Annotated in this window: 38 protein-coding genes; 18 read left to right on the top strand and 20 right to left on the bottom strand. The window is 34.4% G+C overall.

All coding sequences use genetic code 11. The features are described 5' to 3' along the window. Nucleotides 1–92: 92 nt before the first annotated feature. Nucleotides 93–773, bottom strand: a complete 681-nt coding sequence (locus PKK00_10730) for a Crp/Fnr family transcriptional regulator (GenBank protein ID HNW98873.1) — start codon at nucleotides 771–773, stop codon at nucleotides 93–95. 144 nt (nucleotides 774–917) lie between these two features. Between PKK00_10730 and PKK00_10725 the strand changes: the two genes are divergently transcribed. From PKK00_10725 to PKK00_10690, 8 genes are all read left to right on the top strand, one after another. Next, entirely contained in the window at nucleotides 918–1,463 is a 546-nt protein-coding gene (locus tag PKK00_10725) for a DsrE/DsrF/DrsH-like family protein (protein ID HNW98872.1), read from the top strand. Between the two features lie 125 nt (nucleotides 1,464–1,588). After that, the gene (locus tag PKK00_10720) at nucleotides 1,589–1,840 is read left to right on the top strand and encodes a sulfurtransferase TusA family protein (protein HNW98871.1); all 252 of its coding nucleotides are present in this window, start codon (nucleotides 1,589–1,591) and stop codon (nucleotides 1,838–1,840) included. Nucleotides 1,841–2,171: 331 nt separating this feature from the next. Then, nucleotides 2,172–2,600, top strand: a complete 429-nt coding sequence (locus tag PKK00_10715) for a hydrogenase iron-sulfur subunit (GenBank protein HNW98870.1) — start codon at nucleotides 2,172–2,174, stop codon at nucleotides 2,598–2,600. A 168-nt stretch (nucleotides 2,601–2,768) separates the two neighbouring features. Then, entirely contained in the window at nucleotides 2,769–5,549 is a 2,781-nt protein-coding gene (locus tag PKK00_10710) for an FAD-dependent oxidoreductase (protein ID HNW98869.1), read from the top strand. A gap of 90 nt (nucleotides 5,550–5,639) precedes the next feature. Beyond that, on the top strand, nucleotides 5,640–7,835 hold the full coding sequence (locus PKK00_10705; GenBank protein ID HNW98868.1) for a CoB--CoM heterodisulfide reductase iron-sulfur subunit A family protein: 2,196 nt from the start codon (nucleotides 5,640–5,642) through the stop codon (nucleotides 7,833–7,835). A gap of 5 nt (nucleotides 7,836–7,840) precedes the next feature. Then, nucleotides 7,841–9,001, top strand: a complete 1,161-nt coding sequence (locus PKK00_10700; GenBank protein ID HNW98867.1) for a 4Fe-4S dicluster domain-containing protein — start codon at nucleotides 7,841–7,843, stop codon at nucleotides 8,999–9,001. A 100-nt stretch (nucleotides 9,002–9,101) separates the two neighbouring features. Continuing rightward, nucleotides 9,102–9,482, top strand: coding sequence for a thioredoxin (gene trxA, locus PKK00_10695; GenBank protein ID HNW98866.1), 381 nt, complete (start codon nucleotides 9,102–9,104; stop codon nucleotides 9,480–9,482). A gap of 682 nt (nucleotides 9,483–10,164) precedes the next feature. Continuing rightward, the gene (locus tag PKK00_10690) at nucleotides 10,165–10,347 is read left to right on the top strand and encodes a 4Fe-4S binding protein (GenBank protein HNW98865.1); all 183 of its coding nucleotides are present in this window, start codon (nucleotides 10,165–10,167) and stop codon (nucleotides 10,345–10,347) included. A 5-nt stretch (nucleotides 10,348–10,352) separates the two neighbouring features. Here PKK00_10690 and PKK00_10685 read toward each other — a convergent pair whose 3' ends face one another. The 19 genes from PKK00_10685 to PKK00_10595 all read right to left on the bottom strand — a co-directional run bounded on the left by PKK00_10685 (nucleotide 10,353) and on the right by PKK00_10595 (nucleotide 24,627). Then, the gene (locus tag PKK00_10685; protein HNW98864.1) at nucleotides 10,353–10,967 is read right to left on the bottom strand and encodes a class I SAM-dependent methyltransferase; all 615 of its coding nucleotides are present in this window, start codon (nucleotides 10,965–10,967) and stop codon (nucleotides 10,353–10,355) included. A 36-nt stretch (nucleotides 10,968–11,003) separates the two neighbouring features. Continuing rightward, nucleotides 11,004–11,777, bottom strand: coding sequence for a hypothetical protein (locus PKK00_10680; GenBank protein ID HNW98863.1), 774 nt, complete (start codon nucleotides 11,775–11,777; stop codon nucleotides 11,004–11,006). 46 nt (nucleotides 11,778–11,823) lie between these two features. Next, entirely contained in the window at nucleotides 11,824–13,941 is a 2,118-nt protein-coding gene (locus PKK00_10675) for a TonB-dependent receptor (GenBank protein HNW98862.1), read from the bottom strand. Between the two features lie 144 nt (nucleotides 13,942–14,085). Continuing rightward, nucleotides 14,086–15,621 carry an SBBP repeat-containing protein gene (locus PKK00_10670; protein ID HNW98861.1) on the bottom strand — a complete coding sequence of 512 codons (1,536 nt, stop codon included), beginning with the start codon at nucleotides 15,619–15,621 and terminating at the stop codon, nucleotides 14,086–14,088. A gap of 24 nt (nucleotides 15,622–15,645) precedes the next feature. Then, complete coding sequence (locus tag PKK00_10665) at nucleotides 15,646–15,768, bottom strand: hypothetical protein (protein ID HNW98860.1); 123 nt, start codon at nucleotides 15,766–15,768, stop codon at nucleotides 15,646–15,648. An 89-nt stretch (nucleotides 15,769–15,857) separates the two neighbouring features. Further along, nucleotides 15,858–18,086, bottom strand: coding sequence for a TonB-dependent receptor (locus tag PKK00_10660; protein ID HNW98859.1), 2,229 nt, complete (start codon nucleotides 18,084–18,086; stop codon nucleotides 15,858–15,860). A gap of 99 nt (nucleotides 18,087–18,185) precedes the next feature. Beyond that, complete coding sequence (locus PKK00_10655; GenBank protein ID HNW98858.1) at nucleotides 18,186–18,497, bottom strand: hypothetical protein; 312 nt, start codon at nucleotides 18,495–18,497, stop codon at nucleotides 18,186–18,188. Then, the gene (locus tag PKK00_10650) at nucleotides 18,494–18,742 is read right to left on the bottom strand and encodes a DUF202 domain-containing protein (protein ID HNW98857.1); all 249 of its coding nucleotides are present in this window, start codon (nucleotides 18,740–18,742) and stop codon (nucleotides 18,494–18,496) included. The genes PKK00_10655 and PKK00_10650 overlap by 4 nt, the downstream gene beginning before the upstream one ends. 54 nt (nucleotides 18,743–18,796) lie before the next feature. Beyond that, entirely contained in the window at nucleotides 18,797–18,976 is a 180-nt protein-coding gene (locus tag PKK00_10645) for a 4Fe-4S binding protein (protein HNW98856.1), read from the bottom strand. Between the two features lie 98 nt (nucleotides 18,977–19,074). Next, nucleotides 19,075–20,145 carry a heterodisulfide reductase-related iron-sulfur binding cluster gene (locus PKK00_10640; protein HNW98855.1) on the bottom strand — a complete coding sequence of 357 codons (1,071 nt, stop codon included), beginning with the start codon at nucleotides 20,143–20,145 and terminating at the stop codon, nucleotides 19,075–19,077. After that, complete coding sequence (locus PKK00_10635) at nucleotides 20,142–20,852, bottom strand: 4Fe-4S dicluster domain-containing protein (protein HNW98854.1); 711 nt, start codon at nucleotides 20,850–20,852, stop codon at nucleotides 20,142–20,144. Before PKK00_10635 ends, PKK00_10640 begins: the two co-directional genes overlap by 4 nt. Next, nucleotides 20,852–22,033 carry a PLP-dependent aspartate aminotransferase family protein gene (locus tag PKK00_10630; protein HNW98853.1) on the bottom strand — a complete coding sequence of 394 codons (1,182 nt, stop codon included), beginning with the start codon at nucleotides 22,031–22,033 and terminating at the stop codon, nucleotides 20,852–20,854. Before PKK00_10630 ends, PKK00_10635 begins: the two co-directional genes overlap by 1 nt. Before the next feature lie 5 nt (nucleotides 22,034–22,038). Continuing rightward, the gene (locus PKK00_10625; GenBank protein ID HNW98852.1) at nucleotides 22,039–22,461 is read right to left on the bottom strand and encodes a thioesterase family protein; all 423 of its coding nucleotides are present in this window, start codon (nucleotides 22,459–22,461) and stop codon (nucleotides 22,039–22,041) included. Between the two features lie 3 nt (nucleotides 22,462–22,464). Further along, the gene (locus tag PKK00_10620; GenBank protein HNW98851.1) at nucleotides 22,465–22,824 is read right to left on the bottom strand and encodes a NifB/NifX family molybdenum-iron cluster-binding protein; all 360 of its coding nucleotides are present in this window, start codon (nucleotides 22,822–22,824) and stop codon (nucleotides 22,465–22,467) included. 48 nt (nucleotides 22,825–22,872) lie between these two features. After that, nucleotides 22,873–23,037, bottom strand: a complete 165-nt coding sequence (locus tag PKK00_10615; GenBank protein HNW98850.1) for a hypothetical protein — start codon at nucleotides 23,035–23,037, stop codon at nucleotides 22,873–22,875. Between the two features lie 117 nt (nucleotides 23,038–23,154). Next, the gene (gene tsaA / locus PKK00_10610) at nucleotides 23,155–23,691 is read right to left on the bottom strand and encodes a tRNA (N6-threonylcarbamoyladenosine(37)-N6)-methyltransferase TrmO (GenBank protein ID HNW98849.1); all 537 of its coding nucleotides are present in this window, start codon (nucleotides 23,689–23,691) and stop codon (nucleotides 23,155–23,157) included. After that, nucleotides 23,682–23,873, bottom strand: a complete 192-nt coding sequence (locus PKK00_10605) for a DUF5320 domain-containing protein (GenBank protein ID HNW98848.1) — start codon at nucleotides 23,871–23,873, stop codon at nucleotides 23,682–23,684. Before PKK00_10605 ends, tsaA begins: the two co-directional genes overlap by 10 nt. A gap of 3 nt (nucleotides 23,874–23,876) precedes the next feature. Further along, nucleotides 23,877–24,200 carry a NifB/NifX family molybdenum-iron cluster-binding protein gene (locus PKK00_10600; protein HNW98847.1) on the bottom strand — a complete coding sequence of 108 codons (324 nt, stop codon included), beginning with the start codon at nucleotides 24,198–24,200 and terminating at the stop codon, nucleotides 23,877–23,879. Between the two features lie 7 nt (nucleotides 24,201–24,207). After that, nucleotides 24,208–24,627, bottom strand: coding sequence for a DUF134 domain-containing protein (locus tag PKK00_10595; GenBank protein ID HNW98846.1), 420 nt, complete (start codon nucleotides 24,625–24,627; stop codon nucleotides 24,208–24,210). Between the two features lie 169 nt (nucleotides 24,628–24,796). Between PKK00_10595 and PKK00_10590 the strand changes: the two genes are divergently transcribed. From PKK00_10590 to PKK00_10545, 10 genes are all read left to right on the top strand, one after another. Then, nucleotides 24,797–27,082, top strand: a complete 2,286-nt coding sequence (locus tag PKK00_10590; protein ID HNW98845.1) for a patatin-like phospholipase family protein — start codon at nucleotides 24,797–24,799, stop codon at nucleotides 27,080–27,082. Between the two features lie 215 nt (nucleotides 27,083–27,297). Then, the gene (locus PKK00_10585; GenBank protein HNW98844.1) at nucleotides 27,298–27,810 is read left to right on the top strand and encodes an N-acetylneuraminate synthase family protein; all 513 of its coding nucleotides are present in this window, start codon (nucleotides 27,298–27,300) and stop codon (nucleotides 27,808–27,810) included. Nucleotides 27,811–27,862: 52 nt separating this feature from the next. Beyond that, nucleotides 27,863–28,915 (top strand): 3-dehydroquinate synthase, encoded by a 1,053-nt coding sequence (gene aroB / locus PKK00_10580; GenBank protein HNW98843.1) that lies wholly within the window; start codon nucleotides 27,863–27,865, stop codon nucleotides 28,913–28,915. Further along, nucleotides 28,915–30,162 (top strand): 3-phosphoshikimate 1-carboxyvinyltransferase, encoded by a 1,248-nt coding sequence (gene aroA / locus PKK00_10575; GenBank protein ID HNW98842.1) that lies wholly within the window; start codon nucleotides 28,915–28,917, stop codon nucleotides 30,160–30,162. Before aroB ends, aroA begins: the two co-directional genes overlap by 1 nt. Before the next feature lie 197 nt (nucleotides 30,163–30,359). Then, nucleotides 30,360–33,185, top strand: a complete 2,826-nt coding sequence (uvrA, locus tag PKK00_10570; protein ID HNW98841.1) for an excinuclease ABC subunit UvrA — start codon at nucleotides 30,360–30,362, stop codon at nucleotides 33,183–33,185. Between the two features lie 603 nt (nucleotides 33,186–33,788). Beyond that, a complete protein-coding gene (locus tag PKK00_10565) occupies nucleotides 33,789–34,220 on the top strand; it encodes a hypothetical protein (GenBank protein ID HNW98840.1) in 432 nt (143 codons plus the stop codon). Between the two features lie 148 nt (nucleotides 34,221–34,368). Then, on the top strand, nucleotides 34,369–35,412 hold the full coding sequence (locus PKK00_10560) for a hypothetical protein (GenBank protein HNW98839.1): 1,044 nt from the start codon (nucleotides 34,369–34,371) through the stop codon (nucleotides 35,410–35,412). 22 nt (nucleotides 35,413–35,434) lie between these two features. Next, on the top strand, nucleotides 35,435–36,472 hold the full coding sequence (locus PKK00_10555; GenBank protein ID HNW98838.1) for a hypothetical protein: 1,038 nt from the start codon (nucleotides 35,435–35,437) through the stop codon (nucleotides 36,470–36,472). 204 nt (nucleotides 36,473–36,676) lie between these two features. Beyond that, nucleotides 36,677–39,988, top strand: coding sequence for an adenylate/guanylate cyclase domain-containing protein (locus PKK00_10550; GenBank protein ID HNW98837.1), 3,312 nt, complete (start codon nucleotides 36,677–36,679; stop codon nucleotides 39,986–39,988). A gap of 5 nt (nucleotides 39,989–39,993) precedes the next feature. After that, entirely contained in the window at nucleotides 39,994–40,581 is a 588-nt protein-coding gene (locus PKK00_10545; GenBank protein HNW98836.1) for an HD domain-containing protein, read from the top strand. The last annotated feature ends 305 nt before the right edge of the window (nucleotides 40,582–40,886 follow it).

Below are 40,886 nucleotides of genomic sequence, written 5' to 3'. Positions count from 1 at the left end.
GTTTATTTGTACAATATATTGTTGTCATGTTGTTCTCTAACACTTGCCCCTAACGTTAGTGTTTCTCTATTAGAGCTATTTTACTTTAACACTTATCCTTTTTCACTTATCTGTTTCAATAAATCTTTTTTCAGAATAGTAATTTCATTCGAATTCACTTCAATGATTTTTTCGTTGCTCAGGTCGGTAAGTACACGGCTTACGCTTTCACGCGAAGTGCCAATCAGGTCGCCCATTTCGCCGCGTGTTAAAGGGAAATTAAATGTATCGTTTTCATAAATTTTGTCCGACATGCATAACAATGTTTCGGCAACCAATCCAGGGATTTGTTTCTGTGTCTGGCTTGCATAACGCTCGTAATCGGTAAGTTCGTTTTTGCAAAGCTCAACAATAATTTCGTAAGCAAATTTTCCGTTCGAAAAAATAAAATTACGGAACAGGTTGCTGTCGATAAAACAAACGGATGAATCTTCAATGGCTGTTGCCGAAAAACGGTTTATCTTATCGCCAAAAGTTGTAGGGATACCAAGGTATGTAGGAGCTTTAATGATTTTTAAAATTTTTTCTTTCGAAGGTCCGTGCATGTGAAGCTTAACCACACCGGTTCGCAAATAAGCAACATTAAGCGATAACGCATTCTGCTTAAAAATAATCTCACCTTTTTTGAACGATACTTCTGCACTATTATTTTCAAGAATGTTTAATTCTTCTTCGCTTAGATGTAGTGAAGCCTTCGATTTTATTGGGCAATCCTTACAGTTATGTTGTTTCATTATTAGTAATTATCATTATGGTAAAATTAAGAAAAAATATTGAATGTGATATATATCACATTTGGAAATGGGATATTTCACATATAGAAAGTTATATATATGGAAATATTAATTTAAATTTGTTTCAATCAAAAACAAAACATTATGAACGAAGATTTCGAAAAACAATTTCTGGAACTACAGAAAAAAGTGAGCAAACTTGAAAAAGGCACTAAAGACCAGCTTTCGATGGTGGTGTTCTCGGGCGACCTCGACAAGATTCTTGCAGCAATGATAATTTCAACCGGTGCTGCAGCATACGATATGAAAGTTAATTTGTTCTTTACATTCTGGGCTACTGCTGCACTGCGCGACCCGAAGAAAAGTGCGTCGGGAAAAAACTTCATGGAAAAAATGTTTGGCATCATGCTGCCAAAGGGAAGTAAAAAAGTGAAGCTTTCGAAAATGAATATGTGTGGCATGGGAACATCAATGATAAAAGGGATTATGAAAAAACACAAAGTGGCATCACTTGAAGAAATGTTTAAAACAGCAGGTGAACTGGGCGTTCAAATCAATATCTGCGAAATGTCGATGAACCTTATGGGATTCAAAAAAGAAGAAATGATTGATTACCCGAACCTGAATATTTGTGGTGTGGCAACATTCTTAGCCGATGCTTCGGAAAGTAAAGTGCAGTTGTTTATTTAGAAGAAATTAAAAAGATTAAAAAGATTAAAAAGATTGAAAAGATTAGAAAGATTGAAAAATGGTTAAGCTAATCTTTAAAATCTTTTAATAAAAAAATAATTAAAAAGTTTAAAGGAGAAATAAAAATGACAACAGAAGAATTAAAAAATCTGAACGCAAATAAAATTGTTGATGCACGCGGAACTGCTTGTCCCGGGCCATTATTAGCAGCTAAGAAAGCGATAGGTGAAATTGAATCGGGTGAGATAATGGAAATATTATCATCCGACGAAGGTACTAAACATGATATTCCGAAATGGTGTGAAAAAATGGAACACGAATTTCTTGGAATTATCGAAGAAGACAGTTATTCAAGATTGTTTTTGAAGAAAGCGTAAGTATTGGAACTGATAGTATTCTTTTGTCCCGATAGGGACATAAGCTTGGTAAAAATGAAATCACTTTAATATATAATGTACCGTAGGTACTATCGATTTATCATATTCGAAAAATCATGAAAGTAGATATTCATTAACATGAATAATGAGCGAAATGTGGGCTATGCAAGGGTTGTGCCTACAGCACATCATTTTTAAGTTATTATTTTTTTACCAAGCTGTTATGCCTACGGCATATTTATCGTGATTAGCTTCATTGAATAATAAGAGTCTACATTAGTTTACACAAAAATATTATTTTGAAACTATTGAATTATATTAATTTTTAGTTATGGAAAACCAAACATTCAGACCGAAAATACTGGTGTTTTCAACCGATAAAATTTCCGACCCGGGTATTGACCAGGCGGGGTTGAGAAAGATTCATTATTCGCCATCGGTGTATGTGATAAGTATGCCATGTTCGTCGGGGATAAAACCCAAATGGATATTACATGCTTTTGAACGTGGATTTGACGGTGTGTTCATTGCTGCCGATGGTCATGAATGTTCCTTCAGTCCTAAATGTGCAGAGCATACCAATAAAATAATTACCGATTCACAAACCATGATGAAAGAAAAAAATATCAGTCCGAAACGAATTCGTATGGCGGCAATCTGTTCTGTATGTGCTGAGCCATTTGCAAGCCACATGGAAAATTTTAGTAAAATTTTATTTGACCTGGGAAGTGTTGAAAATGAAAAAGGAAAAAATATATAATGAGGATATTTTGGCTAAAGCCATTTTTTGAGATTTTGATTACCACGACTTAAAAGTCGTGGATAATAGAATTGCCATGACCTTCAGGTCGTGGATGATTTGAAAACTATTGAATGGGCTTTAGCCCAAAAGATGTATAAAAAAATATGTGTTAAAAGAATAGTATAAATGTTTCCCGATATGCCTGATAAAAACAAAACATACGATGCACTGGTAATAGGCGGTGGTATTGCCGGACAGGAAACTGCTTTGAATCTTGCCGAAATGGATTACAAGGTATTGCTTGTTGATAAAGCCTTGTCGATTGGTGGAAAGATGATACAGCTCAGTAAAGTTTTTCCGACCCTCGATTGTGCTGCCTGTATCACTACACCTAAAATGTCTGAAACGGCGCGTCATCCCAATATTACATTAATGCTGAACAGCGAGATTGATGATATTAAAAAAGAAGGAAAAGATTTTAAAGTTCAGGTGACAAAGAATCCGCGCTATGTTGTTCAGGAAAATTGTACAGGCTGTCAGCAGTGCGAAGTAGCTTGTCCCGAGATACGTAACGATGAATACAACTGCAATCTTGCTGGAAGAAAAGTTGCTTACATCCCGTTTAGCCTTGCCAATCCCCGTATTGCAACTATCGACAGGCAGGATGTTTCGGCACCTTGTATCAATGAATGTCCCGGTGGTGTTAAACCATACGGATATATTTCGTTGGTGAGAAACGGTCAGTATGAAGATGCGATGAAACTTCATTTGGAAGATATTCCTTTGCCCGGAAGTTTAGGTCGCGCATGTTATGCGCCTTGTCAGAGCGCATGTACAAGGGGAAGTCTCGAAGCACCTGTCGATATCAGAAGAATAAAAAGATTTTTCACCGATTATTACTATGAGAAATATCCAGAGCCACAGAAAAAAATCATTGAAACAAAATCGGGAAGGAAAGTTGCTGTGATTGGTTCAGGTCCTGCCGGCCTGACAGCCGCATATCACCTGGCATTGAAAGGTCATGATGTTAAAATATTTGAAGCCGCACCGGTGTTGGGTGGTATGCTTATGCTTACCCTTCCTGAATATCGTCTTCCGAAAAAAATTGTTGAGCGCGATGTGAAAAATATTCTTGCACTTTACGTGGAATATGAAGTGAATAAAAAAATTACGGATATAGAATCATTATTGAATGAAGGCTTCGATAGTGTATTTGTTTCTGTGGGTACTCATGATACAAGCAAACTTGGCGTTGAAGGTTCTGAGCTGAAAGGCATCGTTTCATGCCTTGATTTTCTAAGGGAAGCAAACATCGGAAAAAAAGAAAACCTGCAAGTAAAAAAAGTAATGGTGATTGGTGGCGGCAATACTGCTATGGATGCTGCAAGAACATCATTACGACTGGGCGCTGAAAAAGTTACCATTGTATATCGTCGTAGTCGTGAGGAGATGCCATGCTTTGCACCCGAAATAAAAGAAGCTGAAGAAGAAGGCGCAGAACTTTTATTATTACGAAATCCTGTTAAATTCTTTGGTGAAAATGGTGTTGTGAAAAAAGTTCAGTTGGTGAAAATGCAACTTGAGAAACCTGATGAAAGCGGTCGCAGAAGGCCTGTGCCTATTGCAGGTTCCGAGTATTTTGAAGATGTGGATTTTGTTATTGAAGCAATCGGTCTTCAACCTTCCACCACAGATTTTGCAAAAACATTGGAACTGAAAAAAGGCGGCACCATTAAGGTGAATGAAAAAACATTACAGACTTCCAATAAAAAAATATTTGCCGGAGGTGATGGTGTTACCGGGACTTCTACAATTATTGAAGCAGCGGGTCAGGGCAAAAGAGCTGCATTCTACATTGATAAATTTTTAAATGATGAAAACCCTGAATCATTTGAATTTGGCGACAAGCTTCCTGCTGTTGATAAAAATAAAGTTCTTCAGAGAAAAGATATTAAGTTTCTTCCAGCATTGAAAGAAAAGTTCAGAACGGTTGAAGAACGAATAAAAGATTTTAAGGATATTGAAATTACTTATTCCGAAGAAGAAGTTTTGAAAAGTTCGCAGCGTTGCCTGGATTGCAGCAATTGCAGGGAATGCCACCAGTGTGTTTCGGCATGTCCGGCAAATGCGATTGACTTCTCACAGAAAAAAGAAATTGCGAATATTAATGCAAGCTCAGTGGTTGTTACAACAGGTTACCAGTTATTCAAACCTGAAGGTAAACCGGAATACGGTTATTCAAAATTTCCGAATGTGATCGACTCTATGCAGATGGAACGATTGATTGCTCCAACTCGCCCGTATAACGGCGTTCTTCGGCCGGGTGATGGAAAAGTTCCCGATAATATTGCTTATGTTTTATGTACAGGTTCGCGCGATTCGAGCATGGAGAATAAAGCATGTAGCGCAGAATGTGCCAATAATCCTATATGTTCACAAATCTGTTGCATGTATTCTATTAAACAGGCACAATTGCTGATGGGCGCTTTACCACTTGCTGACATCACTATATACTACATCGACATTCGTGCTTTCGGAAAAGGTTATGAAGAATTTTTCATGCAGTCGAAAGGAATGGGAGTGAATTTTGTGAAAGGAAAAATTGCGCGTATAAAAGAGAAGGATGATAAAAGCGGCGATTTGATATTGCGTTATGAAGATATTGCCACTGGTATTGTTAAAGAGGCAAAGCACGATTTGGTTGTTCTGTCGGTTGGTGTTTTACCGAATAAGGAAATTCCGAAAATGTTCACCAATCAAAAGCTTGAGCTTGATGATTACAATTTTGTGAAACAGCCTGATGAATTATTGAGGCCATCAAACACCAGTATTGATGGGGTTTTTGTGGCAGGCGCTGCATCCGGCCCAAAAGATATTCCCGATTCAATTTTGTCGGCAGGCTGCGCAGCAAGCGAAGTAACAAGTTATTTAATGTCGAATAATGAAACTCAAAATGTAACCACTTAGACACTAAGTTCACTAAGTTACACTGAGAAATTTCTTAGTGTTTCTATGTGTTCTAAGTGTCTTAGTGGTAAAAAATATAATGAAGTAAAGATGAAAGAACGAATAGGAGTATATATCTGTCATTGCGGGGGCAACATTTCCGATTATGTGGATGTTGAACAACTCAGCGAAATGATGAAAGATGAAGATGGCGTTGTGATCGCAAAGAATGTGATGTTTGCATGCGCCGATTCAAATCAGAAAGAAATGATAAACGATATCAGGGATAAGAATCTTGATTCGATTGTTGTTGCTTCATGTTCGCCCAAACTGCATTTACATACATTCCGCGGTGTTGCGCAGAGAGCGGGATTAAACCCATTCAACTATGTCCAGGTGAATATTCGTGAACAATGTTCATGGCCTCATTCCGACCATCCACTTGATGCAACAAAGAAAGCAGTAGGGTTGATACGTGCCGGAATAAAACGTGTTGCTCGTTCAAAAGCATTGGAAAATATTGTGATTGATGCTAAGAAAGCTGTAGTTATTGTTGGTGCCGGTGTTTCTGGAATGCGCGCTGCTATTGATCTTGCAAAAATGGGTAATGATGTTTTCTTGGTTGAAAAAGATTTTTTTGTTGGAGGGAGAGTAGCACAGTCAGGTGAATTGTTTATGACCAACCAGAAAGGAAAACAATTGGTTGAACAACTTTATAACGAAATTAAATCGCTGAATAAAATTACTTTATTTACCGGTGCAACACTTGAAAAAATCTCTGGAAGTCTTGGAAACTTTAATGTTTCAATAAAAATAAAACCTCGTTTTATTAATGAAAAAGCGGATGAAAAATTATTGAACCAGGCAATTTCCGAATGCAGTGTTGAAGTTCCTGATGTCTTTAATTACGGGCTAACCAGGAGAAAAGCAATTTATAAAAATTATCCTGAAGCATTACCAGATAAATACGTTGTTGATGCAGAAGCATTAAAAAATGAAAAAGAATTTTTGAAAAAATTTTCTTCTTGCATTGATATTTATCAACCAGATGAAACGTTAACACTTAACGCAGGTTCGGTGCTTGTTACAACAGGCGTGGATACTTATCAACCTGAAGAAAACGAATTCGGTTATAAAAAATTAAACGGAGTAATCACGCTGCCTGAACTGAAAAGATTGATGGAATTGAATCCGGAAACTTTAATTTATAATAATAAAAAAGTTCGTAGTGTTGCATTTATCTATTGCGTTGGAAACCGCCAGAGCAAGGGGAAAAACAAGTATTGTTCAAGATTCTGCTGTACTTCAACCATTCACACGTCATTACAGTTAAAAGAAAAATATAAAGATGTAAGGGCATTTCATTTTTATCGTGATATCAGGACATACGGGAAACAGGAAATACTTTTTGAGAAATCGTCAAAACAGGGTGATGTGTATTTAAGGTTTGATGAGAAAGAACCTCCGGTAGTTGAAATGAACGGGAATAAGCTGGTTGTAAAGGTTAAGGATTATATTACAACTAAAAAAGAACTGGAACTGGAAACCGATTTGGTCGTTCTGGTTACAGGAATGGTCTCGCGTTCCGATAGCTCTTCTTTAGCGGAAATATTAAAGATTCCGATTGGTAACGATAAGTTCTTTAATGAGATTCATCCGAAATTAAAACCTGTTGAAACCGTTATAAAAGGTGTATTCATTGGTGGTTCATGCCAGGGGCCAAAAAATGTTTCCGAATCAGTTCAATCATCATTGGCTGCTTCTGCAAAAATAAATGCATTGATAAAGAGCGGAAGAATATCACTCGATCCGATTGTTGCAACAGTTGATAAAGATATTTGCGTGTGGTGTGGTAAATGTGCTGAAGTGTGTGAATACGATGCGCTTAAAGAAATAAAAGCCGAAGGGAAAAATATCGCATCGGTGAACATGGCTTCGTGTACAGGTTGCGGAATATGCGCTCCCGTTTGTCCTGTTGATGCTATTCAGATCGCTCAATACACCAATGATGAAATTGAATCGATGATTGATGGCTTCATGCAAAAAATTGAATTGAAAGAAAAATCGGGCGAAGAAGAAGTGCAGGCAGAAGGTGCAGTAACCATGAAAGAATACCCGCAAATATGGAAACAAATTTTGCAATCGATAAATGAAAAGCCCAAGACCATTCCTGAAATTTCAAAAGAGCTGGAGATAAATAATGACTTGGTTACTTATCATTTAATGACGATGAATAAATACAGTATTGTTGAGTCGGCAGGGTTGGATAAAAAAGAAACGTATCATTTATACAAACAGAAAAATTAATGAACATGGCAAAAATAAATCCTGATTTTGCTGAAGAGATAAAAAAATACGGGGCACAAGATTTTAATGCCTGCTACAACTGTGGTAATTGTACGGCGGTATGTTCTATGACAGATGCAGATAATTCTTTTCCGAGAAAAATAATTCGTTATACTTCGCTTGGACTAGAAGGTGAATTGCAAACTTCTGTAGAACCATGGTTATGTTATTATTGCGGTGATTGTTCAACAAGTTGCCCACGGCAGGCTGACCCCGGAAACCTTATGATGTCAGTCAGACGTTATCTTGTTGCAAAATATGACTGGACAGGTTTGTCAAAAAAATTATATACATCGAAAGTATGGGAATTAGGTGCAATTATTTTTGTTGCTTTAATAGTATTATTGCTATTTATATTATATAGCGGTGAGATGACAACAGAACTTACAACTGAAGGAGGTGTTAAGCTTAACACATTTGCTCCATGGCAAAATGTTGAAATTTTGGATTGGTCAATGGCAGGGCTCTTGTCTTTTTTTCTGTTGTCGAATATTGTCAACATGTTTTTTAAAATTGTATTAAAAAGGAAAGATGTAAAAGTTCCGTTAAAATTATATTTTACAGAATTATTCAATATTTTATTTCATTTTTTTACCCAGTGGAATTTTTCAAAATGCAATGCTGAAAAAAAATCTTTCTGGGAAAAAATAAAAAGCGGAGAATATAATTATTGGTTAATTCATTTGTTTTTAATGACAGCCTATGTTACGATGTTTATAATGATTGTAGGCTTTTTAGGATGGTTTCAAACGGATAACGTATATAAATGGTATCATCCGCAGCGGTTGTTAGGATATTACGCTACAGCAGGAATTATTACAGGTATCATATATTTTGCGATTTTAAGAATAAAAAAAATAATTGAAAAATCTAAGAAGACACATTTTTCTGATTGGACATTTTTAATTCTGCTATTTTTAACTGCGTTTAGCGGGATACTTTTACATTTTTTCAGGATTTACGGAATGCCTTATGCTACATACTACACATATGTAATACATATGATGATTTTAATACCGATGCTGATTATAGAAGTTCCTTTTTCAAAATGGTCGCATCTTGCATACAGACCTTTTGCTATATATTTTTCACGACTGATCATTGAAGCAAAAAAAATAAAAAAATAATCATGTTAAGATTTCTGTTTAATTGGAACTGCATCAATTTTGGAAACTTTTAATAAACTTTAAGATGAAATAATTTATCGATTAATATAAAATATAAACTATGGAACATTTGACGAAGGAGACCTTTAAACAAAAGGTGTTTGATTACGAGACAAACAAAGAGTGGAAGTATGTTGGAAATAATCCATGTATTATTGATTTTTATGCCGATTGGTGCAGTCCTTGTAAAATGGTAGCTCCAATACTTGAAGAACTTTCAAACGAGTATGCAGGGAAAGTTGATATTTTTAAAGTAGATACTGAAGCCGAGCAGGAGCTTGCTGCTGCATTTGGTATTAGAAGTATTCCGTCAATTCTTTTTATTCCGAAAGACGGGCAACCACAAATGTCGATGGGCGCAATTTCGAAAGATTCGTTTGTGCGATTGATTAATGAAGTGTTGTTGAACAAGCCTGAAACATATAGAAGACAATTCAGATGATAGCATTTTAGGCACATTTGTGTCAAGAATGTTTCAATCATAAACCGTCAATGGCGGACTTAAATGTAAAATTAATCGTGAAAACAAAAGTTAAAAGTTTATAGGAGTAGCGGCTTGTTAAGGCTAAAGTTATTTGTTGAAAGTAAAAATTCCATCGCACCATTTTTCGATAAACTCAAAATGACGACAGGCGCACGGTCAGGCTGAGTTCATCGAAGCCTGATAATGTATAAAATGTGATTTGATTTTCTTTCGACTTTAAATTATCAACCAAACCAGCAGCTCAACCTTTCAACCATTGACAAAGTAGAAAGTTAATAGGAGTAGCGGCTGGTTAAGGTTAAAGTTATTTGTTGAAAGTAAAAATTCCATCGCACCATTTTTCGATAAACTCAAAATGACGACAGGCGCACGGTCAGGCTGAGTTCATCGAGGCCTGATAATGTATAAAATGTGATTTGATTTTCTTTCGACTTTAAATTATCAACAAAACCAGCAGCTCAACCTTTCACCTATTGACAAAGTCAAGAGTTTATAGGAGTGGCGGCTGGTTAAGGCTAAAGTTATTTGTTGAAAATAAAAAAATCAATCGACCATTAACTGTCAACCAAACCAGCAGCACAACCAAAAAACATATGACAAATATTCAAATCATAAATCTAAAATCATAAATCGTTAAATTATGACATACATAGTTAGTGAACACTTGTGTCCGCAAAATCATCGTTGTCCGATAATAAATGTTTGTCCAGCGGGAGCAATAATGCAAAATGGATATGGACTTCCTGTAATAGATAAATCAAAATGTACCGGTTGTGGTAAATGTGCAAAATATTGTCCTACAAGGGCAGTAAGGAAAGAATAGGAAAATTATTTTTCACCTGTCATAAGAAAAACAGGGTATATAACATTTTGGTTTTGTTCATTTATTCTTTTCATCTCATAACAGGTATCTGCTTTTATATTTTTAAATCCTGTTGTTATAAAAAGTTTTTTCATTGCTTCGCGATCAAAACCTTTGTGGCCTTTAAAATCCGGACCATGAAAATTGCCATTCTCTTTATCCAGATCGGCAATACATAAGAATGCCGGTTTTTTCATCATCATATAGAAACGTGCTAAAATGGTTTCTATATCAGTAATATGATGTAATGTCAAAGCGGTATAAATGATATCAAATTTTTTATCAGGAATTTTATCAACTATCAAATCAGTTTTTAAAACATTCATTGATGTAATTTTATTTTTTTGAATTTTTTGTTTCAGTACTTCCAGCATACCATCGGAGCTGTCGGCAAGAGTAATCGATTTCAGGTAAGGCATTAAATTAAAACTGATCAAACCGGTTCCACAGCCGTATTCAAATCCTTCCATTTCCGCATTTAATTTAACATGCTCGCGGATCTTGTCTGCAATATGTTTTGACCGTTCAATGAATAAAGGATTATCATCCCAGGTAAGCGCTTTTATATCAAATTCGTTCATTTAATAATTGATATTTGTTTTGTGAAAATAAAAAAATTAATTAATGTTTCCTACACTGAATACATCATACCCATTTTCTTTTATCATTTGCATGGCAGGTTGAATCTGCATGATGTTTCCACCCCAATAATTGTGATTGTAAATATGTGGTGTTTTAAACCAACTGTCGATATTCATAATAATCTCAATATTCCGGGTTGTTCCTTCCGTTATTGTAAAAGATGAATTCGGCAAACTGACATTAAAATAATTCTGAACATAAGCATAAATAGAATCCACACAATTAGTGGCATTGCTTTTATATAACTGCCCGATACCAAGGTGAAAATTAAAGTTTTCTATTTGGTTGATCGAATCCTGCCATTTCCCATTAAGCATCATGTAGTGATAGCCGCCACCCAGCATATCGGGCCATGCCATATTTGATTCAGGATGATTAACAAACATGAATGATTTATTCTTTTCTGCATTAATCCCAAATGTAAATGAAATGGAATCGTAAGCGCCAACAGGAATACTGTCGTAAACATTCCATGTTAATGTTGAAGGAATATCTATATCAACATAATTTATATTTTTCCAGTCATCAATCACTTTTATTGTTCCATCCGACTTATATAATTTCACATCCGATATAAAATACATCAACTGGTTCACTTCATAAAGATTTCCGGCAGCATTAATATACATCATCGTATCTGTATTCAAGGGTTGGTCGTCAACATTATGTGTGAACAGGAAGTTGATATGACCTGTTTCTGCAACAGTAGCTTTTTCCTGTGTTTTTTTACATGAAAAAATTACAAGCATGATTAGTATTAGAAATAAATTTCGCAGACAAAAAACTTTCATATACTTAAATATTTACATACAAATTTATAAAGAATACTCTTCCCGGTTCGTAAAGTTTTCCTGTGCTTCCAACGATTTTACGGTTCAGATGTTCATAATATGCACGATCGAAAATATTGTTAATCCCGGCATTGATATCGGCAAATTTATTTATTTTACATTTAACAGAAAAGTTAAGTAATGCGAATCCCGGCGTATAGGATTCATAGAGTGCAACTGAAGTATGGCGCTGATCGGCAACGATGCGTATTGATATTTTAGGAGTAATATTTCTTTTTACGAATTTATATGATATACCTAAAGTGGTTTCAAAAGGAGGGATTTCAGGTAGCGCATCATTAATAACAGTTGTTTCGCCAATCACTTGTGTTCCGCTTGTAATGTATTTTATATCTTCAGGAATAACACCATAGGTGTATGCAGCAACAATACTTGTGTTCAGCCGGAATTGTTCAGGCGAGGTATAGCCTAATTCAAATCCTTCGAAAGTAACGTGATCGGTATTTGCAAATTGTTTTACACCTAAAACACCTTGTGTTTGTGAAGTGATTATAGATGGCGGTATTCTTACTGATGAAATATAATCAGTAACATAGGAATAAAAACCATTTAAATAAACAGCTCCTAAATTTTCTTTTGAATATTTTAATGTCAGGTCGGCTTCATAATTTATTTCCGGCTTCAACCGGGGATTTCCTAAGTAGTCATAGTTGTCATAACCAACAGCAAGCAATTTTATATATCGTTCAAGCATGTTGGGGGTTCGCACTCCGCGACATAATGCCAACGATATGCTTAAATGATCATTTATTTTTTTTGTAATTCCTGCATTAGCGCTTAAATTCAGTGATTGCGAACTTACGTCATCGAAATATTCAATAGCATCTTTAACCAGTTTCAATGTATCTTTTGATGTTGCTTTATTATAATCACAACGTATACTCGCATTTATTTCATATGAAGAAAACGATGTTGTATACTCTGCGTACAGTCCTGAATTTTGTATTAGTGCGTCATTCCATAGATTTGTTTTTTTTGTTGAAGAAGTTCCCATCATTTGCATGGTCATTATTCTTTCGCCGTCTTTGGCAATATCTTCAAAATCCAAACCTGCAATTATTTTATGTTTGTTTAATTGTAAATTTAATTCCGCACGTCCTCCTGTATTTATAGCATCCACCTCTGCTATCATTTGTTTTGTTGAATAATTGGAACGTTTGCTGTTGTCCATTATATGGTTCACATCCGAGCGATAGATTTTTATATCAAAAGTTTTTATGATATTGCCTATATTTTTTAAGCTATAATCAATTGAGCCGATTTGTGTATTGTCGCTAACTTCATCCATTGGTAATGCCGGGTACAAAACATCATTGCTGCGGATATTGGAATATGAAAAAAGTATGTTCTGATTTGGTGTTAAAATAAACCCAACTTTTCCCATGTAATTATATTTTTCAAATGAAGAATTATAAGTTGTATCAAGATCATCGAGATTGCCGCTTTCGTAATTGCCATAATTTTTATAACCACCCGAAAACAGGAAATATATTTTTTTATATCCGCCAAATACAGATATATGCTCTTTCTGCCCGTTCCAGTTGGTTTCAAAGCCATACATGGCATTGGCATGAATTTCAAATTCATCGTATTTCTGTGGTTTTATGGTAACAAAATTTAAAACTCCACCCAATGATGAACCATAACGTAAAGTGTAAGGACCTTTAATGATTTCAATTTTTTCTATATCATCTGCTTCAACATGAGACGATACCGGGTCCATGCGATTAGGACAGCCATTCTCTATTTTGATTCCGTTATCCAATACCACATTCAGTTCGCTATATCTGAAACCCCTTATTACCGGGTCAACAGCAATACCGCCTTTTCGCAAACCTGATACATTAGGAACAGTTCGTAAAAATTCGCCTATATCATGAGTGTTTGAATTTTGAATTTGTGTTTTGCTGATGTCGCTTGCTATATATGAGTATTTTTTTATTAGGCTGTCTTTAATCTCGATACTCTTTAATTTAACCGTATCCTTGATGTCCTGAGAATGCAAATAAAAAGGGAATAACACAACATTCAAGAAAAATAAATATTTTTTTAAAATCTTCATTGTTTCTAATTTATAAATATGATATTTTATTCAGCCTGTTAATTTAAAATGTATTATAAAACTTAAAGTAAGGCTATTTATTGTTTCCGGGAAATTTTGATTTCTCTATAACCGCTAATATAATTGATTTTGCTGAATTGCGATTTACTCTTTAATCATTTTTATCACGGTAAAGAAATTTTTAGTTTCGAGTTTTACAAGATAAATTCCTCTTGAATAGCCTGATATATCAACCTGTTCAGAAATTGACGGGTTTACTTTGAAAAAAATCCTGTCGCCAAAAATATTGTAAACTGATAGTACAGAGTTATTGTCAATATATGTGCTTTCAACAGTAAAAATGCCATTACAAGGATTTGGATATACATTAATGAATTCCTGTTTTTCTATATTTTTTTCCCCTGTTGTCTCTGCTTCAAGTTTAGCAACATATACCGTAGAATAATTTGTATCAGGGCTTGTAATAAATAAGGAATCAAATACTACAACACTACTCTGATAATATCCTGCTGTAAAAATATTTTCAAGTGAATTAACGGCAACAGCAAAAGCTCCATCATCAATGTTTCCACCAATACCTTTTGCCCAGATAAAATTCCCGTCCTTATCATATTTGGCAAGAGCTCCATCATATAACCCGGCGTTATTAAACGTGAAGGTTCCAAATTTAATTGAAGGACTGTTGTATGTCATAGAAATAATCACATTTTCTGAAGCATCAGTAGCAATAGCCGAAAGCTGATCATCATTGTTTCCGCCGGCACATTTTGCCCATAATACCTGTCCACTTGTATTAAATTTTGTTGTGAAAACATCAGCTCTGTCTAAAAAAGAGTTTACTAATGTTGTTGTGCCAAGGTTAAATGTAGAACTAAAGAAAATACCGGACACATAAATATTTCCTGAAATATCAGTAGTAATTGCTTTTACACGTTCGTCGGAATAATTCCCTGCGCTTTTTGCCCAAAGTACATTCCCTGCGGTGTCGAGTTTTGTTAAAAATATATCGGAATAACCATTATTGGAATTATTGTGTATCGTATCGGAGTCAAAAGAAATATAAGGACTTTTATAAGTACCTCCGAAAAATATATTTCCATTCGCATCGGCAGTTATTGAGTATGCTTTATCCTGTGAACTTCCACCAAACCTTTTTGCCCAGATTATATTTCCATCCGGTTTGTATTTAACAACAAACATACTCCCTGATATACTTGTATAATCAAGGGTATCGGTACCAAAAATTATTGAAGAGCTTCGGAAGTTTCCGGTAATATATATATTTCCTGAATTGTCTGTTGTAACCGAAGTTGCTTCATCAGCATCATTTCCTTTTGCACCTCTTGCCCAAAGTTTGTTTCCGTTTGCGTCGAACTTACAAAGCAAAACATCAGTATTGCCTGTGCTTACAAGTGTGTCATTATTAAAGATGAGTTCAGAAGAACCATTAAATCCTGCAATATATACATTGCCGTTTACATCAACATCAACAGAATATGGTGTGTCATGATCGTCTCCTCCAATACTTCTTGACCAAATAACATCACCGTTATCATTGTATTTTACCAAAAAGATATCATGCTCCTGGCTTGAGTTGGTAAGTGTATCATCATCAAAAATTACGGTCGGACTAATAAAATATCCGGTAACATAAACATTACCTAAAGCATCATTTGACATAGCATATGCCTCATTGCCGTAGCCTCATGTTACGTAGGTTATCTTTTCGCCTCCTGAATTTTTTACCCATTCCCAAACAGGTGTCTGGGCGAATGATGCAATTGTATTAATAATAAAAGTAATAAGAATTAAATTTATTTTTTTCATGTTTTTATGTTTTATATGGTAAATGTAAAAAATAAAAAGGTTCATTTGAATTTTAACCTTTTGAGATTTTTTATATACAAATTTATGAATTAAAATTCAAATGGTATTTTAACACTTAATGTAAAATTCCTGCCGGGATTATAAAAGCCAACTTCTTTTAAAGTAGAAAGATGGTCGATGTATTTTTTATCGAAAATGTTATTTACTCCAAACGCTAATGAAATCATTTGTTTTCCTGATTTAATACTTGCACCTGTTCCTAAATTAAATAATGAATAACCCGGGGCTTCTTCTTCTTCGGGTGATGGATCATTTTGTTCAAATGCTGTTGATGAAATTATTTTTATAAATACATCATGAAGAAAACTTATTTTTTCTTTTTCTGCCATAATTTCAAAGCTTAATTTTTTCGCAGGAATATAAGGTAAATGATTGCCGTTAATTTGTTTGCCTGTAACTGTCGAGAATTTGGATTCAAGATGAAGCCATTTTATTTTTTTAGGGTGAAAATGAATCCCTGTTTCACCGCCATAAAGTACTGCATCCGACTGCATGTATTTATAAATGGTTTCACCGCTTGCAATAGTATCATTGGTAGGTGAAATATAAATATATTTGTTTATTATATTGTAAAACCCTGCAATATCAAGTGTGAAATCATTTACATGGTAATGCATGCTCATATCGGTTTCATAAGCATTTTGAGGCGACAGAGAACTATTCCCAAGTTCGTAGCGAATTTCATGTATCCCGTTTGATGTTAGTTCTGCAAGATTAGGCGTACGGTAAGCCGTAGCGAAATTTGTACGGAATAATATCTTTTCAGATAGGTTATATGTAGTGCCAATAGAGCCACTGAAACTATTATAATTTATATTTAACGCTTCACGGTAATTATAATCGGAAGTTTGTCCGACAGCTTCGGTTGAAATTAATTTGTAATCGTAACGTATACCTGTTTGTAATTTCAACTTTTTGAAAACCGTGTATTGAAGCAGTGTAAATGCAGAGTAGTTGTCAGTGTGAGCATCGGGTAATAGAATTACTTCGGCATGGTTAAAATTTTTATTGACCTGGTTTAACCCTTGTATCCCGATAATATATTCCGACTTTTCGTTGGAAGGTAAATAAAGTTTTGTTTCATAAGTTAGTGTTTTAAGATTCATTGAAATTTCTGTAATATCAATGTCTGCATAGTGAATTAAATCGGCTGACTGAAGCGCCGCATTAATTTCCAGTTTATATTTATTCAGGAATATTCTGTTTTGCGACGAAAGCAAGTGGTTATTCATTTGCTCGTACCATATTTCATTCTTACGTCCGCGTGATGTAATTTCTTCTATAGGTTCATCTTCTGCCAAACCTAATTTTTGTTGATTATAATCGTAAAACATTTTAAAAATTCCAATTTTACTGCTATATCCTCCATTTGCTTTCAGTGAAATTTCATTGAATCTGGTGTTGGGAACAAAGTTACCACCACCCTGTAAATAATCGGCATTTGTTTTATTTCCGAAACGTATTCCCCCGAATAATTTTTTTGAAGCGCCTTTAATCCCTAAATTATTTTCGGCGCCAAGCGAATTTGAAAAAAGTTGTAGGTTATAATCGCCTTGAATTTTACCTATTGCTGCGGGTTTTTCTTTAATGAAATTAATTACTCCGCCTATGGCATCGGAACCATAAAGCAGTGAAGCTGGACCCTTAATGATTTCAACATCTTCTATTCCGAATTCATCAATACCCAGTGGGTGATGATCGGAATACTGGTAGTTTTCAAACCTTACACCGTTATTTAATATCACAACATTGTCCATTCCCAATCCCCTTATTACTGGTTTTGAAACACCATTTCCTTTTGAAATCATATCAACTCCGGGTACTTTAGTGAGTATTTCTGTGAAATTTGGACTTACTGTATTTATGCGTTCATTAAGTTTAAGTACATCAATTTTTACGGCATTGTCATGTTGTGTAGAACTGTATCCGCCTGAAACAACAATTTCTTCTGTTTCTATTGCTGTTTCTTTCATCGTAATATTTAGTTCAACGTTTTTATTATTTAGAAATATTGTTTCTATTGCATTTGCATAACCAATGAATGAAACCTGTATTTTAATTTTCCCATTTGGTAAATTATTTAAAAAGAATTCACCGTTTTGGTTTGATATAGTGCTTTTATTAAGCTCAGTCAAAAATATTGTTGCACCGGTTAGCGGCTTATTATCTGTATCAATGATTTTTCCTTTAATTGAATTTTGAGAAAATGTGAATTGGAATGATAACACCAAAACACATATGAAAATTATTTTTTTCATTTTGTTTACGTTATATGGTTAATACTAATTCTTTCAAAACATTTTTGTTTTGAAAAGTTTAAAATATTGGAATATGTTTTTATAAGTTAGTATGGAATTTTATACTAACGGAGGGGCGCGTAAAGAAAATGATAAAATATTTTGCTCAATAAAAACAGCAGAAGTATAAATATTATTGTAGAAATAATTTATTACATTTTTTGAATTAGCAGTTTTAACAGGGGATGGAGTATATGTTGAAAATTCAAATTTACAAATCTCGCACTTATGGTGAAATTCATGAATATGTTTTTTATTATCCGATTTATAAATATAATGTTCATGATGATGCTCAAGTTTAATTATTGTTGGTAAAAGAAATATCCCCAATAAAAAAATTGAAATAATATTTTTGTAAGATTTGTTTTTCAAAATTTATTGATTTGTTTTTTTTGAATTAGAAATCTCAGAATGCCTATAGTTAATAAAATTGCGGCAATAATAATTAAAAGATACCCGATAATTACAGATATATCTCTGCTTTCATATTTTATAAGCAGGATTCCAAATCCTGATAAAGCCAGAAATGTCCTTATATAAGAAAGCAAAGTTCTTTCATTAGCTAAATGTGTTCTTTGCTTTGCAAGGTTATCTCTTTTTTCTGTAATATCTTCCATTAGTTTCCAAAAATATAAATTTATAATATTATCATTTATTTTTTTTAAAATGCATCATTCAACTTTTTTATTCCAATAAATGGATTCGCTTTTACAAACAGGGATACATAACCCACACCCATCGCAAATTTCATTATAAATGATATAATGTTCCTGGACACAATTGACGGGCATTGTAATGCAATACTTGATACATTTTGAACAATCGTAACCGACAGATTTTATTATTGCCATATTTGGACAGGCTTTAATACAATTCCCGCATTTAGTGCATTTATAAATATCGATAACAGGAATCTGTTTGTTTATGGATTGGATCACGATAAAATAAATTAATTATTTTTTAATACTGATGCAGAAATTGGTTCTCCAATGTTTTCTCCATTGGCCCCTTTGTATTTTTCTTTTGCATCATATCCAATTCCTATTTTATCAAGCAATGGTTCCACCGCAACCTGGTGAAGCTGAAGCCCTAGTTCCCATGGGGCATAACCAAGTACCAGTCCCGCGAGTTCTTCATAAGTTAAAACAGGAATGCCATAATTATTTTGCGCATATGTAGTTCCTTCCATTTCACTGATCACATATTGCCAGCGGTCGAGAAAAAAATTACATCCCGGACAATTGGTAATTATTGCATCAGGATTATACGGCTTCATAGAATCCAATTTTCTTTTACTGTTCGATACAGAATATCCCCTGTTCGATTGAACCAGGTATTGCCTGAATCCAAATCCGCAACAATGGCGACGTTCGGGATAATCAACCTGTGCACCGCCCCAGTCATCAATCATTCCGGCAAGTACGTAGGGGTATTCCGCTCCGCCAATTCCTTTTTCGGGAAATATTTTTGCGTAATGGCATCCAATATGGTCAACAATTTTTAAGGGTTGTCCTGTTAATTTATTAACCAAACGATATTTCGCTTTTTCTGAAATTTCTTTTCGGAACTTATAAATAATATCACTGGTGTGAACAAGATTTTTCGGTATTACAAAATCTTTCCCGGTAGATTCTTTTAGCATTTTCCTGGTTTTCTTTTCCAATTCAGGAAAATGTTTCCATGTTTCAACCATTTCTGAATAGATACCAAAAGACGTAACACAAGAGCATACAAAATTTCCATACCCGGCTTCATTCATCAATGCGAATTGCCGCGCAACAACAGTCATGGTAGTTTCCATAGGAACTATTCCCGAATGATAAGCAATGCCTGTACATGTTGTTTGATTCGGGTCATCGAAAATATCTTTATGTAAAATGTCTTTTAATATTTTAAGAAAAAAAGTTTCCGATGCCGGGAAAAAATTCTGACGAATACAACTTCTTGCAAAATAAAAATGATCGTCGGCAATTTCTTTCTGATAATTTTCCCAGCAAATATTTTTACCCTTAGCAATCATTGTTCCTCCGGCTTTTCATTTGAATACACATACCTGAAATAATCATTATCTTTTCCTTCGCTGAATTGAATTCCCAGTTCCGATGCTTTCTTTTCGGAATATTTTTCAATTTTATCAAAACGTTCTATTGCTCCTGTAACCCGGAAAATATTTCTTAAATCATTCATCGATTCGTCTGAAGTTTTTCTTAATGTTCCGGCTCCATTTTCATTATAATTAGCTCCAAGTTTTTTGAGAATTGTCTCGCGGTTCAATTTCAGCCAATCCCAAACGGGACCTTGTTCTGGATACATTTGAGTATTTACTTCATCAATATGAACACAGTACCCATATTGAAGTATATGTTCTCCGACAGTTCTTTTAATGGCCAGTTGTTGTCTGCCTTTTTCCGATTCAGCAAAAAATCCGGTTTCAATTGAAAGCGCACGCAGCGCTTGTATTAAATATCCCGGTACGTTGCTTCTCGGGCAGCGTGTTTTACATGAAAGGCATTCGCCACACATCCAGATGGTATCACCTTTTAACAATGCTTCAAGTTCTGCTTCATCTTTATGTTGAAGTGTATCGGCAACCATTCGCGGGTCGTAATCATAAAACTGTGCAGCCGGACAAATGGCAGTGCATGTACCACAATTGATACATGCTGTTAGCCCTTCCTGATAACGAATATCTTCCGAAAGTTTTTTTAATAAACTGTCTTTTGTCATTATGCTTTTTCCAACGCGGTTTCTAAATCTTCAATAATATCATTTACATCTTCTATTCCTACAGAAAAACGAATTAAATCGTCTGTTATACCTGCTTTTAATTTGGCTTCATTTGATACTTTAGCATGAGTCATTGAAGCAGGATGTTGAATTAATGTTTCCACGCCACCCAGTGAAACCGCCAGAATAGCGAGGTGTACATTATCCAATAATTTTTTTGCTGCATCATAACCACCTTTTAATCCAAAACTGATCATTGATCCCGGACCTTTCATTTGTTCTGATGCAAGCTTATACTGTGGATGCGATTTTAATCCGGGGTATTTTATCCATGCAACCTTAGGATGAGCTTCTAAAAAATTCGCAACCTTCATTGCATTTTGCTGGGCTTCCCTTACTCTTATGCTTAAAGTTTTAACACCACGATGTACCATGTATGCCTGGTGTGGATCCATATTACATCCCATGTTAATCATCATTACTCGTAACTTGTCATAGATTACTTTTTCTTTTGCAACAATAATTCCTGCAACAATATCAGCATGTCCGTTGATGAATTTTGTCATTGAATGAAAAACAACATCTGCGCCTAAATCCAGAGGCTTCTGTAAATATGGGCTGCAAAAGGTATTGTCAACCACAAGTAAAATATTTTTTTCTTTTGCAAGTTTTGCACATGCTTTTAAGTCTGTAATCTCCATTGTAGGATTTGCAGGAGTTTCGATATATAAAACTTTTGTATTGGGTTTTATTGCTTTTTCAATAGTGTTAATATCGGTAGTGTTAATGTAAGTTGCCTGAACACCAAAACGTGAAAAATGATTTTCCATTACACCTCGTGCCGGTCCGTAAACTGCATCTGTACTTACAATATGGTCGCCATGATTCAATAAAGCCATATAGCAAGTTGTAACAGCAGCCATACCTGAAGAAACTGCTATGCCCCCATAACCGTTTTCCAGATCAGCTATTAATTTTTCAAGTGCGGTTATTGTTGGGTTACCAATACGTGTATAAATATACCCGTTGCTTTCTCCCGCAAAGCATTTTGCTCCTTCATCGGCGCTTTCAAAGGCGAAAGTAGAAGTTTGATATATAGGAACGGTAGCGCTTCCGTAAGCATCTTTATGTCCGCCACTATGAATTAATTTCGAGTCAAATCCTAATTTTTTTGTGTCCATATATTTTATTTTTTTATTTCGTTATTAAAAAATGTTTTTAATGATTCTGTTAGTAATTTTGGCGGAAAGCAAGGCTTCCGTGTTTTATTATTGATAAATGTCAGGGTTACTTCTGCTGTTGTTGTCATTGTGCCGGATTCATTGTAAAATTCATATTCAAATTTCATTCTTGTTTTTGGTATATCACGCAATATTGTTTTTACCGAAATCAAATCATCATAAAAAGCAGGTTTGATAAATTTGAAGTTCATTGAAATCACAGGCATGAAAATACCCATGTCCTCAATTTCTTTATAACATGAGCCTAATGCCCGCATTGCTTCAATACGTGCCGTTTCACAAAATATAACATATTTTGAATGATGCAGAAACCCCATTTGGTCAGTGTCGGTATATCCAACCCTGATCTTTGTTATATGCGTAAACATATTTTAATGATTATCGCATCCTTCATGACTATGACAGCCTTCGCCGCTATCGGTAACTTCGCCCTTCAGGTATTCTGTTATTACTTCTTTTACATTTCCGCTGCATCCACGGTAAACTTCAATTCCGCTCATGTTCAAAACATTTAATGCGCCCATTCCCATGTTTCCTGCAAGCATTATTTTAATTCCCATTGATGCAAGTACAGATGCAACATTAGATTTGCATCCGCAGCCTTCCGGTGCTTTAAAAGTCTCTTCATTGCTTACTTTTCCATCTTCAATTGTAAAGATGGTGTAGTATTCACAATGACCAAAATGGTCATCAACTTGTCCTTCTCTTGTTGGTACTGCTACTTTTTTCATATGTATTATTTTATAAATTATTATTGTATTATTTTTTTATTTATTGCTCTAATCAAGTGCTGATAGTTCACCCATTAAGTACATATTGATAACATCATTTATATTTCCATTACAACAACATATCGCATCTATATTTTGCTGAGATAAAATATCTATTTCATCATACCTGGTTTTTCCTGCCAATAAAATTGTTACTCCCTTTTCGTTAAGCATTAGCTCTATTTTATCATCTTTTTGATATTCTTGTGGAATTATTAATTTTACTTCATTTAATATTTTACCTGAATTAATTAAAAAATAGTAAAAAAATCACATGGAATTAAATGATCATCAACTTGTCTGTTTCTTATGGGGATTGCTACTTTTTTCATTTAAATTTAACTTATTAATAATAAATCTTGCATCTGACTGTGTTTGAAAAATATTTTCTTTACCTTGAAGCCATCCGATTTTCTTACTCATTCTGTTATCAACTTGGGGAATAAATGGTTTGATATCAAGTAAAGGAGTATTATCCATTATATCTATATCTTCAACGTAAAGAATATTATTTTCGATTTTTATTAAATAAACAACAGAAATTCCTATTGGATTAGGTCTTATTGGTGCGCGCGTAGCAAAAATTCCATGAGGCTTATCATCCATAAAAGGAATGACTTTTAGTTTACATGTTTCCGCTTTATTGAAATGATAAAACAAATAGATATATTGAAATTTTTCTAAATCCTGTAAACCATCAAGAAATTTTTTATGAATTTCGATAGTTCCTTTTACCCCTTTTGCTGCTATAGGTTGAACAGGCATTCTTTCGAGGGATGTGAATGGGCTGTGTATAACACCTATTTCTTTATATTTTATCACGGGCATCTGAAAAAACTCCTTAATCGTTTACCTAATCCTTTACCTCCACCAACATTTTTTCTAAGTCCCAAGCCTTTTTCAAAGCTAAAACCTTCGCTGTTTTCATTTTTTTTGTTTATACATTTACCAAGGTTTCTCCCTGTTCCAGACCCTTTTCCTTCGGGTCCTGTTTTATCTAGTTTTGGCATAATTTATTTATTTGCTTTTAATAATTTAACAATCTCATTAATCGTTTGATTTTGTTCAGGCATAATAATCATTTGTATATTATAATTATCCATAAACTCTTTGATTTTTATTCCAAATTCACCGGATATGATTTTCTTGACATTCATTTTATGCAAACATTCTACAACTGCTAATCCTGCGTCTTTATCCATTGTCTGACAAAAATTTTTAATAAAATTTATTTCACCTGAAATAGTATTATATAGTGCAAAAAATGAACATCTCGCAAAACGTTTATCTAATTTGGAATTAATTGTTCCACCGGTTGATGCAATAGCAATAATCATAATTTATTTATTTTTTTGAACTTTCATTAATTTTTAAAATAGAAATTGAATTACAAACAGGACAATTGTTTAATTTTTTTTTCTTATCGGGATTATTAAAATGAGAACCGCACTTTTTACATAGAAACCACTCGCTATCAAAATATACTTTTCCTCCTTCAATAACAATGGTCCTTGCTTCAGCAAATGCTTTTGCTACTTTTCTTCTGGCGCTTTCATATATACGTGTCAGTGTTGGTCTGGAAATACCCATGAATTCTGATGCTTCAGACTGGTTTAATAATTCGTAATCACAAAGCCTTATGGCTTCGTATTCTTCAAAAAGCATATTAACAGTTTCCTGCTCTTTGGCATAATAGCCGTATGGCTTAAATCCTTTGAACTTAGGTGGAGAAACCATTTTTCGTATTGTTTTTGGGCGAGCCATTATATAATTTTCAGTTAATTATTTTGCAAATATAATGAACTTATGTTCATAATAAAAAATATAAAATAAAATTTAAATACATATTATGTAATTAGCATAGGAAACCCTTGTATGAATTAACATTAGTTATTATTTGTATCATTAAAAAAATACATGTAGGTTTGTATTTGTGAAAACAAAACGGGTCATATTATATTTTCTTCTGTTCATTTCAGTAAGTTCATTTGGACAAAAGGTTGGGCTTGTACTGAGTGGTGGTGGCGCTAAAGGACTTGCTCATATTGGCGTTATTAAAGCACTTGAGGAAAATCATATTCCTATTGATTATGTTACAGGAACATCGATGGGGGCAATTGTAGGTTCCCTTTATGCCGCAGGATACACTCCCGATGAGATGATTAAAATTGTTACAGCTCCTGAATTTCAGAACTGGGCATTTGGAAAAATTGACGAAAAATATCTTTACTATTTTAAAAAGAAAGAAAATGATGCTTCGTGGGTTGATCTGAATTTTAAGTACGATACAATTATTAAACCTATATTGCCAACTAACATTGTCCCTCCGCATTTGATGGATTTTGCTTTTATGGAACTGATGGGGAAAGCATCGGCTGCATGTAATTATAATTTCGACAGCTTGTTTGTTCCTTTCCGTTGTGTTGCTACAGATGTATATGCAAACGAATCGGTTGTTTTTTCCAGTGGCGACCTGGGTTCATCAGTAAGAGCATCGATGACCTTTCCTTTTTATTTTAAGCCTATTTCAATAAACGGAAGATTATTATTTGATGGCGGTATCTACAATAATTTTCCAGGTGATGTGATGATCTCTGATTTTAAACCGGATTATATCATAGGAAGTAAGGTGGCTTCAAATACCTCGGCAAATATGGAAGATGATATTCTGGCACAGATTGAGAATATGATCATGACCGCAACAAATTATTCTTTACCCGATTCAAATGGTTTGATAATTCATCCTGATGTTCATAATGCAGGCCTGATGGATTTTTATCGCGCAAAAGAATTGATTCAGTACGGCTACGATGCTACTCAAGCGATGATGGATGAAATAAAAGATTGTATCCCTGTCAGAAAAGATTCACTGGCTTTAATTGCGGAGCGTAATAATTTTTTAAAGAAAGAACGACCGATAGTTTTTAAAAATATTGATATTACCGGACTTAGTACTTTGCAGAAAAAATACATGACAAAGAATATCATCTATTCAACAGATACCTTCACATTAGATTATTTTAAGAAACAATATTTTAAAATCATCACCGATGATCAAATTGAAAGCATATATCCCAAGGCAAAGTATAACCCGCAGACGGGGTATTATGATTTATTATTAAATGTAATTCGTGAAAAAAGATTTAATGCAAGAATAGGAGGGAATCTTTCATCTTCCAATTTAAACATGGGCTTTTTTGGTGCAGAGTACAAATATTTGCGCGAGAGAGGTTATTCGTTTTACGGGAACGCTTATTTCGGAAGGTTTTATAGTTCGCTTCTTGCCCGTATGAAAATTGATTATTATACTCAATTGCCTGTAAGCTTTCAGGCTATTGCAGCATATAACCGTTATGATTATTACCGGAGCAGTGTTGAATCATTTTATGAAGATATTCGTCCGCCTTATGTTATACAAAGAGAAACGTATGCGAAATCGGAAGTAAGCATTCCATTAAGAACACATGCCCGTGGAACCTTTGGTATTGGTATATCCGACAAAACCGATAAATACTACCAGTCTATTCATTTTATGAAATCCGATACAGCCGACCTTACCAATTTCAGGTTGGCTTCCCCTTATCTGACTTATGATGGCAACACATTAAATTTCCCAATGTTTCCTACAAGCGGGTTTCAGACATTTTTCCAGCTTCGTTATATAAGCGGATTTGAAAGATTTATTCCCGGTTCAACCTCCATAGGAAATCATACAATCGTTAATTATAATTCATGGGTGAATATGCGCCTTATACTTGAGCAATATTATAAATTAAATAGTTTTATAAAAGTAAATGGTTACATGGAATGCAATTATTCAAATCAGCCATTCTTTAATAATTATCTTTCAACGGTTATTGCCTCACCTGCTTTTAATCCTACGCCATATATGCAAACTCTTTTTATTGAAAATTACAGGAATCCTATTTATGCAGCAGCAGGTATTAAAACAGTTTTTCTGTTTTCAGATAAATTTCATTTTAGAATTGAGGGTTATGTTTTTCAACCTTATAAGCGAATTACATATACTGATGAAGGCAAACCCCAATGGGATGAACCATATAAATACAGGTATGGCATGATCACAAGTTCAATAGTATATCAAACTCCTGTTGGCCCTGTAAGCATTACAGGAAGCTATTATAAAAAATCAGAGAATAAAGTTTCAGTACTTTTTAATTTCGGATATTTGATTTTCAATAAAAGAGCTTTGGATTAATATTTTTTTATGAGTATTTTTTTTGTTATTAAAATTATTTTTACTTTTGTAGCATCAAATGAAAAACATTTCTAAAAATATAAACCGATTTTGGTGGTGGCATGGTTCAATTCTACGATGGTGCTGAACTAAGCTGTCCTGTTTGTATTTTATATAATATTTAAAAGGCTTGCCGTTCCGGCAAGCCTTTTTTGTTTCACGCAAATTTTATAAACATGAAAGTTATGGATATCAGCCAGATTGATGAGATGATGCCTTACGTTGATATTTTTCAGGTAGGTACACGAAATGCGCAGAATTTCAATTTGCTTAACGCGCTGGGTAAATGTGATAAAGCGGTTATGCTGAAACGAGGAATATCGGGAACTATTGAAGAATTATTACAAGCAGCGGAATATGTTTTTTCGAGCGGAAATGAAAAAAATATTTTATGTGAAAGAGGAATACGAACCTTTGAAAAAACATATCGCAATACACTTGACTTGAATGCTGTGGCTATTCTGAAAGATAAAACTCATTTGCCTGTAATCGTAGACCCATCGCATGGTGTGGGAATTCGTAAATATGTTGCTCAAATGGCTTTGGCATCAATGGTTGTGGGTGCTGACGGGATTATTGTGGAAACACATTCTGTTCCTGAAAAAGCCATTTCCGATGGACTGCAAACACTTGATTTTACTGAAATGCAACAGATGATAAGTAAGATAAACAAATTGAAAAATATTTAAAAAATGGTATCAGTATTTTATTTATTCATATTTGTAATATATTTGTAGTACTATGAAAGGACAATCCAAACCATTTATCTACTCAGGTGAAAATTGTATTGACGATTTCAAATTGTATTTGAATAATTCGAAGTATTCAAAAATTATTTTCTTTACCGATGAAAATACCAATGAATACTGTTATCCATTAATTGCTCCTTCATTTGAGAATCATATCAATATTCAGATTCCAAGCGGCGAAGAAAATAAAAATATTGAAACATGTTCAAAAGTCTGGGACGAGTTATCAAAACATAATTTTGACAGAAATGCTGTTGTGGTGAACCTGGGAGGTGGAGTTATTTGCGATATGGGTGGTTTCATTGCTGCAACATATAAAAGAGGAATTGATTTTATTCATTTTCCTACCACTCTCTTATCGATGTGCGATGCCAGTATAGGTGGAAAACTTGGCGTGAATCATAATGGACTTAAAAATTATATAGGGCTTTTTCGTAATCCCCGCGCAATTGTAATATATCCTGAATTTTTAAAAACACTTCCCGATAAACAAATGCTGTCTGGGTTTGCAGAGGTTATTAAACATGCCATCATTGCCGATAGAAAGTTATTCAATGACCTTTATTTGATAAATGATTTTACTGAAAATATTGAAAAATATATTCATCGTTCTGTAAAAATAAAATCGCGTATTGTAAACCTTGACATGCATGAGAAAGGTGTAAGGAAAAGTATAAACTTTGGTCACAGCATTGGTCATGCATTGGAAAGCTGGTTTATTATTTCAGGCGAACAAGAAAACATAACTCATGGCGAAGCCGTTGCTGCCGGGATGATTTCCGAATCGTGGATCGCTTATAAAAGGAAATTCGTAACGGAAAAAGAATTATCAAAAATTGTTACACTTATAAAAAATTTCTATAAGAAAATTATTATTGACGTGGATAAATTAGGTTCAATTGCTGAATTGATCGATAAAGATAAGAAAAACGAAAAATCTGAAATTCTTTTTACGCTTCCTGATGGTATTGGTAATTTTCATATCAATGAAAAAGTGAATCATTCCGAAATAATGGAATCACTGGAGTATTATCAAAATATTTAATGCAGGGAAAACTTCATATTGCCTTTCATCAGGGAAATGACTGTACCATTGACCTGCCCGCTTCAAAAAGCGAATGCAATCGCGCATTGATCATTAATGCTTTAAGCGAAGGTTATTGTAAAATAAATAATATATCGGAAGCCGACGATACACGATTGCTGATAAAGGCATTAACATCGAACAGTGATGTTATAGATGTTGGAAATGCTGGAACAGCAATGCGTTTCCTTTTGTCATATCTTTCTGTGTCAGGGAAAAATATTACATTGACCGGTAGCGAACGCATGAAACAACGACCAATAAAGCATTTGGTTGAAGCATTACGTTTATTAGGTGCAGATATAGAATACCTCCAGGAAAATGGTTATCCGCCCATAAAAATTCATGGAGATAAATCGAAAATGAAAGGCGGAGATATTAAAATCCCGGCAAACATTAGCAGCCAGTTTATATCGTCATTACTAATGATAGCACCTGTGCTGGAAAATGGAATGAACATGGTATTAGTTGGCGATATTTCTTCTAAACCTTATATTGAAATGACGCTTTCGATAATGAAGCATTTTGGAATTGAATATTTATGGGAAGGAAATAAAATCAGTATAAGAAACCAGAATTATATTCCGGCTGAATACAACGTGGAATCGGACTGGACAAATGCTTCATACTGGTATTCGATTGTAGCTCTGGCTAAAAATGCTGCAATATTTTTAAAAGGATTGAAACGAAATTCATTTCAGGGTGATGCTGTGATTAGCAAATGGTTTGAGCCTTTCGGTGTTGTCAGCGAATTCACTGATAAAGGAGTTTTTATTACAAAAGGAGTTGAAGATTTTTCAAAATTTCCGCGAATAATTGATTTTTCTGCAAACCCGGATTTGGCACAAACAATAATTGTGTTGGCTGCTGCAACTGATATTTCATGCAGGTTTACCGGGCTTGAAAGTTTGCGCATTAAAGAAACCGACAGGATAGCCGCATTGCAAAATGAACTAAAAAAATTCAATGTTCATTTTATTGAAGAAGCAAAAGACATTTATATCTTGAAAAATAATTTCAATAAAAACAATTCGCCTGAGATTGCAACATATAACGACCATCGCATGGCTATGTCGTTTGCTCCGCTCGCTGTGATATGTAAAGAACTTTCAATTGCCGAGCCTGAAGTAGTTGAAAAATCGTATCCGCGTTTTTGGGACGATCTGAAATTAGCAGGGTTTGAAATAAATGAAGCATCTAATAAGTAGATTCATCGTTTCACTCTGAATGACAAATGTTTTTAGTATTCTGTCATGCCGAAGTTTTTTTGATGTTATGTTATGCCGAAGAATGAGGCATCTAATAAGAATAAAATGTATCAATAATATTTTGTTTAACTTTGTGTTTCGGAGTTTTTGTAGCAATATCGAAATAAAGTATTTTAAAAAAATTTCTATCAGGTAATATGGCAAACGCTGAAGTATCAAAGGTTAAATCGGAAAAGTTTATTGAAATAAAAGGAGCGAGGGTTAATAATCTTAAAAATATTTCTGTATCCATTCCAAGGAATAAGCTTGTTGTTATTACCGGTTTGTCGGGTTCAGGGAAATCATCACTGGCATTCGATACCCTTTATGCCGAAGGGCAGCGGCGATATGTTGAAAGTTTAAGCTCGTATGCCCGCCAGTTTCTCGGAAGAATGAACAAACCCGATGTTGATTATATAACCGGAATTTCACCTGCCATAGCTATTGAACAAAAAGTTACCACTCGCAATCCACGCTCTACTGTAGGAACTTCAACGGAAATTTATGAATACCTTAAACTATTATTTGCCCGAATCGGGAAAACATATTCGCCTGTAAGTGGCGAATTAGTGAGGAGCGACAGTGTTACTGATGTGGTAAATTATATCGCTTCACTTTATGAATCAACAAAGGTGATGATTTTTTCGCCAGTAATTCCGGATGCAAAGAAATCAATTCGGGGTAGGCTTGAAGTGCTATTGCAACAAGGTTTTTCACGCATAGTGCTGAATAATGAAATTGTAAAAATAGAAGATATTCTTCGTGAGAAGAATGAAAAAAATATTAAAGAAGTAATTCAGGTTTTGATCGACCGTTTTGTGATCTCATTTGAAAACACCGATTTGTTATCGCGAATTGCCGATTCGGTAGAAACCGCATTCTACGAGGGAAAAGGGAAATGTTTTGTAGAGTTTGAAAATAAAAATGGCGAAAAAAAGTTAAAGGAATTTTCAAATAAATTTGAAGCCGACGGAATTCTTTTTGAAGAACCATCAGTAAATTTATTTGCATTCAATAATCCTTACGGTGCCTGTAAAACCTGCGAGGGATTTGGAAATGTGATGGGTATTGATGAAGACCTGGTTGTTCCCGATAAAACATTGTCGGTTTATGATGATGCCATTGCATGCTGGCGCGGTGAGAAGATGAGTGAGTGGAAAGAACCGCTGGTGATGAATGCATATAAATTCAATTTTCCCATTCATACACCATATGGACAATTAAGCAAAGAAGAAAAGGAATTGATATGGACAGGCAATAAACATTTCCATGGCTTGAATGATTTCTTTAAATTATTGGAATTACAAACGTATAAGATTCAATACAGGGTGATGCTTTCGCGTTATCGCGGAAAAACTTTCTGCCCGGAATGCAAAGGCACACGTTTGCGCAAAGACGCGTCGTATGTAAAGATTTGCGGTAGTTCCATCTCTGAATTAGTTGTTTTACCCTTAACAAAGCTCTACGAATTTTTTAATAATCTTGATTTAAACGATTACGATAAACTGGTTTCGGAACGCTTGCTTGTTGAAATTCGCACACGATTGCAATTCCTGTTGGATGTGGGTTTGGGATATTTAACGTTGAACAGACTGTCATCAACATTGTCTGGTGGTGAATCGCAGCGAATAAACCTGGCAACTTATTTAGGAAGCAGTCTTGTCGGCTCGATGTATATTCTCGACGAGCCCAGTATTGGTCTGCATCCGCGCGATACGCATAATTTGATAAAAGTTCTGAAATCGTTACGTGATATTGGAAACAGCGTTATTGTTGTTGAACATGATGAAGATATTATCCGTTCGTCGGATAGCCTTATTGATATTGGTCCGCTGGCAGGTGCACATGGCGGCGAGATCATGTTTAACGGCACGTTCAGCGATTTGATGAAGCATGATGAGAACCTTACTTCAAAATATCTTACAGGAAAATTAAAAATTAAAATTCCCGAATCGCGCCGTAAATGGAAAGAGTATATTGAAATAGTTGGAGCAAGGCAACACAATTTAAAATCAATAAATGTGAAAATTCCGTTGAATGCAATGACCGTGATTACAGGCGTCAGTGGTTCGGGGAAAACAACATTGGTTAAAAATATATTATATCCTGCCTTGAAAAAAATATATGGCGGATATGGCGAAAAAACAGGGCAGTTCGATAAACTCGATGGTGATGTGAAAAGTATTGCTGCTGTTGAAATGATCGACCAGAATCCTATTGGCCGCTCGTCGCGCTCGAACCCGGTTACCTATATAAAAGCTTATGATGAAATTCGTGAACTGTATTCCTCGCAGCAATTGGCAAGGATGCGCGGTTATAAACCCGGGTATTTTTCATTTAACATTGCAGGTGGACGTTGCGAAGAATGTGAGGGTGCAGGCGAAGTTACCATTGAGATGCAGTTCATGGCTGATATAAATTTAGTTTGTGAAGAGTGTAAAGGTAAACGTTTTAAAAGCGAAGTCCTTGATGTAACATATCGCGGAAAAAATATCAGCGATATTCTTGAACATACGGTTGATGAAGCCATAGCATTTTTCTCGTTGAAAGAAAAATCATCGCTCGAAAGTAAAATTATCTCTAAGCTGAAACCATTGGCTGATGTGGGTTTGGGATATATCAAACTCGGACAGGCATCGAGTACGCTTAGTGGTGGCGAAGCGCAGCGTGTGAAGCTGGCCTATTTTCTATCGAAAGGAAATGCAGAAGCATCAACACTTTTTATTTTTGACGAACCCACAACAGGACTGCATTTTCACGACATCAATAAACTATTGGTTGCTTTCAATGCATTAATAAAAAATGGTCATTCGGTTTTAATTGTTGAACACAATGGCGAAATAATTAAATCGGCCGATTGGGTTATCGACCTTGGTCCCGAAGGTGGCGAAAATGGCGGAACGGTTGTTTTTGCAGGAACTCCCGAAGAACTTATCGATTGCGAAAAATCGTATACAGCAAAATATTTGAAGAAATATTTTTAAAAGAAAAACCTTTGAAGTCTATTTGGGAATGCAGGGCTGAGTCTTCAAAGGTTTGTGTGTTGGGGTAATGTTTTTTTGAATACTTTTCTACTAAGTTTAAAATTTTAAAATAATTTTCCTGATGTTTTTTGGTTTGAATTTTATTTAAATTTGATAATTATTCAAATTAGAAATGGATTTGAAAAAATATTATTAATTGATGTTACGCAAAACTCAAAATAAAATTTTATAAACTTTAATCAATAAGGATTTTAAGAGTATATGCCGTAGGCATAACCGCTTGGTAAAATATATAACCACTATGAAGTTGTGTGCTGAAGGCACAACCCAATTAACTGAACGTATTTGAAAGCTATGTGGTCTTGAAAGTGTAGTACCTACGGTACAACAAGGAGTGAGTTGTACCTTTTTTACCAAGCTGTTGTCCCTAACGGGACATAATATAATAAAATAATGTTGTTTCGATACAAATAATGATTTTGCATAACATCAGTTATTAAATATTTCAGAATTGTTTATTTTCGTGATGTAAAATTTGCAAATTAAAAATAAGCAATAATTAGAAGAAAATTGCGGATAATGGAATTATGTAAATTATAAAAGATGAAAAAAAGAATCTACTTTATATTTATAATACTGATTACACTTTTTGCATGTAAAAAACAGGTTGACAAGGAAAGACCTGAATTTATTGGATTATGGCATGCATGTGTTGATGGTGGTTGTACATATTTTGTACATCTGTCAATTGATGAATATAGTCATGCCAATTACATGATTTATTGGCAGGGGAAAGATATTGAACATGGAGGAATAGCAAAAGCAAATGACCATTTTTTAAAATTGAAAGATGTATTTTATTTTAAAATTATTGAATATCCACATCCTATAGATACAACTATTGAAAAGTATTATGTGTACGATTATAATGATGGAAAAACTAAGTTGGCAAATTGGAAAATGATACTTAATGGACCAAAGCCTTCAGCCTTATATGTAAGCGGTAAATGGACATATTATAAAGCCGACTATTAATTTACAATAAAATCTCATTTCTGTATTTTCTGAATTTTATCTACTTTTGTAAAAACTTCGTTGAATAAAGTTTTTGTTTCTTTTAAAAATATTTTTACTTATTTAAAATATTTTTTTAATCATTTATAGTACAATTAAAATTAAAGCCATGAAGTATTTAAATTCAATTTTAGTAGTTGCGTTAGCAGTTATTATTTTTTCATCATGTAAAAAAGAAGGCCCTGCCGGTCCTCAAGGTCCAACTGGTCCTACTGGCCCAACAGGTAACACTTCGCTTGTAGATCCGGCGTTGTATGGCAAATGGGCTGTGCAAAGCGGTTTGACAGGAACAAGTTATCTGATAATTAAAGATGATAATATTACCTATCGGCTTGATTCGGCTGCTTATGGTTTTAAAAGATTATATACCGATATGGCATTTGTTACAAGTTCGCAAATTAAGATTTTTGGTATAGTTTATAATTATACGATTAGTAATAATACCTTGTACCTATCAAACTTAAATAGCAATATCGTGTTAACAAAAAACGATAATGCGCCTGATGAAACGGAGTGGGTAACTTACGTGAATGTTATTGATAGTATTGTTAGTCCTAACCCCACTGACGATGGCCGCCAGGATATAGGTTTCGATGGAACAAATATTTTATGGACTACAAAATCATCTTCAAATACACTTTATAAAATTAACCCTGTAACGCATGCTGTTACTACATTGACATTAAGTGGAACTTATTATTATTCCGGTGCTTTGTATGCTTCATCAAGTTTATGGTTGTCCGATCAGAATGTGATTTATAAAGTGAATCCTACTACCGGTGCGGTAATTTCAACAAGCCCCACTTTATGTTCAAGCACAATTACCGGTCTTGCTCTGTATGGCGATTATATGTTTTATTCCGATTGGTCGGGACATGTTTATTACTGGGATATTACAGGCAGCACAGTGTATCCATTCTTCGATCGCATGGTTAACGGAATGGAATATGTTGGCGGGTATTTGTATTTGGCTTATGGTGATATGGTTTACAAATGTCAGATGTCGCCATTTAAATGTGTTCAAACATATTATGTCGATTCTCCTTTGGCAGGAAGCAATAATGGCGGTATTACATTTGATGGTTCTAATTTCTGGATCGCAGGTTATAGTTACGATACCGATGAATATAAACTTGTAAAACTGGATATGTAATAGCGAAATAAATTTCAATGATATGAGAACAGTAAGAATTTTATTTATCATAATATTTGCATCGATTATTTTTACGGAATGTAAAAAAGAAGGACCTCAGGGACCAACAGGCCCAACGGGTCCGCAAGGTGCAACAGGCTATTCCACCGACCCTGATCCTGACCTGTACGGGAAATGGCAGATTGTAAGCGGATTGTCGGAAACAAAATATATTATACTTAAAAATAATAATATCCTATACGCACTCGATACGGTTGATTATGGTTTCCGCTCACTGCGTGTCGATCTGGCATTTATTACCTATGCGCAGATTGAAGTATTCATGAATTTGTTTAATTACACAATTAGTAATGATACGTTGGTGTTATCAAATCAAACGGAAACAATAGTGTTTAAGAAAAATGATAATGCTCCTGATGAAACAGAATGGGTGACATTTGTAACTGTTTCCGATAGTATTGCCAGTCCTGTAACTAACGGAGATGGCAGGCAGGATATAGGTTTCGACGGGATGAATATTTTGTGGACAGCCGAATCAAATTCAAACACACTTCAAAAGATCAATCCTGTAACACATGCTATTTCGTCTTTAACATTGAGCGGTACATATTATTATGGAGGTGTGAATTTTACAAACCCTGATTTATATATTTCAAATAATAACAAAATCATTAAAGTGAATCCTTCTACCGGAGCTGTGATTTCAACAAGTCCAACAATAACATCAGGCCGGATTAAAGCGCTGGCATTGGTGGGACAAACCATGTATTGTTCTGCTGATGGTTATATATATACATGGGATATCTCAACCAATGCAGTATTGCAGCATTTCCCGTTTGACGCTGATGGTATGGAGTATGTGGGCGGATATTTATATTTCTTTCAGGATTCCCAGATTCATAAATGCCAGCTTAGCCCGTTTAAATGCATTGCTTCATATTATGTGAATCATAAAATCAAAACCAGTTATAATGGCGGCATAACCCACGACGGGGCTAATTTCTGGATAGCCAGCAGCGATCAAAGCAATCAGTATTATTTGTATAAAATTAATTTTTAAACCTATTATATTTTGAGTGCGCTTATTCATAAAATAAGCGCACTCAAATATTACCTGTATCGTATCTTTTTTTACCTTCATTTTATTTTAATTATGTCGTTTGAATATCTCCGAAAATTTGTGTAGGTTTGTAGAACTGGCTAAACTTAATTTGATTATTCTATAGTAGATGTTTTATTATTAAAATTTGTTTTGACGGATTAAATGAAAAAAATATTCACATATATATTATTATTTTTCCCGGTAATTATTTTCGCGCAAACAAAGGGTGTTTACGAAATAGGCTTACCTCTTGTCAGGAATTTTTCACCTTTTGAATATAAAGCATTTTCGCAAAACTGGGGTTTTGTCCAGGATAAAAGAGGGGTACTGTATTTTGCTAATGGTGATGGAGTGCTTGAATACGATGGCGTTCAGTGGCACGTGATCCCAATAACCAACGATTATATGGTAAGCTCCCTGGCAATCGACAGCAGCGACAGGGTATATGTTGGTTCTACAGGCGAGTTTGGTTATCTTGCACCGACTAAAAACGGTGTTTTAAAATACGTTTCCCTTCTTGATAAATTTGATAAGAATGATAAAAATTTTGATTATATTTTTAATATACGTATTACTTCATCAGGCTTATATTTTGTTTCGGATGAAAAATTATATAAGTGGGATGGAAAGAAAATTCATACATGGCACATAAAAAAATCAAGTAATTGTTATAAATATGGTAACCGTATTTTGTTATGGCAAAAAGGTGTGGGATTAAAGTATCTGAAAAATGATACCATTACAAAAATAAATAATGGCGAATTCTTTTCTAACATCAGTATAAATAATATACTGCCGTATTCGAACAAAAAAATGTTGATCGTGTCGAAGGACAGTGGATTGTACATCATGTCAAATCCTTTCACCCTCAGTAATCATGATTATCCTGTTGTTTATAAATTTTATAACCAGGCTGATTATTTTATTAAACATAACCAATTATTAAATTGCGCGCGATTAAAAAATGGGTACTATGCATTTGCAACTTTGTTTGGCGGAACAGTAATCATGGATCGTGATGGTAACCTTGCGCAGGTACTTGATAAAAAAGCAGGCATACAAAATGAAACTCACAATGCTGTTGGTGAAGATCAGCAAAATGCAATATGGCTTTCACTCGATAATGGTATTGCACGTGTAGATGCATCCTCGCCTATAAGCTTCTGGAATGATGATAAGGGTTTGAAGGGAAGCGTGATGTCCATTACCCGTTTCAATGGAGGATTATTTGTAGGAACATGGCAGGGTGTATTTTATCATGATTATTCCCCCGGAAAATATTCAATTAGCGAAGAAGGATTGAATACAGATATTTCACAGTTCAAATTACTGAAAGGTATTCGTTCCACCTCATGGGATTTATTGGTAGTGAAAAATGAAAAAAATGCTTTAAAAAATAAACTGCTTGTTGCAACATCATCGGGAGTTTATGAAGTTGAAAACTATACAGCAAAACAGCTCACTAAAAGCAAAGCAATAAAAATATATCATTATCAGAAAGACCCTTCAAAAATATTCATTGCTGCCGAAGATGGTTTATTATGTTTGTCTGTCAAATATTCAGGTGATGAAATATTATTTGAAATTGAAGATTCCATAAAAGGATTGAATGATAAAATAATCAGCATTGTGGAAGATGGATCAGGTAAAATGTGGATATCAACGCAGTTTTCAGGCATTTATCTTTTAGAATTCAATAAGTGGACAGGCAATAGAATTTCACTTCCTTTAAAAGAAAAACAAACATACACATTAACCCAATTCGAAGAAGCAGCATCAGGTTTGCCTTCAATATCTCCATCTATTTATAAGATTCAGAATGAAATTTATTTTCTTTTAGAAGAAGGCGTTTATAAACCGGTTGAAGTAAAACAAAATGGAAAGAACCCATCTGTTAAATTTAGAAAAGTAATTAGCTCGGCTTTGAAATTTTATAATAAAGGTATTTTTATAAATATGCTCAGTGAGGATTCAATGGGAAACCTGTGGATCCAGTTTACTGATAATAATTATAAAACAAAATCGATTGCTAAAGCAGCCATTCAGAAAAATGGGATTTATCAGGTAAGTCTTATTCCATTCAAGCCGATCCCCCAGGTGGAGATATATTCCATATATGCCGAAAATAATGGCATAACCTGGTTTGGTGGCGATGATGGAATGGTGAGATATGACGGTACATCAAAATACAAATACAATGTAAATTTTAATACGTTGATAAGAAAAGTTATTTTGGAACGCGATTCCGTACTTTTTGGTGGAACATTTTATACCGTATTTAATGATAGCGGCGAGTATTCAGGATTATCAATAAATCAAACCGAAGAACTGAAACCGCAGGTGGCATTCAATTATAACAGCATTACTTTTGAATTTACTGCAACTACTTTTTTCAATGAGAAATCAAGAATGTTTAAAGTATTCCTTGAAGGATTTGATAAGAAGTGGTCGGACTGGACACTGGAAACCAAAAAAGAATATACCAACTTACCTCCGGGTAGTTATATTTTTCATGTAAAGGCAAAAAATATTTTTGATACGGAAAGCCCTGAAACTACTTATGAATTCGAGATTCTTCCGCCATGGTACCGCACGTGGTTTGCCTATTTTATTTATATAGTTGGTTTTGTATTATTCATTCGTATGGTTTTAAAATATAGCAACAAGCGATTAAAGGATGCAAAATTAAAACTGGAAGAACTGGTGAATGAGCGTACGAATGAGATCAATTCACAGAAAAATGAACTGGAAAAAGAAAAAGAAAAATCAGATAAACTGTTGCTGAATATTCTTCCTTTTAGAATTGCAAAGGAGCTTAAAGAGAATGGTAATGCCAAAACAAAATATTTTGAAATGGCTACTGTTTTATTTTCCGATTTCAAAGACTTTACCATTATTGCCCAGCAGCTCGAACCACAGGAGCTTATTGCCGAACTTAACCGAAGCTTTGTATTCTTCGATAATGTATGCGTGCGACATAATATTGAGAAAATAAAAACCGTTGGCGATTCGTATATGTGTGCCGGTGGGGTTCCTATTAAGAATAAAACAAATCCTGTTGATGTGGTTCTTGCTGCATTTGAAATGCGTGATTTTATTGCACGGTTAAAAAAGGAACAATCTGCAAAAGGGCGTACCCTGTGGAAGATAAGGATAGGTGTTCATTCCGGTGAAATCATTTCCGGCGTAGTTGGTAAAAAGAAATTTGCTTACGATATATGGGGCGATACGGTAAATACTGCAAGCCGCCTGGAACAAACCAGTTTGCCGAATAAAATAAATATTTCAGGAGTTACTTATGAGCATGTGAAGGATTTCTTCGAGTGTACTTATCGTGGAAAAATTCCTGTAAAACATAAAGGCGAGATTGATATGTATTTTGCAGAACGTATCAAACCTGAGCTGTCGGTTGATGATGAAGGAAGAGTACCTAATCAGAAATTCTGGGATTTATATGAACAACTTACCGTATAATCATTATGAATTATAAAGAAGCCGAAAAAAATATTTTAAATAGATTGGAAAACGAGATTCCAAAGAATTATTATTATCATAATTATAAGCACACCCTTGATGTGCTCTCTTCTGCCGAATATTACGGGGAGCAGGAAAAACTGGGTAATGAAGATATGATACTTCTTAAAACAGCTGCTTTATTTCATGATGCCGGTTTTCTTGTAAAGTATTCGCATAGCGAGGAAGCATCGGTGAATATTGTAAATAATGTTTTACCGAATTATGATTATAATCCGCGACAAATTGAAATTATAAACCGGATGATTCTTAGCACAGAAATTCCTCAGAAACCACGAACTCTGCCGGAAAAAGTTTTATGCGATGCCGACCTTGATTACTTAGGAAGAAAAGATTTTTATATGACCGGGTTGTTACTGTTCAGAGAATGGAACGAAAACGGTATTGTAACTTCAATAAAAGAATGGTATGTCCAGGAATTGTATTTTTTACAACAGCACGAATATTTTACAAAGTCGGCAATTAAATTAAGGCAGGAATTAAAAATGTTCCATTTAAACCAGGTGAAAGAATTACTTGATAAAAATGTTTAATGGCATTGATCAATGCGAAGAATATTTATTATTTCCCTTTTTTCTCTTTTCTCTGTTTTTGCTTTTCCTCAAGGCAATACAGGCAGCTTGTTGAATGTTCTGAAAAAAAGTTTATAGCATCCAATCAAGGTGTGAGAAATCGTAACTTTTTCTTCTTTAGAATTAAACACTTTTCGCATGGCACCTTAAAAAATGAAATTGCCATTATCACTATTACTATTACAAAGTTTACATGAATATATAACTTAAATAGGGGTTGCTGAAAAATTCGAAGATGCTTTATTTTCAGGAATTATCTGCATATT

The organism is Bacteroidales bacterium, assembly GCA_035353855.1.
GTDB lineage: Bacteria > Bacteroidota > Bacteroidia > Bacteroidales > CG2-30-32-10 > DAOQAK01.
This window is presented reverse-complemented; position numbering and strand designations above follow the sequence as displayed.

Excerpts from the sequence above, each read along its gene's own strand:
- PKK00_10595 (HNW98846.1), bottom strand. The coding sequence starts at position 24,627 with ATGGCTCGCCCAAAAACAATACGAAAAATGGTTTCTCCACCTAAGTTC.
- PKK00_10685 (HNW98864.1), bottom strand. The coding sequence starts at position 10,967 with ATGAACGAATTTGATATAAAAGCGCTTACCTGGGATGATAATCCTTTA.
- PKK00_10670 (HNW98861.1), bottom strand. The coding sequence starts at position 15,621 with ATGTCAAATGATGCTTTAGGTAATGTTTATGTTACCGGATATTTTATT.
- tsaA (HNW98849.1), bottom strand. The coding sequence starts at position 23,691 with ATGCCCGTGATAAAATATAAAGAAATAGGTGTTATACACAGCCCATTC.
- PKK00_10700 (HNW98867.1), top strand. The coding sequence starts at position 7,841 with ATGGCAAAAATAAATCCTGATTTTGCTGAAGAGATAAAAAAATACGGG.
- PKK00_10555 (HNW98838.1), top strand. The coding sequence starts at position 35,435 with ATGAGAACAGTAAGAATTTTATTTATCATAATATTTGCATCGATTATT.
- PKK00_10625 (HNW98852.1), bottom strand. The coding sequence starts at position 22,461 with ATGTTTACGCATATAACAAAGATCAGGGTTGGATATACCGACACTGAC.
- trxA (HNW98866.1), top strand. The coding sequence starts at position 9,102 with ATGGAACATTTGACGAAGGAGACCTTTAAACAAAAGGTGTTTGATTAC.
- PKK00_10705 (HNW98868.1), top strand. The coding sequence starts at position 5,640 with ATGAAAGAACGAATAGGAGTATATATCTGTCATTGCGGGGGCAACATT.
- PKK00_10605 (HNW98848.1), bottom strand. The coding sequence starts at position 23,873 with ATGCCAAAACTAGATAAAACAGGACCCGAAGGAAAAGGGTCTGGAACA.
- aroA (HNW98842.1), top strand. The coding sequence starts at position 28,915 with ATGCAGGGAAAACTTCATATTGCCTTTCATCAGGGAAATGACTGTACC.
- PKK00_10615 (HNW98850.1), bottom strand. The coding sequence starts at position 23,037 with ATGCTTAACGAAAAGGGAGTAACAATTTTATTGGCAGGAAAAACCAGG.
- uvrA (HNW98841.1), top strand. The coding sequence starts at position 30,360 with ATGGCAAACGCTGAAGTATCAAAGGTTAAATCGGAAAAGTTTATTGAA.
- PKK00_10560 (HNW98839.1), top strand. The coding sequence starts at position 34,369 with ATGAAGTATTTAAATTCAATTTTAGTAGTTGCGTTAGCAGTTATTATT.
- PKK00_10680 (HNW98863.1), bottom strand. The coding sequence starts at position 11,777 with ATGCTTGTAATTTTTTCATGTAAAAAAACACAGGAAAAAGCTACTGTT.
- PKK00_10545 (HNW98836.1), top strand. The coding sequence starts at position 39,994 with ATGAATTATAAAGAAGCCGAAAAAAATATTTTAAATAGATTGGAAAAC.
- PKK00_10715 (HNW98870.1), top strand. The coding sequence starts at position 2,172 with ATGGAAAACCAAACATTCAGACCGAAAATACTGGTGTTTTCAACCGAT.
- PKK00_10600 (HNW98847.1), bottom strand. The coding sequence starts at position 24,200 with ATGATTATTGCTATTGCATCAACCGGTGGAACAATTAATTCCAAATTA.
- PKK00_10620 (HNW98851.1), bottom strand. The coding sequence starts at position 22,824 with ATGAAAAAAGTAGCAGTACCAACAAGAGAAGGACAAGTTGATGACCAT.
- PKK00_10675 (HNW98862.1), bottom strand. The coding sequence starts at position 13,941 with ATGAAGATTTTAAAAAAATATTTATTTTTCTTGAATGTTGTGTTATTC.
- aroB (HNW98843.1), top strand. The coding sequence starts at position 27,863 with ATGAAAGGACAATCCAAACCATTTATCTACTCAGGTGAAAATTGTATT.
- PKK00_10690 (HNW98865.1), top strand. The coding sequence starts at position 10,165 with ATGACATACATAGTTAGTGAACACTTGTGTCCGCAAAATCATCGTTGT.
- PKK00_10725 (HNW98872.1), top strand. The coding sequence starts at position 918 with ATGAACGAAGATTTCGAAAAACAATTTCTGGAACTACAGAAAAAAGTG.
- PKK00_10650 (HNW98857.1), bottom strand. The coding sequence starts at position 18,742 with ATGGAAGATATTACAGAAAAAAGAGATAACCTTGCAAAGCAAAGAACA.
- PKK00_10710 (HNW98869.1), top strand. The coding sequence starts at position 2,769 with ATGTTTCCCGATATGCCTGATAAAAACAAAACATACGATGCACTGGTA.
- PKK00_10630 (HNW98853.1), bottom strand. The coding sequence starts at position 22,033 with ATGGACACAAAAAAATTAGGATTTGACTCGAAATTAATTCATAGTGGC.
- PKK00_10730 (HNW98873.1), bottom strand. The coding sequence starts at position 773 with ATGAAACAACATAACTGTAAGGATTGCCCAATAAAATCGAAGGCTTCA.
- PKK00_10640 (HNW98855.1), bottom strand. The coding sequence starts at position 20,145 with ATGATTGCTAAGGGTAAAAATATTTGCTGGGAAAATTATCAGAAAGAA.
- PKK00_10660 (HNW98859.1), bottom strand. The coding sequence starts at position 18,086 with ATGAAAAAAATAATTTTCATATGTGTTTTGGTGTTATCATTCCAATTC.
- PKK00_10585 (HNW98844.1), top strand. The coding sequence starts at position 27,298 with ATGAAAGTTATGGATATCAGCCAGATTGATGAGATGATGCCTTACGTT.
- PKK00_10665 (HNW98860.1), bottom strand. The coding sequence starts at position 15,768 with ATGAAAAAAATAAATTTAATTCTTATTACTTTTATTATTAATACAATT.
- PKK00_10720 (HNW98871.1), top strand. The coding sequence starts at position 1,589 with ATGACAACAGAAGAATTAAAAAATCTGAACGCAAATAAAATTGTTGAT.
- PKK00_10635 (HNW98854.1), bottom strand. The coding sequence starts at position 20,852 with ATGACAAAAGACAGTTTATTAAAAAAACTTTCGGAAGATATTCGTTAT.
- PKK00_10565 (HNW98840.1), top strand. The coding sequence starts at position 33,789 with ATGAAAAAAAGAATCTACTTTATATTTATAATACTGATTACACTTTTT.
- PKK00_10645 (HNW98856.1), bottom strand. The coding sequence starts at position 18,976 with ATGGCAATAATAAAATCTGTCGGTTACGATTGTTCAAAATGTATCAAG.
- PKK00_10550 (HNW98837.1), top strand. The coding sequence starts at position 36,677 with ATGAAAAAAATATTCACATATATATTATTATTTTTCCCGGTAATTATT.